This window comes from Streptomyces sp. NPDC034670 (assembly GCF_055574875.1).
The window spans coordinates 1-43,025 of the sequence record NZ_JBVITR010000008.1 but is presented as its reverse complement, the minus strand read 5'-3'; the positions used below and the strand labels follow the sequence as shown (position 1 = coordinate 43,025).

The following is a 43,025-nucleotide window of genomic DNA, read 5'->3' as shown; positions in this document are numbered from 1 at the left end:
CGACGGCACGCCCCCCCCCCCCCCCCCCCCCCCTCCCCGCCGCCCCCCCCCCCCCCCCCCCCCCCCCCCCCCCCCCCCCCCCCCCCCCCCCCCCCGCGGTCCTTCAGCGGTGGGGCCTATACAGGTCAGCCGGTGGTCTTCTGCGCGGCGAGCGCGACGTCGGTGTCCGCGACGTCGGTGTCCGCGACGTCGGTGTCCGCGGCGGCGGGCACGGCGTCGGTGGGGGAGCCGGCCCGGGCGCCGGCCGCGGCGGAGGCCCCGGCCCGGGCGGTGAGGCCGGTGGCGTTGCCGGCCACCCACACGCCGCTCTCGTGGTGGGAGGTCCGCGCGGACATGTCGCGCCCTTTCGTCGCACCTGGCCCCCGTGCCGGACCAGCTGTGCTCGACGTTAAGCCCACGTTGCACCAAGGGCATACCATGTTGCCCATGGCGCAAGAAGATGGACAGCTGGACAGCCTCGTACGCAAACGGATCCGCGCCCTGCGCGTCGCGCAGGGCTGGTCGCTGGAGGAGCTGGCCGGGCGCGCCAACCTCAGCCAGTCCTCGCTGAGTCGCATCGAGAACGGTCAGCGCCGCCTCGCCCTGGACCAGCTGGTCACCCTCGCCCGGGCCCTGGACACCACCTTGGACCAGCTCGTGGAGAACGCCGCCGACGACGTCGTCGTCAGTCCGATGATCGACGGCGCGCACGGCCTGATGCGCTGGCCCGTGAAGGGGGACCCCGGCATGAGCGTGGTGCGTCAGCGGATGACCGACCCGCCGCCCGACAACCCGGCCCGCATGCGCGCCCACCCCGGCCGCGAATGGCTGGTGGTGCTGTCCGGCACCGCCGTCCTCATGCTCGGCCACCGGCGCTTTCGCATCGAAACCAACCAGGCCGCGGAGTTCCCCACCATGATGCCGCACGCCATCGGCGCCGAGGGCGGACCGTGCGAGATCCTGGGCATCTTCGACCGCGACGCCCGCCGCGGCCACCAGAAGGACGCCGGTGCCGACGGCTCCCAGGCCGACTGCGCAGGCGCCCGGGGCCCCCGCGAATGACGGGCCGCGGTCGTGCCGAAGGCCCACGGTGCGGTGGGTGATATTGCGTGGCGGGCAGCGCGTCGAGCCACTTCCTTGCGTATTCCGCAAGCGCTCGTGCGGCAGGAGCATGACCGGCTTACGGTGATGCCATGACCCGAATGCATCAGCACATCCCCCACCACGGCGAAAACGCTCACCACCGCGACCACGGCCATGGCGGCCACCAAGAACACGATGACGGCGGTCAGGCGGAGATCCTCGATCTGGACGCCGAGGTGCTCGCCGGGCACACGGCGTCCATCACCGCCTGGCTGCCGCTGAAGAGCGAGCCGCGCCGGATCGTGGACCTGGGCTGCGGCACCGGCGCGGGAACCTTCGCGCTCCTCGAACGCTTCCCCGACGCGCACGTCACCGCCGTCGACACCTCGGCCGGGCACCTCCGGACCCTGCGCGAGAAGGCATGCGCCCGTGGTGTCGAGGGGCGCGTACGGACCGTGCGGGCCGACCTCGACACCGACCACTGGCCCGACCTCGGCACGCCGGACCTGGTGTGGGCCTCGGCCTCGATGCACCACATGGCCGACCCCGGCCGCACCCTGCGGAGCGTGCGCGAACTGCTCGCCCCCGACGGCCTGTTCGCCGTCGTCGAGCTCGCGGGCTTCCCGCGCTTCCTGCCCGCCCACGCCCCGGAGAGCCGGCCCGGCCTCGAAGAGCGCGCCCATGCCGCGACCGACGGCTTCCACGCCGAGCACGTTCCGCACCGCGGCACCGACTGGGGCCCGATGCTGACAGCCGCCGGCTTCACCGTCGAGGACGAGCGCACCGTCACCGTCGACATCGAAGGCGAGCGCAGCGAAGCGATCGGCCGCTACGCCTACGGCAGCCTGCGGCGCATCCGCGGCGCCGCCGCGCCCGCCCTCAGCCCCGAGGACCTCGCCGCACTCGACGAGCTCCTGGACACCAGCAGTCCGAACAGCCTTCTGCGCCGCGAGGATCTCGCCGTGCGCACCGAGCGCACCGTCTGGGCCGCCCGCCGCGCCTGACACCCGGCGCACCCCGCGGTCGCCTGCCGGGCAGCCTCGACCACCGCCCGTGACCAGTCGGGCTTCCCCGCCGACCGCAGCTTCTTCGGAAGCACCCGGGGCAGCTTCTCCCGCACACCGGCCCCGTTCCGGGCGGCCGGGCGCCGCCGGCAGGTCATGCCCGAGCCGAAGCCCGGCCCCTGGGAGGGCGCTCCCGCCGGGTCCCGGGGTGCGGCACGGACGGGATCCCGCACGACGCCCGCGGGCCCGGCACCCGCGGCCGGCCCGCCCCCGGCTTCACCCCCGGACCAGGCGGCAACGGCTCGATCGGCGACCCCAGTCGGTCCGACACGGTCCACGGCCGCGACTGACGCGTCCCCGCGCCCCCACCAGCGAGCGGACAAGTCCACGGTCACTTGGGCGGCAGCTTCTGCGGGGACCTCTGAGGTCCTCCGCTCGGCCGGTGGTGATCGTGGACCTGCTGTCTCCGGGGCCGGGGCCGTCACCACCACAGGCCATCTGTCGCCCCACCCCAACCCCCCTCGACTCCTCCCTCCCTCCCCCCCCCCCCCCCCACCCCCCCCACCACCCCCCCCCCCCCCCCCCCCCCCCCCCCCCCCCCCGCGCCCGCAATCACCCGGGTGTTTCCTCCGCCACCGCGGCGGGCAGGGAGATCCGCCAGGCGACGCACCCGGCCGCCGCGAGCCCGGCGACGGCCAGCACGCTGCTGGCGAGGAACGGGTCGGTGCCGTCCAGGGCGGGAGCGAACCCGATGCCGACACAGAGCGCGACACCGGTGGAACCGCCCAGTTGGTCGGCGGCGCGCTGGACGCCGGAGGCGATGCCGGCGTCCTCCTCGGTCACGCCGGTCACCGCGACGTACTGCAGCCCGACGATCCCGAACCCCATCCCGGCCGCGACGAGCACCATGGCCGGAATCAACGCCCAGCCGGTGGCCCCGAGGGAGGAGACCAGGGCGATGGCGGCCAGCGCCGGCGCGGTGAAGCCGATCCCGGCCAGGACACAGGCCCGGGCACCCCACCGTCCGAGCAGCCGGGGCACCAGCACCGAGGCCGCGATCAGGGACACCGCCAGGGGCAGCATCGTCAGACCGGCCCGCAGCGGGCCGGCGCCCCACCGGTCCTGCAGGTAGTAGGTGAACAGCAGGAACGAGGTGGACAGGGCCGCGCTCAGCAGGGCGGTGGCGAGGTTGGCCAGGACGCGCGGCCGGTGGCGGAAGAACCGCGGCGGCACGAGCGGGTTGCGTGAACGGCGCTCGACCCTGACGAACAGGGCCCCGGCCGCCACCGCGCCGGCCAGCGCCGCCGGCGGCAGCCAGGGCAGCGGGCCGTCCGCCTCGCCCGCCTCGACGACGCCGAGGGTGAACAGCAGCGGAGCCGCGACCAGCAGGAGCGCACCGGGAAGGTCCAAAGGCGCGGACCCGGAGGGCCGTTCGCCCGGCACGAGAAGGGCCGCGGCGGCGAGCACGACCAGGATGAACGGCACGGACACCAGGAAGATCCACCGCCAGCCGAGCAGCTCGGTGATGATCCCGGAGACCACGAACCCGAGGACGAGGCCACAGCTCGCGACGGCCGCCCACACGCTCAGCGCCCGCGACCTGCGCGGCCCCTCGGGGAACATGAGCACGACCACCGCCATCGCCGCCGGAAGCGCGATCGCCTCCCCGGCGCCCTGCAGCAGCCGGGCCGTCACCAGCACGGTGAACGACGGCGCGAGCCCGGCCAGCAAGGACGCGGCACCGAAGAGCGTCGTGCCGAGCAGGAGGATGCGGCGCCTGCCGAGCACGTCGCCCAGCCGGCCGCCGAGCATCAGCAGCCCGCCGCCGGTGATCGTGTACCCGACCACGACCCAGGCCAGGGCGTGACCGTCGACCCCGAAGTCGGCGCCGATCGAGGGCAGGGCGACGTTGACCACGGTCACGTCCACCGCGATGAAGAACTGCAGCATGGCCGTGCAGCACAGCACCAGCCACGCGCGCACCGGGGACGATCCGTCCCCGCGCGAAGAGAGAATGCCTGAAAACACCGAGTGCTCCGTTGCCCAGAAGAAGTTCCGAGCAGCACGAACGTGCCGCTCCGGTCCCACCACGAAGCAGCAGAACGTTCAACAGAAGTGAGACGAACGCCCCGCCGCTAGCGGAGCGTCCTCGTCACCGCGGCACAAGCCGCGCACGAAGCACCGGACATGTCCCCGATGCTACCGGAGCCGACGGTGCTGTCTCCCCGTATGCCCTCCCGTCCGCGCGACCTCTGGGCGCTGCGGGACATGACGGCGGTGACACGGCCGATGCCGGTGGAACCGGGGTGCCTCCACGGGCATCGGCCGGGTGGCGGGCCCACGGCCGTGACCCCGAGCAGGCCGGGGCCGCCCGGCGCGCGAAGCCCTCCGGCGCACCGGCGGGCAAGGCCGAGCGCTACCGGCGCATCCTCACCGAAGAACTGTTCCACGCCCGCCGGTGGACCTCCGAGGAGGTGCGAGCCCGGGCGGCCACGGTCCGGAACGCCCACCACGGCCACCACCGGCCTCGCACCACCGCCCATGACCGCCCTCCGGGCCCTCCGGCCTCACGCCTCCGCGGGAGCGTCACCGGCATCACGGCCGGCGACATCCAGGCCGGAAAAGGTTCAATGAACGGAGCAGGCCCGCTCGAGGCGAGGAGTGTGCGCGTATGGGGACCGTCGTCCACGTCCCGCAGACCCGGGACATGATCGGGGACGAACTCTCCGGCGACGAGGCGTTCGCCGCGCTGCGGCACTACGGGAGCCTGCGCCTGCTCACCGACTCCTTCGCTCGTTTCCGCTACGCGGACGGGTTCACCAATGCCCGGGCGCTCGCCTTCCAAGCCGTCCTCGGTCTGGTGCCGTTCACGGTGGCGCTGGTGGGCCTGGCGACCTCGGTGCACACCGAGAGCGTGGGCCGGGTCATCGAACTCACCCTCGGCCGAATCGTTCCCGGTGCCAGCGCCGACCTCGTCCGGGACGCCTTCGCCGGGACGCGGCGCAGCGCTCACGACGACGTCTGGTCCACGCTGGCCCTGTGGCTCGGTCTGGGCTTCGCCCTGCTGAACCTCGCCTCGGCCATGGGCCAGATCGAGCGGGGCGCCAACCGCATCTACGGCATCGAACGCGACCGTCCCTTCCCCCGTAAGTACGGCAGGGCCGTCCTCCTCGCGCTCGCGGCGGGCCTGCCGCTGGTGCTCGGCTTCATCGCGCTCGTCGCCGGTGACGCCGTCGGCGACGCGGTGGCCCACGTGGCCGGGGGGCCGGACAGCGGCACGGGGTGGTGGGGCGCGCTCGACCTGCCGGTGGGGCTGGCGCTGGCGTGGATCGCCTCTGCGGTGATCTTCCGCTGGTCGCCCCGACGGGTCCAGCCCGGCTACACGTGGCTGGCCTTCGGCTCGGCCGTCCACCTCCTGCTGTGGGTCGCGGCGACGTGGCTGCTCGCGCTGTACGTCAGGGAAAGCGGCGCGTTCGGCGCCCTGTACGGACCGCTCACCGCCTTCGTCGCCCTGCTGTTGTGGGCCAACCTCACCGCCGTCGCCCTCTTCCTCGGCATTGCGTTCGCGGCCCAGTTGGAGGCGGCGCGTGCCGGTATCGACGCCGCGGTACAGCCGGATCCCGGGCCGGGCCGTTGACCGGCGAGGAGGAACCGCGGACCGGTCCGTCCCCACCCGCGGCATTCGCTCCGGCAGGGCACCCGACCGGCATCACCCCGGCACTGTTCCGGGACGCGGCGCTCGACTGCGCCACCGGCCGGGGCCGGTGACATCCTCTGCCGGCCTTCGCGGCGGGATGCCGCCGGACGCCCGCGCGTGGCCGCGCGCGGGGGCGGCGGATCGGGGCCGCACTCCGAGGACCACCCGTGGGCTGCGCCGCCGGGGCCGCGTCGTTCTCGTGGCACGACCGGTTTGATCACTCGGCGTCCGAGGTGGCCCGGGGCGCGAGGGGACGCCGGCGGGCCCACCCGGAAACGGGCGGAACGGCAGGGTCCTGCCTGGTACGGTGCGCCGATGTCAGCGATCAGGAAGTTCCAGGTCACCTTCGACTGCGCAGAGCCTGAGCGCCTCGCTCGGTTCTGGTGCGAGGTGTTGGGGTACGTCGTACCGCCGCCACCGGAGGGACACGCCACCTGGGACGACTTCAAGCAGTCGCAGCCACCTGAGCAACGGGACGCGTGGTTCGCCTGTGTCGACCCCACGGGTGTGGGCCCGCGACTGTACTTCCAGCGCGTCCCCGAGGGGAAGGCCGCCAAGAACCGGGTGCATCTCGACGTGCGGGTCGCCACCGGACTCGTGGGCGAAGAACGCCTCGCCGCGCTCGAGGCCGAATGCGCGCGGCTGGTCCCGCTCGGCGCGGTCCACGTGCAAACGCTGTACGACGGCAACGACGCGTGCATCCCCATGCAGGACATCGAGGGCAACGAGTTCTGTCTCGACTGAGCACTCCCGGGCCGGAGAGGTGGGAGCCGCCCTTCCTGGACCTCTCCGGTCCCGCACCGGGCGGGAGTTGCCCCGTGAGGGCGGGGATGTGCGGCCGGGCGATGCCGAGCATGGCGGTGTGAACGCCGCCGTCCTCCGGACGGTGGTGGGACCCCCAGATGTCTGGGATGGGACGCGCCGGCCGACCGCGGCACTCTTTACCCGGTCGAGGGCGGTGAGCCGCCTTCGGCGCATTCGGTGACGACGACGAGGGGGAAGAGATGTCCATGCGAAGAAAAGCCGTGGGGACGCTGGCCGCGGCCGCGGCCGTTGCCGGCCTGACGGTGGCGGGAGCTCCGGCTGCTGTCGCGGCCCCGTCCGCGGCGGGTGACGCGGTCACCGCCTCCGTGTGGCGGAACGTCGCTCTGACCGGCACCTACACGATCCGCGACGACGAGGGCGTCTTCGCTGCCGGTACGTACTGCAACGGCAACGTCGCCTCCGAGAGCTGGGTGAACGAGGTCCGCACGCCGTCGGTGTGGTGGGAGACCACGTGCGGGGGCGAGATCCGTGTGGAGAAGCACGTGTCCGCGGAGACGGACGCCGGCGGCGGAGTCATGATCTATGTGACCCTGCGGTTCTACGAGGGCACGAACGACACCAACACCGACCTCGACGCCGAGTACAACTTCAACCGCTACGTCCCCGCGGGACAGACCTCGACGGTCAGCGAGATCACGCTCCGCAACGGGGAGAACGGCGGCAAGGACTGGGCCAAGCTCAACCTCGTCCTGCACAACAACCGCTGACCCGTATCGAGGCGTCGATCGCGCGTCTCGGACATCGACGGTTCCCGGGCACGGCAAGCGGAGGCACAGCTACCTGCGCGAACCGGGCTCGGGAACCGTCGGGCACGCTTAGCCTCGGACCATGAGGCGCTCTGGGGGAGCAAGGCGGGTCGGCGAGATCGGGGACGCGGCGGCGCGGGCGGCGCGGTCCGCGCGGAGCGACGAGGAGTTCTTCGAGGCGGTGAAACGGGTCGTACGGCCCCTGCTGCGGTTCGACGTGTGCGCCTGTGTGACCGTGGATCCGCAGACGTTGATGAACACCGGTGGTGACTACCGGGACGGCCTGCCGCCCGCCATGATGCCGCGGATGCTCGACATCGAGTACCGCGAGGGGGACGCCAACGACCTGTCGGACCTGGCGGCCAGACCGACGCCGGTGGGCCTGCTCAGCCGGGAGACGGGCGGGAACCTCGACCTCAGTCCCCGGTACCGCGACATCATGCGGCCCCTCGGCTTCCGCGACGAGCTGCGTGTGCTGCTGCGGGACCGTCACGGGGCGTGGGGTGCCCTGATCATGGGCCGCGCGGACGACGCGCCCCCGTTCGGCTCCCCGGAGCTGGCTGCGGCGGCGTCGCTGGTCCGGCCGTTGGGGAGCGCACTGCGCCGGCTGCACCTGACGCGGCTCGCCGAGGAGAACGCCTCGGGGACGGCGCCGGGACTGGTGCTGCTGGACGGCGACCACCGGGTGGTCCATGCGACGCCCACCGTGGCCATGTGGTTCGACGACCTGGCGCACGCCGGCGGCGTGCCCCCCGGGGACCGCGGACTGCCCCCCGCCGTGTACGCGGTGGCAGCGGCGGTGCAGGCCGCGGGGGCCGCGGCCTCCCACACCTCGTGGATGCACAGCCCCAGGCACGGCCGGGTACGGTTGCACGCCTGGCGCCTGGAGGAACCCGCGGCGGCCTCGGCCCGCACCGCCGTCGTCGTCGAACGGGCCGGTCCCGCCGAGCACATCGCGCTGATCGTCGCGGCGTACGGGCTGACTCCCCGTGAGCGGGACATCATGGCCCTGGTGTTGCGGGGGCGGTCCACAGCCGACATCAGCCGCAGTGCGGGCTTGTCACCGCACACCGTCCAGGATCACCTGAAGGCGGTGTTCGACAAGACGGGCGTCCGCAGCCGGCGGGATCTGGTCGCCACGCTCTTCGCTCGTCACTACCTGCCGGACATGATTCCGCCGGCGTCCGCACCGCACCGTCGTCCCCAGGACTGAAGAAGCAAGCATTAGGACACCGTCGTTCACCGGGAGGGCGAGCTCCGGCACGAGGCCGCCCCCGGCCGGCAGGACAGCCTGCACGGCGACGACACGTCCGTGGTTGCGGCGGCCCCGGGCCTGCCGGGAGCGTGCTCCACCGAACATCGGACCACCCTGCGGGGCGCGCCGCAGCCGGTGCGCGCAGGAGCGCTGGCTTCGGGAACCTGCCCCACCCGTCTGACCTGTGAGGCACCGGGAAGGGCATCGTCCTGGGCCCGGCGTGACCGCTGACGTCACGCAAGTCGAGCCGGAACCCGAGAAGCGACAGCACCGCAGCGGCCGTCTGCGGCAGCGGTGTCCGAAGGGCCGTTCAGTAGAGCGGGAAGGCCCAGCCGCCGGGGTACCAGGGCGCGCGTTCACCGCGGAAGGCCGCCGAGGCGCGGGGGAGCGCACCACCCCGCAGTTCCTCGACGAGGCCGGCGGCCGCGAGGGCGGTCAGCGAGGTGCCGCCGAGGAAGGCGGCGCCGAGTTCCGCCGCCGTCAGCCGTAGGTCGGCCGGGGCGGTCGTGGGTTCGCAGAGGGTGTTCCCCGCCTCCGCCTGCAGCCGGTGGCGCCCGTTGTTCCACGGGCAGAAGTCGTCCCGCACGTCCAGGACCAGGTCCAGCGGGAGGCTGTAACTCCGGCCCGCCAAGGCCCTGTCGACGTCGGCCAGCCGCAGCCACAGACGGTCCACCGGTGCGGCCTGGACCGCCCGGGGCTCGGTGAGCAGGTGGGGCAGGGGCTCGTCCACGGCGCCCTCGTAGTCGATCCGGGTCACCAGGTCGATCCCGGCGAGGAAGCGCCACAGTGCCGCGTACGCCTGCCGCGAGCACGCCGCCAGTTCCAGCACCTCCACCACCGCGGCACTGCCGCCGGACCCGTCCGGCGCGGAGCTGTGCCGGTAGAGCGCGTAACCGGTGGCACGTCCGTCGCGCTCGTGGTGCACGGCGAACCGGAGCGAGGTCGCGCCGCCGCGCCGGTGCGGGTAGTCGGCGAGGCGCACCGCCCAGTGGGCCGCCTGCCGGTCGGGCCAGCCGACCGTGGTGGCGCGGACCCGGTCGTAGATCTCCTCGAGGAGGGGGCGGGCACGGTCGGCGTGCCGCAGCCGGACGGTTCCGTCGCCGAAGTCGGTGTCCGGGCGGAAGCGCACGGCACGCCGGTCGCAGCGCATCCGGTTGCCGACGGTCGCGGGGCCGTAGCCGTACCGTCCGTAGATGCCGGCCTCGGAGGGACGGAGCGCGGCGATCGCCTCGCGGCGCTGCTCGTGCAGGTCGGTCAACTGGGCGCGCATCATCGAGGTGAGGAGGCCGCGGCGGCGGTGCGTCGGGGCCACGCCCACCGAGGCGATCCCCGCCACGGGCAGGACACCACCGGGCACGGTCAGCATCCGGCTGTAAACGGAGGCCCCGGCGACCGGCTCGCCCCGGTCGAACACGGCCAGGGTGCGAGCGAGGTCCGTCGCGGCTCGCTGATCGGCCAGTTCCTCCTCCGACCGGTCCATGCCGTAGGTGTCGGCGATCATGCGCGCCCAGGGAACGAACTCCTGCTCGGTAACACAGCGAAGCCGGAACTGAGAAGTGGTCACCGAACATGTGTACAGCACATCTGACGGAGCTGATGACTCGGCCCGTCTGCAGCCGGTCCGCCGTCGGCGGCCCGGTGGGTTCCGTCCGGGTGGCGCGGATGCCTAGGGGCCATCGGCGAGCTTCTCCGCGATGCGGCCGAGCGCCGCGAGTTCCCCGGGGTCGAGCCGGTCGACGAAGTGCCGTCGTACGGAGGCGACATGGGTCGGGGCTGCTTCCCGGAGCGTGTCCCACCCCGTCTCGGTGAGGACCAGGAGGCAGCCCCGACCGTCGGTGGGGTCCGGTGCGCGCCGGATGAGGTCGCGCGCCTCCATGCGGGTGGCGTGGCGGGACAGACGGCTTCGTGACCACCCCATCTTGGCGGCCTGCTCGCGCAGCGTGCTGGTGCCGTCGGTGCGCTCGGACAAGGTGCTGAGCACCTCGTAGTCCGGCTCGGACAACCCGTGTGAGGCCAGGTCCTGCGCGGTGCGGACCCGTACCGCGGTCACCATGCGGAGGTACGTCCGCCAGACGCGCTCCTCATCGGCTGCGAGCCAGCGGACCGGCGGATCCGTCTCGTTCGTTGACATGTAATCAATCTACCGGCTACTTTCGTTTCCATGACAACGAAACGACTCCGCATCGTCGTACTGGTCTGCAGCACGCGCCCCGGCGCCCTTGGCCCCGCCGTCGGCGAGTGGCTGACCGGGACGCTCGCGGCGCGCGCCGACATGCTCGACGCGGACCTCGTGCCCCTGGCCATCGGCGACCTGGGCCTGCCCTTCCTGGACGAGGAGGAGCACCCGTCGACCGGTGTCCACCACCACGAGCACACCCGCCGCTGGAGCCGGATCGTCGACGGGGCGGACGGCTTCGTCCTCGTGACGCCCGAGTACAACTACGGCATGCCGGCGACCCTGAAGAACGCGCTCGACTACCTGGGCCCGGAATGGGCCTGGAAGCCGGTCGGCTTCGTCAGCTACGGCCACACCTCGGCCGGCACCCGCGCGGTCCAGCACGCCAAGCAGGTGGTGACCACCCTGCGCCTCGTCCCCCTGGGGGCGACCGTCGCGATACGGATCGCGGACGCGATGCAGGAGGACCGGTTCACCCCCGCGGCGCGTCACGCCGACGCGGCCGAGGGGCTGCTGTCGGAACTCGTACGGGTCTCACGGGCCCTGGCCCCGCTGCGCGAGCACGCGCACGCGGACGCCCTGGCGGGCCCGCTCCCCGGCTCGTACGCACGGCGCCTCGGCCCGGACGACGCCCCCGAGGTGACGGTGCTGCAGCGCTGCTGCTGGATGGAGGAGGCGCTCGCCAACGACACCCTGGCGATCCCGGCGCTCCACGAGTCGCCGGACGACGTGCGGGCCTGGCTGGCCGACTGGCACACGACGGGACTGTGGCGGGACGGACGGCTGCTCGGGATGGTCCGCACGCGTCGCACCGGCGCCGACCTGCAGGTCGGGCGGCTCGCCGTCGCCCCCGACCTGCGGGGGCTCGGCGTGGGACGGTGGCTGCTGCGCCGGGCCGAGGCGGCCGGGGAGGGGTGCCGGCGTATCGTCCTGTCCACCGGTGCCGCCAGCCACCGCAACCTCACCCTCTACCAGGGGCAGGGATACGTACCGCTTCCCGACGCGCCGGACGACGGCGTGGTGAGCCTGGCCAAAGCCGTCCCCGCCTGAGCGCGGGCGCCGTCGGCCCCGGCCTGCCCGCGGCCGGAGCGGACGGCAGTGCCGCGGACCAGCCGATCGCCGTGCCGCTCAGGCCGCCCGGCAGCCGGATGGCGCCGACCGCCGCGCCGCCGGGGACGAGCCGGCGCCGAGGATGTGCGGTCTGACCCGGCCCGACGAACGGGCCGCCGTGGGCTCGCCCCCGATGCCATGATGCGGGACCGGCGGAGAGGAGCACACCCGTGACAGAGACGACGTCCTTCCTGCTCGAACGCCTCCACGCGGCAGGCCTGACCGACGCCGTCGCGATCGAGCCGGCCACCGGGGGCCTCGCCGCGACCGCGGGGCTCGCGCGCCGCGCTGACGGCACGTCGGTGTTCGTCAAGGCGTTCGGCGAGCCACCGTCGGACGACGCCTTCACCGCAGAGGCCGAAGGGCTCACGGTGTTGCGCGAGGCGGGCGGCATCGCCACGCCCGAGGTCATCCTCGCGGACCGCGATCTGCTCGTGCTGTCCGTGCTGCGGCCCCGGCCGGACACCGAGGCCTTCTGGGAGCAGCTCGCGCACGCGCTCGCCCACCTGCACACCACCACGCGGTACCCCCGGTTCGGGTGGCACCGGGACAACTGGCTGGGCCGTCGCCGGCAGGTCAACACCTGGGCCGACGACGGGTTCGAGTTCTTCGCCCGGCACCGTCTGCTGCGCTGGCTCGGCGAGCGTCGGGTCCGGGAGGCGCTCGACGCCACGGACCGGGCGGCGCTGGAGCGGCTGTGCGACCGGCTGCCCGAGCTGCTGCCGGTCAGGCCCGCGTGCCTGACGCACGGCGACCTGTGGGCGCTGAACGTCATGGCCGCCCCCGACGGGCGACCCGCGCTGATCGACCCCGCCGTGTCGTACACCTGGGCCGAGGTCGACCTGGCCCACCTGTGGACGACAGCGCCGCCGCCCGAGGCGCATGTGTTCTTCGAGCTGTACGCCGAGCTGACCGGGCTCGACCGTGACTGGCGCGAACGGATGCCGATCCTCCAGCTGCGCCAACACCTGGCCGTGATCGCCCAGTTCGACCCCGACTGGGGCGCCGCCGACCTCGTGCGCGCCACGCTCGCCCCGTTCCGGCAGCGGTCCTGAGCGCCCGCGAGAAGTACGACGCACCGCGCCGCCTCGGCGCCGACCGCGCGGGCCTCTTCGCCGGCCCGGTGCCGGCGGGCGCACCGCTTCCCACCGTCGCACCCGGCCCCGGCCGGCTCCGCGAAGCCGCTGTCGGCGCACCCGGGGCCGGCCGGCTACCGCCGCCCCGAACCACCGCCGTCAGGACGGGCAGCTGATGCCGCGTACCGGCCGAGCGCCGGCTCTCGCACCGTGCGGGTCGGACCCGTCGATCAGATCGGGGCACCGTCGGCCGGCGAAGGCACGGCACACGGGCGGACGACCATGAGCGGGCCTTCCAAGGCCGCCACCAGGGCAAAGGGGAACCGGTCGACCTCGAGGCAGAGCGCGACGTCATCGGGATGGGCTCCTCGACGCACGCCTTCCGCCAGCTCGGCGGCGGCGCGCGACCCGGTGGCGCGGCGGAGGAACTCAGATGCGTCCGTCCCGGCCCCGGTGGCCCTCCGGGCGATGTACTGCGCGCACGCCAGGTCTTCCTCGGCCCGCCCGTCTTCGCCGGTGACCACGAACGTGACGTCGTCACTCCTGCGCGTCCGCAAGAGCCGAGCCGTGGCCTCCGCCACCACGAAGCCGGCGCACAGCACCAGCGACGCTTCCCTGACGGCGAGGGCGCCGACCGTCCCTGCCGTGGTCTTCTGCACGACGGTCCGTCCGCGAAGGTCGACGGACCGCAGCAGACCCGGCGAGTTGACCATGTCGAACCCGGGCGCGGGCGGCCCGTCCTTGAGCGCCGCCCAATCCGGGTGGCGAGCCTTGAGCGCCAGGGCTTCGTCCGGCGACCCAGCGAGAACGATCTTCTCCGCCCCCTGGGCGAAGGCCCAGGCAGCCACCGTGAAAGCGCGCATGACGTCGACCACGACCGCCACGGACGGGGTCTCGACCAGCTCAGCGATGCCAACGAAACGACAGTCCATGCCGGTCATGCTCGCGGATGCCCGGCTCCAGGCACCCGGGAAGTGATCCACATCACACGTGTGGCCCCGGGGTGCGGCATCTCCGGCTGCCCGCGTCGCGAAGGGATCCGCGGCGGCACGCCTGCTCGATCGTCCCGCGCAGTCACCCGCGCACGGCCGTCAGCGGACACGAGGCGCTGCTCCGCCCGGCGGGTCGAACGCGCCACCCGCTCGGGGAAGGCTGTGAGCGGGACGCCGACCCCGCGCGGTGGGTTCCTCTGCCGCGGTGCGGTGTGGGGCGAGGGCCGCCGGGACGGGCGGGGGGATCGGCCGTCCCTCGCCCAGCGTGCTGCGCGCCGTGGGGAGACGGGGAAGCGGCGTCAGGGCGTCGAGCGGTCCGCCCGTCGGTGTTCGGCGTCCTCCCGGTGCCCGCCCCGGCCGGGTGCGACTGAGCGCGTTCCTGATCGTCACCGCACCCGTTCGTGATCACGCGCGACGGCTGTTGTGTCGGTAACGATTGCGCAACTTGCGAAAACTGTTGGTTGCCCCTCGTTCATTTTGAGCGGTACATCTTGCTCCTGCTTCGCGGACGGCCCATTAGTTTGCGCAAAAAATCAGCAGTTGGATCACTGACAACGGATCAGGGAGTTCCACGATGACGAGGAGAACCCGCAGCGCGACGGCTGCCGCGATCGGCTTGTGCATCGCACTCGCCGCTGCCGGCTGCGCCGGCGGCGGCGACGGCGGCGGTTCGTCCGACGGCCAGGGCACGGTGACCCTCTGGACGAACGCCATGGAAGGGCGCGGTGCGCAGTACTGGAAGGACGCCGCGAAGGCGTACCGAGCGCTGCACCCGGACGTCACGATCAAGATCCAGTCGGTCCAGAACGAGGACCTCGACGGCAAGCTGCAGAACGCGCTCAACTCGAACTCCGCGCCCGACATCTTCCTGCAGCGCGGTGGCGGCAAGATGCGGGCCATGGTCGACGCCGGTCAGATCCAGGCACTGGAACTGACCGACACCGACAGGGCGAACGTGGGCGAGGCGGCCCTCGAGGGCCTCTCGATCGACGGCAAGGTCTACGCGATGCCGCTCGACACGCAGCCCGAGGGCATCTACTACAGCAAGGACCTGTTCAAGAAGGCCGGCATCACCTCGACGCCGACGACGATGGACGAGCTCGAGGACGCCGTCGCGAAGCTGAAGGCGATCAAGGTCGCGCCGATCGCGGTCGGCGCCAAGGACGCCTGGCCGGCCGCGCACTGGTACTACAACTTCGCCCTGCGCGAGTGCAGCCAGGAGACCATGCAGGAGGCCGCCCAGTCGCTCACGTTCGACGACCCGTGCTGGACCGAGGCCGGCGAAGACCTCGCCGGACTCCTGGGGACCGAACCCTTCCAGAAGGGCTTCCTGACGGCAACGTCGCAGCAGGGCGCCGGGTCCTCGGCGGGCATGATCGCCAACCACAAGGCGGCCATGGAGCTCATGGGCAACTGGAATCCCGGTGTGATCGCCGACCTGACCCCGGACAAGAAGCCGCTCCCCGACCTGGGCTGGTTCCCCTTCCCCGCCGTGCCCGGCGGCAAGGGCGAGCCGACCGCCATCATGGGCGGCGCCGCCGGATACTCGCTCTCCAAGAACGCCCCGAAGGAGGCCCTGGGCTTCCTCCAGTTCGTCGTGACCAAGGAACAGCAGGAGGCCTACGCCGAGGCCTTCGACACCATCCCGGTGAACGAGCAGGCCCAGGGGGTCGTCACCGAGCCCTACAACATCTCGGCCCTGCAGGCCTTCAACAAGGCCGCCTACTCGATGCAGTTCCTCGACACCGTGTACGGCCAGAACGTCGGCAACGCCATGAACATCGCCGTCGTGAACCTGATGGCCGGCAAGGGCACCGCCGCCGACATCGTCAAGGACGTCAAGGCTGCCGCCGAGAAGGGCTGAGTAAGCAGACATGAGCCACACCCCGGGCCCTGACACGGCCGGCGGCCGCCGGCCGCAGGGCACGCCCGGAACCGGGGGCACGGCCACGTCCGTGCCCCCGGCTCCGCCGCGAGCGGCCGCGCACCGCCGAGGCCGTGCCAGGACGCGACTGGAGATCACGGTCCTGTCCGCGCCGGCGGTCATCACGTTCCTGGCATTCGTGATCTTCCCGGTCGCGCTCGCCGCGTACTACGGCTTCTACCAGTGGAAAGGCTACGGAGAGCCCACCGACTGGGTCGGCCTGAACAACTACAGGCTGATCCTCACCGACTCCGCGTTCCACGACGTGCTGTGGCACAACGGCCTGATCCTGGTGCTCTCACTGGTCATCCAGGGCCCGCTGGCGATCGTCCTCGCCCTCCTGCTCAACCGGAGGATCCGCGGCCGCTCGGCCATCCGCGTCCTGGTCTTCGTGCCCTACATCATCTCCGAGGTCATCGTCGGCACCGGCTGGAGCCTGATGCTCCAGAGCGACGGAGCCGTCAACGACCTGCTGCACCGGATCGGCCTGGGCTCCCTGGAAGCCGACTGGATCGCCGACCCGGACCTGGCCGTCTGGACGCTGATGGCCATCATCACGTGGAAGTACATCGGCTTCGCGGTGATCCTGATGCTCGCCGGCCTGCAGTCGATCCCCGACGAGGTCTTCGAGGCCGCGCAGATCGACGGCGCCTCCTACTGGCAGATCCAGCGCCGCATCACGCTGCCGCTGCTGGGCCCGACGATCCGCATCTGGGCCTTCCTGTCGATCATCGGCTCGCTGCAGTTGTTCGACCTCGTCTACATCATCTGGGGCCAGTACGTCTCGGGCACCGCGGGCACCTCGACCATGGCGATCTACATGCTCGCCCAGGGCCGCAACGCGGGCAACTACGGCTACGGCAGCGCCGTCGCGGTCGTGATGTTCGTGATCTCGCTCGTCGTCGCGCTGATCTACCAGCGCTTCGTCCTGCGCCGCGACCTCAGGGGCGCCGTCACCGAAGGGACCGTGTGATGAGCGCGACGACCACCACCTCCCGGACGTCCCCCGCGCCGGAGCCGAAGGCACCCACCGGCCGCCGCGACAAGCCGCAGAAGTGGGGCAGCCCCGTCGCCTACTTCGTCGCGCTGCTCTTCGTCGGCGTCTGCATCGCACCGGTGCTCTACATCGTGCTCGGCGGGTTTCGCACCAACGCGCAGATCACCACGGAACCGGCGGCCCTGCCGCGCCCCTGGGTGGTCGGCAACTACACCGGCATCCTGAAGTCGGCCGTGTTCTGGGGCGAGTTCGCCAACTCCCTCATCGTCGCGATCACCAGCACCGTCGGCATCGTCGCCCTCGGTCTGATGGTGAGCTTCGTGATCGCACGCTACGACTTCAGACTCAAGGGCGCGATGTACTCCCTGTTCGCCGCGGGCCTGATGTTCCCGATGGTCATCGCGATCACTCCGCTGTACCTCGTCATCAAGGACCTCGGCCTCGTCGACAACCTGCTCGGCGTGATCATCCCGCAGATCGCCTTCGGCCTGCCGACGACCGTCATCATCCTCGTGCCGTTCCTCAGAGCCATCCCGAACGAGATCGAGGAGGCCGCCGCGCTCGACGGCATGAGCCGACTCGGTTTCTTCCTCCGCATGGTGGTCCCGCTGTCGCTGCCCGGTGTGGTCACCGTCGGCATCCTCGGATTCGTCGGCAGCTGGAACAACTACCTCCTGCCCCTGTACGTCCTCAACTCGCAGGCGAACTACACCCTGCCGCTCGGCGTCCAGGTCTTCTCCTCGCAGTACTCCACGGACACCGCGAAGGTTCTCGCCTTCACCTCACTCGCCATGCTGCCCGCACTGATCTTCTTCTCGGTCTTCGAGAAGCGCATCGTCGGCGGCCTCACCGGTGCCGTGAAGGGCTGACACCGGTACCAGGACCCGAACCGACCGCCCCCCACCTGCCCCTGCCGTGCCTTGCGGCAGGGGCGGGCCGCTGACCGACGGCACCACCGGCCCGCGCCCCCGTCATCCCCCGGAAAGGACCACCGCATTGCCCCGCGCCCACATCGAACTCGACAGGAAGGCCGTCGTCGCTCCCGTCCGGCGCCGCACCTTCGGCTCGTTCGTCGAGCACCTCGGCCGCTGCGTGTACACCGGGCTCTACGAGCCCGGACACCCGAGCGCGAACGACGACGGGTTCCGCATGGACGTCGTCGAACTCGTCAGGGAACTCGGCACCACGACCGTCCGCTACCCGGGCGGCAACTTCGTCTCCGGGTTCCGCTGGGAAGACTCCGTCGGCCCGCGCGAGGAACGCCCGGTACGCCGCGACCTCGCCTGGCGCTCCCTCGAATCGAACCAGGTCGGCCTCGACGAGTTCGCCAGATGGCTCAAGCTCACCGACTCCGAGCTGATGCTGGCGGTCAACGTGGCCACACGAGGCGTCCTGCCCGCCCTGGACCTGCTCGAGTACGCCAACCACCCCTCCGGCACGGCGCTGTCGGACCTGCGCATCGCCAACGGCACACCGGAACCGCACGACGTGCGCATGTGGTGCCTCGGCAACGAAATGGACGGCCCCTGGCAGACCGGGTTCATGACGGCGGACGACTACGGCAAGGTGGCCGCCCGCACCGCCGCCGCGATGAAGAGGGCCGACCAGGACCTCGAACTCGTCGTCTGCGGCTCCTCCGGATCCACGATGCCCACCTTCGGGGACTGGGAGCGCACCGTACTCGAGCACAGCTACGACCACGTCGACTACGTCTCGTGCCACGCGTACTACCAGGAGCACGACGGCGACCTCGGCTCCTTCCTCGCCTCGGCGATCGACATGGACCACTTCATCGACACCGTCGTCGCGACCGCCGACCACGTGGGGCACAAGAGACGCTCCCACAAGAAGATCAACATCTCCTTCGACGAGTGGAACGTCTGGTACCTCAAGGAGCACCAGGAGTCCGAGAAGACCCACGACGAGTGGCGCCACGCCCCCCGGCTCCTGGAGGACACCTACACGGTGGCGGACGCCGTCGTCGTCGGCAGCCTGCTGATGACGCTCCTGCGCCGCAGCGACCGCGTCACCTCGGCGTCCCTCGCGCAGCTCGTCAACGTGATCGCTCCGATCATGACCGAGCCCGGCGGCCCGGCCTGGCGCCAGACGACCTTCTACCCGTTCTCGATCACGAGCCGGCTCGCCTCCGGCGAGGTGATCCGACCCCTGATCGAGGCGCCGACGTACGAAACGGCGCGCTACGGGGAGGCATCCGTCGTCGACGCCGTCGCGACCGCCGACGAGGACCGGGCCGCCGTCTTCCTCGTCAACCGCGACCTGGCGGAAGCCGCGCGGGTCACGATCGATGTGCGCGGCCTCGGCTCCTCGCGCATCACCGAGGCGGTCACGCTCGCCGACTCCGACGTGTACGCGAAGAACACGCTCGCCCGGCAGGACCGGGTGACCCCGGCCGCGAACACCGGCGCGGCACTCGCCGACGGCCTGCTCACCATCGAACTGCCGCCGACGTCGTGGACGGCGGTCGCCCTCCGGTGAGCGACGGCACGAGCCCCGTTCAGGAGCCGGCTCCCCTCCGGCGCGGCGCCCCGGCCCGTGAATCGCCGGACCCGGTCGCCGAGCGCCGCGAGGTGACCTGTGCGTTGCGCGACGGGACACGGCTTCGGACCGTCCTGCTGGTCCCGCACGGGGCCGGGCCGTGGCCGGCCCTGCTGACCCGCCATCCCTATGACGTGACCCGTGAGGAACACGACGGGATGCTCGACGTCGGGCGCCTCGTCGCCGCCGGTTACCTCGTCGCGCTCCAGGACGTACGGGGCCGCTTCGGCTCCGAAGGCGTCTTCGAGCCCTGTGCGCAGGAGGTGGCCGACGGCGCCGATGCCGTGGCCTGGCTCGCGGCACGCCCCGAATGCACCGGCACCGTCGGGATGTGGGGCGCGTCCTACGCCTCGGACACCCAGTTCAGCGCCCTTCTGGGAGGCGCCCCGGCGCTGCGGGCGATCGCTGCCGCCATGACGCCGGCGATGTCGGCGCTCGACGGTTTCCGGTTCCGCGGCGGGGTGCCGGAGATCGGCAGCACCCTCGCGTGGACGCACTACGCGATCGCCCCGGACACGATCGCGCGCATCGGCTCCGCCCGCGAACGGGAGGCCGAGCGGAAGCGGTGGGAAGCGACCGAGCGAGCGATCGCGACCCGCGACGCGTTCCGGGCCGGAACCCCGCACGCCGGATGGGACGCCGAGGCGATCGTCGAGTGGGGTCTGGACCGGTTGCGGGAGCCGCTCGGGTCGGCGCGTCACCGCGACGGGAAGATCGTCGACCGGATCGACGCGATCGGCATCCCGGTCTTCCTGATCGGCGGATGGTTCGACGTCTTCCTCGGATCGACCCTGGAGCTCTACCGGCGGCTGCTGCGCCGCGCGAAGGACACCGGCGGGCCGGTGCCCCGTCTTCTGGTCGGCCCCTGGTCGCACGACGACATGTCGGGCCGGACAGCCGGTGTGGACTTCGGGCCCGGCGCGTCCGCCGACGATCTCGGCGGCGGCGGAGACCTCACCGCGCGGCACGTGCGGTGGTTCGACACCGCCCTGCGCGCGGGCGCGGCGGACACGCCGCCGGTGCGCGTGTTCCTGATGGGCGCGAACCGGTGGATCGAAGCGGACGAGTTCCCCCCGCGCGACACGCGGACGCTCGAGCTGTACCTGAACGCCGGGGAGACACTCGCGACCGAGCCGGCCCAGAGCGGTGAACGGCGGCTGACCAGCGATCCGGCGTCTCCGGTGCCGACGTGCGGCGGTGCGGTGCTCCTCTTCGCGCCGTTCGAGGCGGGACCGGCCGACCAGACGGCGATCGAGGCGCGGCAGGACGTGGTCTCGTGGCGCACCGTGCCGCTCGCCGAGGAACTCACGGTGATGGGCGCGGTCCGTGCCGTCGTCCACCTCGCGACCACGGGAACGGACGCGGATGTGGTGGTGCGGCTGTGCGACGAGCACCCGGACGGCAGCAGCCGCGTCGTCACCGACGGCGTGCAGCGGGGGTCGGCGCGGTCCGTCGACCCGGTCACGGGCCTGGGCGACAGGCGGCCGGTCGAGCCGGGCCGGGACCAGGAGTTCGTCGTGGACCTCTGGTCGACGGCACACACGTTCCTGCCGGGCCACCGGGTGCGCGTCGACATCGCACCGAGTTCGTCACCCCGCTGGGACGTCGGACGCAACGCCTTCGGTCCGGCCGGGGCGACCACGGAGTCCACCGCGGCGCAATACACGATCCGTCATGGCGCTGCCCGTCCGAGCCGCCTCGTCCTCCAGGTCGTGACGACGGCCCCGCGATGAGGCCGGCCGGAACACGCCCGCCCGCGTCATCGGCGCGGCGCTGCGGCCGCCGCGGCGGGCCCGGTGGAGGCGCGGACGACCAGCTCGGTGGCCAGCTTCATGCGGGCGGGGGACCGGGCGCCGCCGTCTTCGCCCCGGGAGAGCCCGATCAGGAGCTTGACCGCCGCGGCGCCCAACTCGGTGCTGGGCTGTCTGACGGTCGTCAGCCCGGGGGTGATGTACTGCGCCTCGGGCAGGTCGTCGAAGCCGATGACACTGACGTCTTCGGGAATCCGCAGGCCCCGGGCGGCCAGTGCGTCGTAGACGCCGAGTGCCATGGAGTCCGCGCAGGCGAAGATCCCCGTGATCCCCGGGTCGCTGTCGAGCAGGGTGTGGGTGGCGGTCGTCGCCTTGGCGCGGTTCCATCCGCCGTGGGCCACCGACACCGTGGCACTGCCGGCGGTCGCCGTGTCGGCCGCCGCACGGAAACCGTCGACGCGCGCCCGGCTGAAAAGGTGGCGGGCATGGCCGGCGACCACCCCCATCCGCACATGGCCGAGGGACAGAAGGTGCTCGGCGGCCATACGACCGCCTTCCCAGTTCGCCACGCCGACGCTCGCCACCCCTGACGGCGGTGTGCTCATCGGGTCGATCAGCACCACGGGGACGCCCGCGGCGAAGAGTGCGCCGAACTGCCGCGACGCGGGATCGACCAGGGTCCCGATCACGCCGACGGCGCGCCTTCTCAGAACCCGTGACACCCAGTCACTGTGCGGCTCGGCGAGTGTCAGCACGACGTCGAGTCCCGCCGCTGCCGCTTCTCGCCCGACCCCGGCTGTCAGCAGGTTCGCCCATGACCCCTCGAAGTGGGTGACCACGAGGTCGAGCACGCTGGACAAGCCGCTCTCGTCCCGCACGCTCTCGCCCTTGGCCCCGGCCCGGCGGGTGTAGCCGACGGCTCGCACGGCCTCCATGACCTTCGCGCGCGTCTCCGCCGAGACGTCGGTTCCGCCTCGCAGCACCTTGGACACGGTGGGCACGCTCGTACCGGCGGTCTGGGCCACCAAGGACAGGGTGGGGCGTGATCCGGCTGGTCGGGGCGGCATGGGGACAGGTTAGCCCAACCGGTGAGGAGGCCGTCCGGGGGCCGGGGAGGCACCCCGGACGGGGGCGAGCCGGCTGCGGACGGGGGGTCCTCAGGGCGCGGAACCCGCCCGCACACCGGGCGTCACACGGACGGCGCCGGGGCCGGGGCGTACTCGAACCAGTCGAAGGCGACCGCGCCCTCCGTGGCGTACATGCCGATCACGCGGCCGGTGAAGCCGCAGGCGACCTCGGTGGACAGGTAGCGCCCGTCCAGTTCGGCGAGCGGCCGGGCGTCCGGAGCGTCGGGATCGCCGAGCCAGAAGGCGATGGTGTCGGGGCCCGTGGTGCCGCCGTCGGTGAGTTCGGGCGACGCGGGCACGAGGTCCGACGTCCGGATCGTCACGGTGAGGGACAGCGGCCCGGCCGGGACCGGCCGGCGGGCCACGGTCTGGCGCAGCGGCCCGATCCGGGCGACGACGCCGACCTCCCCGTCCCCGGCCTCCACCTCGTAATGGTGGGCCTCGTCCAGGCGCACGCAGAGACCACCGCGCCCGGTACCCGGGTCGATCACGGCGGTGGCGCGGCAGTCGTGGTGCTGCTGGCGGCGGCCGACGAAGGTGTACCCGGGGCGGTCGAGGGTGGGACCGGTGGCGCTGAGGACCAGCCAGCCGGGGCGCCCGGTGAGCGACCAGGAGCCCTCCGGGCGGGCGAACGGCGAGATCCAGTGCGGCGCGAGAGCGGGCCCGTCGAAGTCGTCGCGGGCGGGCGGGGCCGGAACGGGATGCCAGGCACCGCCCGGGGCCGCGTGGCTCTCGGGAACGGGCGCGACGACGGGCCAGCCGTCCTCGTCCCACTCCACGGGGGTCAGGAACGTCTCGCGGCCGAGCACGTGCACGTCGGGCGTGAAGCCGCGGGGGCGGACGCCGAGCAGCACCATCCACCAGCTGCCGTCGGGAGCCTCCACCAGGTCGGCGTGGCCGGTGTTCTGGATGGAGCGGGCGGTACCGCTGTGGGACAGCAGGGGGTTGGCGGGCGCGCCCTCCCAAGGGCCGCGCGGCGAGCGGCTGCGGGCCACGGACACGCTGTGGCCGCGTTCCGTGCCGCCTTCCGCGATCAGCAGGTACCACCAGTCGCCGATGCGGTAGAGGTGCGGCGCCTCGGGGTACTTGAGGCCGCTGCCCGACCACGTGGCGAAGGGCCCCTCCAGCACCTTGCCCTCGACCGGGTCGATCCTGGCCGTGTTGATGCCCCCTTCGGGGCCGGAGAAGGCGCACCAGCAGGTGCCGTCCTCCTCCCACGCCAGGTCGGGGTCGATCCCGGCCAGGTCGATCCACACCGGGTCGCTCCACGGCCCCTCGGGCCGCTCGGCCGAGACGACGAAGTTGCCGCCGCCGTCGACATTGGTGTTGATGACCCAGTAGCGGCCGTCGTGGTGGCGGATCGTGGGGGCGTAGAGGCCTCCGGACGCCTTGGCGCCGGGGAGGGGCAGCGGCAGTTGCCCGGGCCGGTCGAGCACGTTGCCGATCTGCTCCCAGTGCACGAGGTCCTTGCTGTGGAAGAGCGGCAGCCCGGGGAAGTACTCGAAGCTGGAGCACACCAGGTAGTAGTCGTCACCGACCCGGCACACGCTCGGATCGGGGTGGAACCCGCTGATCACAGGGTTGTCGTACATGTGCACGAAAACGTCTTCCCTTCGAGCCGCCGGGCGCCGTGAAGCGAGTCTAGGCGAGCGTTCGGTTCCCGGTCGTCCGTTTGGTTCGCGGTCCGGGGACCACGGTCGCGGTGTCGCTCCGCCGAAGCCTTCCCCCGCCGCCACGCACCGGCTGGGAACGCCAAGGGAATTGACCGACCCGTAGGCTTTCCCGCTGCCCTTCCGGGCTTCCCGTTCCCCGTGGCCCCTGACACCCCCGGCACCCCGGACACTGCGGGAACTCCGGATGACGCGGTGCGGTGCGCACGTCCGGGCGAAGCCGGGGTGGTCCGGCAAGACGAACGATGACGGCATCGTCGCCGGGCGGGCGCGGGAAGCGCTTGCCCAGGGCCTCACCGAAGCGCAGGTCCGTCACGTGCTTGCCGAACTCCCGTACCGCGCCGCGCTGCGGGACGGACGGATGCGGTCCCGTCGGCGTCCCCCCTTTCCTCTGCGGCCCTCACGCTGACGGAGCCGGTTGCACAGCGGGACCACTGCGGCTCGCCGCCGGGACCCGGTTCGTCGGGGATCGGGCGGTGGGGCTTCGCCCGCACTCCGGACTTCGGCCACTCCGTGAACCGGCGACGGGCCGCGGCTCCCGGCGGCCCGAACGAGGCGGACGGCACCTGCTGCCGGGTACGACCCGACGTCGCGACGAACACGATCGCGGCCGGCGCCTTCCGGCCTCCAGACCGCCGCCGGCCGCCGCCCCGCGCTCCGTCGGCGCCTCCGGTACCACCCGCTGGGACAACTCCACAGCTCGTCCGGCACCGACCGCTCCGCGGTCCCCACGTCGGCGGGTTACCGACCTCGGGGACAACACCCGCGGTCAGCGGCCCATACGGCGCTGCTCGTCGAACCGGCGCAGCACCCGCACCAAACGCCACGTCCCGGCCGCCGTTCCGAGCAGTGCGCCCCCCGTCAACACACCCTTTTTCGCCGGACCGGAGACGTCAAAGGCCAGTGCGAGAGCCGGAGCGACGGCGAAGACCGCCGCACCCAGCGCGACAGCGGTCACCAGCGCGAAAACGATCTCCACTGTCATTGCGTCCTTCTCCCACCGCGACTCACGCCCCATGTCCATCCTGCAAGTCTCACATCGCGGTCGAGCCGTGGCGCCCGGGCCGGGCAACCCGACTCCCCCCGCGGGGGCGCTGGCCGGTTGAGATGACGTCCAAGAAGCCATCGCGGTTGGTTGACGCGGGCCCTCACCGAAGCACGCGAGGCGACACGGAACACTTCGGCCGGCCGGGCGGGTGCGGCCGGCATCGCCGCCTGCACCCTCATCCGCTACCGCGGACGCGCCGGATGAGACGGCTTCAGGGGCGGCGCGGAGCGCCGCCGTAGGTGCCGGAGCCGTACGGGCACCGCCGACGACTCGGGACGAGCGGCTCCTTCAGGCCCGGCCCGCCCGCCTGGACACGCCCGGGCCCGTGATCCTGCCCGGGGCTCCGCCGAACCGGTCCGCCACCGGTGCGGACACCTGCTGCCGGAGTGGGGCCGGCGGACCGAGCAGTGACGGCCTTCACGGAACCGCGGACGGAGCCGGTGACCGCTCACGCACGCCCCCGGGCGGGTTCCGTCCACCCGGGCGGTGGCCCCGGGCGGTGACGGGCTTCACAGAACATCCTCATCGCAGGGAGTCGTGGTGGCGGACGCCGCTGTGCGACGGTGGACGAACAGCGAGACTGACCGGCGCCCCCGGCTGCCGGTCTTTCGGGGAAGCCGGGCGTTGCCCCCATCCCGGGCACCCGGCCCCGCCATCGTCGTACGCCCCCGAGGGGTGTTTCGCCTTTGGGCTCATCGACCCCGGAAGGGGGGCGCGCCCGCATGGACATCACCACCACCATCGACGGCACCACCGCGCGCATCCACGCGCGCGGAGAGATCGACCTCGACACCCTGCCCCCGCTGCGCGCCGCGGCCGCCGCGCTGCCGCCGCGGGTGACCGACCTGCTGTGGGACCTGACCGGCACACCCTTCATGGACGTCGCCGGCCTCCACCTGCTGTTCGACCCCACGACGAGCGGTCCGGACTGCCGCACGACGGTGACCGGGCTGGGCCCTCAGCCGCTGTGGCTGCTGCTCACCGCGATCGAGGCGGACCCGGACGTCTTCGACCTCTCCCGCCTCCTGCCCGACATCCCCCCGCCCGGCTTCCGGCCCCCGGCCCTTTGAGCGACCGAACAGCGCTCCGGCCGCGGCGCGGGGAAGTCCCGCAGCGCGGGGACGGAAAGCGGCAGACGACGTCTCGCCGCTGAGGGACCGTGAGGCGTGCCCCGGGACGCGCCACGCGTACCGCCCCGCGTTGTCCGTGCCCTGCGCCGGATCAACGGCCGGCAAAAGCGGCCAGCGGGCCCGGCCCTGTGCCGTGCCCTCGGTCACCCGGCCCGCGCGGCTGTCGTCCGACGCGCCCGAAGGCCCGCGGAGCAGGCCCGCCACCGGTGGGTCCGAGTACCGGGGGAGACGCGTCTGACCGGCCGGCTGCGGGTGCGACCGGTCGCCGGGCCCGCTGACGCCCGCCGGTCGCACGCCGGGTCCGGTCCTCCGGGCGGACGTGAGCGGTTCCCGCCCACGGTGCTCACCGATGGGTCAGCCGGGGTCGTCGAACATGTCCAGCAGTGCCTGTGCGTCGGTCTCCGGCGCGGGCCGTGCCGACTGCGGAGCCTGCTCGGCCCACACCGTCTTGCCCTGCGGCATGAAGCGGACGCCCCAGCTCCTGGTGAACTGGGCCACCAGGAACAGGCCGCGCCCGCCCTCCTCGGTCATGGCCGCCCGCCGGATGCGCGGGGAGGTGTTGCTGCGGTCGGAGACCTCGCAGATCAGCGTGTCGTCGCGCAGCAACCGCAGGCCCACCGGCCCCTGGCCGCCGTACCGCACGGCGTTGGTGACCAGCTCGCTGACCACCAGCCCGGTGTTGAAGTCCAACTCCGACAGGCCCCAGGCGGCGAGCTGAGCACGGGTGAGCGCCCTGGCCCGTGTCACGACCGAGGAGTCGGACGGAAACTCCCAGGACGCCACCCGGTCCTCGGGCAGCGCGTGCACACGGGCGAGCAGGAGGGCCACGTCGTCGTGCGGACCACCGGACAGGAGGGGGCCCATGATCCGGTCGCAGACGTCCTCCAGTTCCGGACCGGCGCGGTTCAGCGAGGCCAGCAGCTGTCCGGTACGCGCGTCGGTGTCCCCGTAGCCGCGGCTCTCCTTGAGCAGGCCGTCGGTGTACATCGCCAGCAGGCTGCCCGCGGGCAGGTCGACGGTGGCGGACTCGTACGGCTGGATGCCGCCGAGGCCGAGCGGCGGACCGGCCGGCAGGTCGATCACCCGCGCCTCCCCGCCCGGCACCAGCAGGGCGGGCGGCGGATGACCGGCCCGCGCGGCCGTGCAGCGGCAGGACACCGGGTCGTACACCGCGTACAGACAGGTCGCTCCGGTCGCAGGGTCCTGTGCGTCGGCGGATTCGTCGGGGGTGCGGCTGACCAGGTCGTCCAGGTGGGCCAGCACCTCCTCGGGCAGCAGGTCCTGCCCGGCCAGCGTCCGCACCGCCGTACGCAGCCGTCCCATGGTCGCTGCCGCCTGCAGGCCGTTTCCGGGCACGTCCCCGACGACCAGTGCCACGCGCATCCCGGACAGCGGGATCGCGTCGAACCAGTCGCCGCCCACGCCCGCCCTGGCGTCCGCGGGCCGATAGCGGGAAGCGAGGTCGACGGCGCTCAGCCGGGGCAGGGCGTGGGGCAGCAGGCTGCGCTGCAGGAGGAGGGAGGCGTGGTGCTCCCGGCGGTAGCGCCGGGCGTTGTCCACGCTGATCGCGGTACGGGCGGCCAGCTCGCCCGCCAGCGTCAGGTCGTCCTGCTCGTAAGGCCTCGCCCTGCCGCGGCGGTAGAACCCCGCAAGCCCCAGGACGGAGCCCCGCGCGGACAGCGGAGCGCCCAGGTAGGAGTGCGTGCCCTCGCCGAGCAGGCCGAGGGGGTGCACCCGGTCGGCCGGGTGCTCGGGCAGGGCGGCGGTCAGCACGGAGTCCGTGACCGGCTGCCCGGTCTCCAGACACCGGGCCTGGGGGGTGCCGGCGGGGTAGTCGACCGGCTCGTCCAGGCCTCCGGGCGGGGTGTCGCGGAAGTCCTCACCGGCCCAGACGGCCACCCGGCGCAGTGCCACGTCGCGGCGCAGCCGTTCGGGTGGTGGCTCATCGCCCGCCAGGACGCCTTCCACCAGGTCGACGACGACCAGGTCGGCGAAGCGCGGCACGGCGATCTTCGCCAGTTCCTCGGCGGTGCGCCGCATGTCCAAGGTGGTGCCGAGCCGGGTGCCCGCTTCGTTCAGCAGGGACAGCCGCCGGCGCGCCTCGGTGGCGACCTGGCCGACGCCCGGCTCGCCCACCAGCAGCAGCCACGCGTCGGTCGGTCCGGTGGCGTGCGGTTCCGCCGTCGAGCCGGGCGCGTCCGCCCCCACCGCCTCGGTGGGAGGGGCCAGGAGCGGCACGTGACGACCGTCGGGGGCGACCGCGGTGGCAGGGCCCCGTGTCCCCGCGCCGGGGGCGCCCCCGAAGCTGGCCTCGACCGCCGCGCCCTCCGCGTCGCCGTGGCGCAGTTCCCGGCGGCGCAGTATGGCCACGCGACTGCCTGCGAGTGGCACCTCGGCGTATGCCTCACCGGTCGCGGAGATCAGCTCGACGGCACGTTCCAGCAGCAACAGCCGTTCCTGCGGGGCGAGCGGGGGCATCGGCCCGCCGGGCCGGAACAGTTCTCCCGGACCGAAGTCCAGCCGGGAGAATCCGCCGCGTTCACTGGCCCGGCGGAAGGAGCGCATCAGCTCGCGTTCGCGAGCCGTGCTCAGTTCCAGCAGGCGTTCCCCGATGTGTTCGGTGGCGTTCTGCAGGGCCAGCGCCATGCCGGGGTCGGCCAGCGCCTGGGGGACGGAGAGGTTGACCGCTCCCTGCACGGCGCCACCCACCGGGTCGCACACCGGCGCGGCCATGCAGGTCAGTTCCTTGAGGTCGTGCAGGAAGTGTTCGTGACCGACGACCACGAACGGGGCCCTGGTGCTCAGCACCATGCTGACGCTGCTGGTCCCCATGAACCGTTCGTCGACATTGGCGCCCTGTACCAAGGAGGCGGCATCCATCAGCTTCAGCCCCGCCGGGTCGCCCCACCGGCCCACGATGTTCGCCCGTGCGTCGGCCAGCGCCACGGTCACGGGCACGCCCGAGAACCGTCTGCACAGGCGGTCCAGCACCGGCGCGGCAGCCCTGACCAGCCGGGAGTCGGGATCCAGGTCCTCCTCGATCGGCAGGACCGCCTCCTTGCGGTCGATGCCGAGCGACTGCGAGCGCTGCCAGGAGGCGAGGATCTCCGGCCGCACTGCGGTGGGCGGCGACGGATCACCGTGACCGCCGCCCGAAGGAATCGGATATAGCTCCACGAAGTCAGGGTAGTCCGGCAAATGAGGTGTTTGCTCGGTGTGCATGTTCCGTCGCGAGTGGTTCGGGAGCGAAGGGGGCCGGTCCACGGGCGGTGCCCGGTCCGGGTGGGTGGGCGACGGGCGGCGACACGCCGTCGCCTGTCGCCGGTGACCGTGCCGGCCCGCGTTCTCGCATCGGCCGTCGCTCCAGGTGCCGCCGGCGTCACGTTCCGGGGCGAAGGTGCTGCGGGCGGGACCCTTCCGCCGTGACCGGGCCCGGACGGGCGTGACGCCGTCGCCGCGGACCACCGCCGTCCGGACGGCCTCCCGCGACAGGCCGCGGACCGGGGCGGCTCGTCGAGGGCCGTCGCTGCCCGGCACCGCTCGAGGCCGGAGGGCCGGCTTTCCCGGAGGTGGAGCTTCCGCTCTGCTGGAGCCCGGCCGGAACCGGTGGCGTGAGCGCCGGACGCGCACAGTGCGCCCCCTCCGCGCGCCGCCACGCCCAATGGAGTTACCCCCCATCGAGTCGTCCGGCTGCACCGTCGAACGATCGTTACGCTCGGCCACCACGACCTGCTTCAGCGGCAGTGGGGACGTTCGGCCAGCGCCATCACGCCCCCGGTCCGCCCCGAATGTGACGCGGAGGCTCTCACATGGCGAGGTACGACTACGTGTGCGGACGATGTGGCGTGTTCGAGGTCGTCCGTCCGATCGACGCCCCGGCGCATGAGCCGACGTGCGCCACATGCGGCGGAGCGGCGACGCGTGTATACGCCCCGCCCGCCCTCACCTCGCCCCGCTCCGCCCTGCGACGGGCGCGCGACGCCGCCGAGGCCAGCGCGCACGAGCCGGCGGTGCGGCACCGTGTGCCCGCACCACCCCGTCGCCATGCCCATCCGCCGAACCCACTGCACGCACGCCTCCCGAGGCCGTGACCCACAGGCAAGGAGCGACAGATGCCCGAGGTGCTCTTCAGCATCGACCAGTCCCGGTCGTTCTACGACCAGGCAGTCCCGCCGCACAACCGCTGGCACCCCGACATCCCGCCGGTGGCGACCGTTCGGCCCGGCACCGAGTTCCGCCTCGAATGCCGGGAGTGGTTCGACGGGACGGTTCACAACGACGACTCCGCCAACGACATCCGCGACCTCGATCTCTCGATCGTCCATCCGCTGAGCGGACCGATCGCCGTCGAGGGCGCGCAGCCCGGTGACCTGCTGGTGGTCGACATCCTCGACATCGGTCCCGTCCCGCAGGAGACCGGACCGGTCGCCGGCCAGGGCTGGGGCTACACGGGCATCTTCGCCAAGGCCAACGGCGGCGGTTTCCTCACCGAGCACTTCCCGGACGCGTACAAGGCGGTCTGGGACTTCCACGGGCAGATCGCGACCTCCCGCCACCTGCCCGGCGTGCGCTTCACCGGCATCACCCACCCAGGCCTCATCGGCACCGCCCCGTCGCACGACCTGCTCGGTCGGTGGAACGCCCGGGAGGCCGAGCTCATCGCGACCGATCCCGACCGGGTGCCCCCGCTCGCGTTGCCGCCGGACCCGCAAGGGGCGATCCTCGGCACGCTGGAAGGCGACGCGTTCGAGCGCGCCGCACGGGAGGCGGCACGGACCCAGCCGCCACGCGAGAACGGCGGCAACCAGGACATCAAGAACCTCACCCGGGGCGCCCGGATCTTCCTGCCGGTGTATGTCGAGGGCGGCAAACTGTCCGCCGGCGACCTGCACTTCAGCCAGGGCGACGGCGAGATCACCTTCTGCGGCGCGATCGAGATGGGCGGCTACCTCGACCTCGGCGTCGACCTCATCAAGGGCGGCATGCAGACCTACGGGGTGACGACGAACCCCGTGTTCTACCCCGGCAACGTCGAGCCGCGCTACAGCGAGTTCCTCACCTTCGTCGGCATCTCCGTCGACGAAGACGGCCGCCAGCGCTACCTCGACTCGCACGTCGCCTACCGGCGGGCCTGCCTGAACGCGATCGAGTACCTGACCAAGTTCGGCTACTCACCCGAGCAGGCCTACCTGCTCCTCGGAGCCGCCCCGATCGAAGGCCGCTTCAGCGGCGTGGTCGACATCCCCAACTCCTGTGCCACGCTCTACCTGCCCACCGCCATCTTCGACTTCGACATCCGCCCGTCCGGCGACGGGCCGCAGAGCGCCGAGCGGGGGAGCTGCGCCCGCTCAAGCTGACGAGCCCGTGCACGGCAAGCGGTGAGGCGTCGAGCCCTTGAGGGCCGATCACGGGCAGGTGTGGGGACACGACTCGTGCAGTGATCGTCAGCAACCGGCGGATCACGGCCTGACGGCCGGAGTGGTCGCTGAGCTCGTCGCTCGGACAAGCCCGTTGAGGCACGAGCGTCATGAGACCAGGCCCGCTTCCCGACCGCGGAAGCGGGCCGTGGGGGGGCGGTGCGGAACACCGCCCGGTGTTCGTCGACCGCGCCCCTGGCCACCCCCGTCCCTCTTCGTCACGGCGCCACCCACGACGTGCTCGCCTGCTGGTTTGGCGTGGACCGCTCCACCGGCACCCCCGTCATCGGCCACCGCCGTCATCGACCACCGGTCCAAGCGCGCGCCCGGACTGCTGCGGGTCCTGCTGGACCGCGCCGTCCAGCAGGCGTCCACCTGTCCCGTCCCACGTCCGCCGGCGCGCCGATGCGTTACCCGGCCGAGCAGCTCAAGGACACCCGCGCCGTGGCCGGCGCGCTCGGTGTCTCGCAGCGCACCGTGGAGCGGTAGGTGCGTGCTCAGGTCCGCCGGCCCCGCGCCGGCCTCGCCCAGCGGTGGGCGGACGCCGTACGTGCCCGTCGGCAGCCCCGCATGCGCGTCCAGGCCCGCAGGCAGGCGGCCACCGGCACCGGCCCGGTCATCGAGACCCGCGCCCGGTCCGGCTTCACCGCCGCGCCCGGCACCACCGGTGACGCCCGCACCCGCCACCTCACCCTCGCCCTGCCCCGCACCACGCCGCCCGCCTCTTCGAGGCCCGGGACACCGGCGCCGGCGGGCAGCAGCCGCGCGCCCCCGCCGCGGAGGCCCTCGGCGAGGTGCGCTTGCGCGACGACGGCCGCCGCGCCCACGGTCCGGCCACGGGCACTGTGGCCCGCTTCGGCAGCCGACGCCCGGAAGTGATGGCGCCGTGATCAGACAGCAGCCGTCCGGTGGGGAGTGCGCTGAGGACGTGCGGGCATGAGGGGGGTGACTGACTGCGCTTCGGAAGTGAGGCGGACCTGTGGTTTCTGCTGCCGAAAGTCGGGACCAGGGTCCGCCTGGTGACCGTCGTACGGGGGTTGCTGCCGCGTTCGAGGGCACCGCGGACATCGCTGAGGCCCGCGCCCTGGCCCGCGATTTCCTCGCCTCCCTCCAGGCGGTGCACGGGATGCCGGTGTCACCGCGCGCGGCCGGCATGGTGGAGCTGGTGGTGAGCGAGCTGGTGACCAACGCCCGCAAATACGCCCCGGGCCCGTGCCTGCTCGAGCTGGAAGTCACCGACGGCACCGTCCAGGTGAGCGTCTGGGACAGCAGCACGACACCGCCGTCCGTGCTGCCGGCCGACCCCCGCCGCGTCGGCCGGCACGGCCTGGAACTCGTGATGGCGGTGTCCGAGACCTTCTGCGTCCACCGGGAACCCGTCGGCAAGCGCATCGCCGCGACCGTCCACCTCGCCGACGCCCCCGGCGACACCGCCCGCCGCGCCCTGTGACGACCTGGACGGTCCGCACCGGACCCCGGGACGCAGCGCCGCACGGCGGGCCGCCCCCCGGGGGCGGAGGTCGGCTGTCACCGGGCCGCTCCGGCAGTCGGGAGCACGTCGCGGAACTCGGCGGAACCTGCAGGGGGTTGATCTCGTGTCGGTTGCAGGTCGTCGGGCGCCGTCGGCTGGTGCCCGTCGTGTTCTTGCCGGTCATGGTGGGGACGGGCGAGGCCCGCTGCTGACGTCGGAGCGGTGCGCACCCCGGATCCCACTGCCGTGGGACGGCGCGTCCGCGGGTGGCCGGCCGACGGGAAACCGGGATACCGCAATTAGCCTGTCGGTATGTCGGAGCGTGTCATGCCCGGCCGCACGGACGGCCTGATCACCCTGGTCGCCGCGGATGCTCTGTGGGTCGATCTGACGGCCGGCAGTGCTGTGCCGACGGCTTCCGGGGCATTCACCCGCTCTCCTGCCCGTGCCCGGGCGGGGTACGTCTTGCTCGGCGGCCGTGTGGTGGCGACGGTGAGGGCGGGCGGCGGTCAGTGGAGTGTTCCGGAGGCCGAGGTGCGCCGGGCGGCCGCGGAACTGAACGCGGTGAGGGCGGATCGGCGGGACCTGGTCCGCATCGGCCCCTTCCGTGGAGGACCTGGACAGGGGTGCGACGAGGAAACGCCGCTGCGCTGGCGCCGGCGCATCACGGGGGAACTGCGGGAGCCGGACGGCCCCGGGCGGACGGCGCAACGTGCGGTCGGCCGCCCGTACCACCTGGCGGGGATCGACTGGCGACAGGTACTCGTGGAGCGGACCCGCGACGGGACACAGCGCACGTGGTGGCTGCCACGCGCTGTGGTCAGGCTGCTGGACGCGGCCGAGCACGCCGAGACGCAGTGGGTCCGAGCCGCGCGGACCCGTCAGGAAAGCGCAGCCGTCACCGACCCGCCCTCCCACCCCCGGCGGACCCCACACACCGGCGGTCGGCGGACGACGGACCCCGAGAGCCCCGCCGCCTCACTGCGCCCGTACCGCAAAGAGCTGGAAGGCCAGCGGTACTCGGCGCTCAGCAGGAAGCCCGGTACCTCGCGCAGAGTGGCTGAGTGGGCGTGCGCCGTCTGCCGCACCGCACCCGCCACCGTGCTCGACCACTGCCACGAGCACGGCTACGTCCGCGCCCCCCTCTGCCAGTCCTGCAACACACAAGAACGCCCGGACCACCTGTACAGCAACGACATCCGCGTGGCGAACCGCTACACGCGCCTCTTCCACACCGACACCGCCGCCTGGCTCCACCACTGGCACCGCTGCCCCGGCTGCCGCGCACGCACCATCCTGCCCCTGCCGCACCTCGCCGCATGGACCGCCTCCATAGCCTGCCGATCACTGCGCCCGACCCATCCCGCCCCCCGCGGACGCAAGCCCTGTGGTGTCCTGCGCGTGTCCTGGACGGGCAGCCAGAACGCGCCCCGTTCCTGCCTGCTCACCGTCACCGTCGACTTCTGCCCCTCCGGCGAACACCGTGTCCTGGCGCGCGTCCCCTACCGCGAAGCCGCCGAGCGGTTTCGCGTCTGGTTGACCGAGACGGCCCCCGCCGTGGCCGCCGCGGCCGGCCCTGACCGCCTGGACGGCCTCCCCGCACAGTCCCGGCCCGTCATCGTGGACCCCAGCGGCGGGGACCTGGGGCTGTTCTGAGCGGGCTCCGCTGACGTCGGGCACGTGGAGTTCGACCGGGGGGCGGCCCCGTTGCAGTGGCTTCGTCGGCTGACCGCCCGCCGGGGTCGGTCCGGCCCTCGCTGCGACGGCCGGATGTCGTCTGCCGCTGTTGCGGTCGTCCGGGTGGGGTGGGGCCCGCCCCGGGCGCGTGGCGTCGGCCCTGTTCTCGTATGGCTAATCCGTTACTAACGCCACTTTGGGACAGCCGTTCAGCCCTGGTGTCGTTCGAGCAGCTCCGGCTGCCGAGGAGATGCCGAAGGCATGCCTTTCGTATAGCTGGCACCGAACGCCTCGCCGTAGACCGGTGGCCTTCGGCGTCTCCGACTGCATGGGCGGGCGCCACCACCCCGGCTCCCGCTTCTGGTTAGCGATTGTGGGACGAGCCCACTCCACGGAGACCTCTTACCGCGCGTGAGCCGTTGAGCTCCTGCTGAGACCGAGGCCCGCGAAGTGCGCTGGTGCCGCGAACGACTGGTGAGGTGTCGGCCCAGCCGTCGACCGGTTGAGGCCTGGGATTAGCGTGACGCGCGGCCCGCATGCGCTCGTGACCAGTGCAAAGCCGAGTGCTCAGGGAAGGAGCCAACTTGATCTACTGCGGAATCGACTGGGCCGAGAACACGCACGACGTCGCCCTCGTCGACGACTCCGGCCAGCTGTTGGCCAAACGTCACATCACCGATGACGCAGTCGGCTACAAGATCCTTCTCGACCTGCTCGGGGAGTACGGCGACAGCGAGGACAACCCGATCCCGGTGGCGATCGAGACGTCCCGGGGCCTACTCGTCGCCGTCCTGCGGACCGGGAAGCGGAAGATCTTCGCGATCAACCCGATGTCCGCCGCCCGCTACCGTGACCGCCGCAGCGTCTCCCGTAAAAAGTCCGACCCCGGCGACGCCCTGGTCCTGGCGAACATCCTCCGCACCGACATGCACGCCCATCGCCCGCTGCCCCAGGACTCGGACCTCGCCCGCTCCATCGCCGTGCTCGCCCGGGCTCAGCAGGACGCAACCTGGAACCGCCAGCAGATCGCCAACCAGCTCCGCTCCCTGCTGCGCGAGTACTACCCCTCAGCCCTGGAAGCCTTCGCCAAGTGGGCCAACGGCCTGTGCCGCCCGGAGGCCCGCGAGCTTCTGAAGGCCGCACCGACCCCCGCTCGGGCCGCCCGGCTGACCCGCACCCAGTTCCAGGCCGCGCTCAAGCGCGCCGGCCGGAAGCGCGGCATTGAAGCGGAAGCCGACCGTCTCCGTGAGGTCTTCCGCGCCGAATGGGCTCACCAGCCGCCGCTGGTCGAGGAGGCGCTTGGCAAGCAGATGCTGGCTCTGCTGGTCCAGCTGGAAGCTGCCTGCACCGCCGCCGACGACCTGGCTGAGGCAGTGGAGGAAGCGTTCCCTCAGCACCCGGATGCCGAGATCCTGCTGAGCTCCCCCCCCGCGCTTGCCCTGCAGGTACAGATCCTCGGATGAGGACGGCGCCAGCCGGGGAAGGGAAGCGGCCGTGCTCAGAGCGCGGGGCCCTCGGCGGCGGCCAGCATGTTCTCGATAAGGTCAGCAGCGCGCCGGGTGCCGCCCTCGGCTCGGGCGGCGGCCTGCAACTGCTTGGACCGGTCGACGCGTTCCGGATCCGTGACCAGGTCGTTCAGCGCCGCGCGAAGGGTCTCGGCGGTGGCGTCAGCGGTGTCCACACGGCGGGCGACGCCGAGTTCCACGAGCCGGTCGGCGTTCATGAACTGCTCGGCTCCCTGCGGCACGGCGATCATGGGAACGCCGGCGAGGAGCCCTTCGCTGCAGCCGCCCATGCCGGCGTGGGTGACGAAGGCGTCGGCCCGTTCCAGGATCGCCCGCTGCGGGACCCAGGAGTGCACCTCGACGTTGGACGGGATGGTGCCGAGTTCCTCGGGGTCGGTGTACTTGCCGATCTGGAGTACGACGTGCCAGCCGGGCAGGTCGCCGAAGGCCGCGATGCACTGACGGTAGAACGCGGGCTGGCGTGTGTACGCGGAGCCGAGCGAGATCAGCAGCACGTTGTCCGCAGCCGCCGGGCGGGTCCAGCCGTCCGTGTCCGCTCGGGTGTCGAAGCAGGGGCCGACGAAGGTCACCGTGTCGGTGTCGACTCGATCGGCGTGCGGCTGCATCGCTCTCGGGATCAGGGCGAGGGCCCGGGCGGGCGGACCGGAGAAGGTGTCCACGTTCGTGGTGGTCGCACCGCAGTCGGCGAGCCACCGTGCGAACCTGTCCCGGTACGCGTCGGCGCCCGGCAGCTTCCGCAGATGCGCCGCGACTTCCTCCTGGTAGCCGTCCCAGCCGACGAACGTCGGGGACAGCTGCACGAGGGGACGGCCCTGCGCTTCGGCGAGGGCACGCGCGGCATAAGCGCCGATGTCATAGAGGTACAGGTCGGCCGGATCGTCGTCGTAGGCGGCGCGCAGTTGCGGGAGCACCTGGACGGCGTCGTCGAGGAAGAGGCTCGCCGCGGCGATGGGATCGGCAGGCCAGTCGTTGTCCGCGACGGGCAACGTGGAGGTGCAGGGCACCAGCTCCGCGCCGGCGGACTCGATCCGGTCGGCCACGAACGGGTCGTTGGCGTAGGTGACCCGGTGCCCGCGGGCCACCAGCTCACGGATGAGAGCGAGGCTGGGCAGGACATGGCTGACGATGGGGACGCCGACCATCGCGATATGGGCGCGGCGACGGGACATGGGCGATCACTCGTTTCTGGCGCGGGACGGTGCGGGCGGTGTGGCGAGGACGCGTTGTCAGGGCTGGTCGATCTGCGCGGCGGCCTCCTCCAGGTCGGCGACGGTCCCCGACATGATCGTCCGTACATGCCTGGTGATGGACTGCACGGGCCAGTCCCACCACGCCACGGCGAGGAGCCGGGCGATGTCCGCGGCGTCGTAGCGGGTGCGGATGAGCCGGGCCGGGTTGCCGCCGACGATGCCGTAGTCGGGGACGTCGCCGGTGACCACGGCGCCGGCGGCGATGATCGCGCCGTGGCCGATCCGTACGCCGGGCATGACTGTGGCGCCGTGCCCGAACCACACGTCGTTGCCGACGACCGTGTCGCCCCGGCCGGGCAGGTCGGTGATCAGGTCGAAGTGCTCCGCCCAAGAGCCCCCCATCGTGGGGAACGGGAAGGTGGAAGGACCGTCCATGCGGTGGTTGGCGCCGTTCATGATGAACCGGGTGCCCGTCCCCAGCGCGCAGTACTTGCCGATGACAAGCCGCTCGGGACCGTAGTGGTAGAGAACGTTGCGCGTCTCGAACGCGGTCGGGTCGTCCGGATCGTCGTAGTAGGAGAAGTCACCGACCTCGATCAACGGCGACTTCACCAGCGGCTTGAGCAGAACCACGCGCGGGTGCTCGGGCATCGGGTGGAGCACGGTGGGGTCAGCGGGAACGGGCGGCATCGCGGAGGCGGTTCCTCTCTAGCGGACCTGGAGCGACAACTGTCGCGTTAAGATGCTGGCACAGCCCTGCCGCCTTGATCAACCGGATACTGATTGCCGATGACAGACCCACTGGACACGACGTCGGACCGCCGTCCGGGCGGTCGCACCGCCCGCATCCGCGCCCAGGTTCTCGACGCGGTGCGCGCCGAACTCGCTGAAGGCGGTCACGAAGGACTCACGATGGAGGGTGTCGCGACGCGGGCCGGAGTGCACCGCGCCACGGTCTACCGGCGTTGGCGCGATGTCGGCGGCCTACTCGTCGACGTCATCGACGCCGCCGGCGAGATCGACTGGCAGCCGCCGGACACCGGCTCCCTGCGCGGCGATCTGACGGCCCTCAACCAGGAGATCCAGGAATCCCTGGTCGTACAACCGTCGCTCGCTGTCGCCCTGATGGCCGCCTCGTTCCACTCCGAACAGGCTGCGCGGGCCCAGACTCAGTTGTGGACGGACCGGTACGCCCAGTGCGAGATCCTCGTCGAGCGCGCCATCGAGCGCGGTGAACTCCCCGCACAGCACACAGACGCGCGGAGCCTGTTGATCGCCGCCACGGCGCCGCTCTACCACCAGCTAGTGCTCCTGCGTGCCGATCCGGACCCGCAACTCCCGAAACGGGCCGCGGAGGCGGCAGTCCTGGCGGCTGCCGCGGGCGCCTTCTCCGTCCGTCGGGAAGAGAGCGTGTGATCGAGGAGACAGGGAACGAACGCAAGCGCAATCAAGAGCGCCACAAGACCTGGATCACGGTCCAGTAGCCCTGGTTCGGACACCAGGGAGCAAATAGCCGCGAGGCCAACTTTCGAGGGCTCACCTACGGTGGCGGACGGCCGGGTCGCGCTCGGCTACGTGCCTGGCGACTGCGTCCACACCGGGGCGGGCGTACCGCTCCAGGGAGCGGACGGAGGCGTGACGGGAGCGGGCCAGCAGCATTGGGGTGGAGGTGCCACCCTCGGCGTCGTGGGTGAGCGCACTGTGGCGGAGCCGGTGCAGGCTCCAGCCGTCCAGGTCCTCGATGTCCTCAGGCGAGGCGAGGGGGTGGGCCAGCAGCCGGGTGTGCTCCTCGAAGATCTCCTCGGCCCGGCGGTAGGAGAGCCGGGCCCGGCCGGTCTCCGGGCACACGTCCAACGTCGGCGTCCCAGCTGGGGCCTTGCGGCCGGTGAGGAACAGCGGGCCGCGGCTCCGGCCGGCGATCAGCCGGGGCAGCAGTTGGGCGGCGCCGGACTGCCAGTGGATCCACTCGGTCGCCCCGCCCTTGGCCAGGGTCCGGCCACGCTTGTCGCCCGGGTGCAGATCCTCGACGTCCAGGCACAGGATCTCCTCCGCCCGGGCCGCCGACTCGTAGAGCATCTTCCAGAGCGTCTTCTCCCGCAGCGCGACGTCCAGGTGCCAAAGGGCGGCGATCTGGTTCTCCGAGAGGGCCTTCGTGCGGTCCGGCGGCGCCGGGCGCCGCTCGATGCCGATCGTCGGGTCGCAGGCGATCCAGCCCTGGCGCTGCCACCAGCCGATCGCCTTGCGCGCGATGGACAGCTCCCGGTTGACGGTGTCACCGTCCATCTCGTCCGCCCGCGCCGCCGCCAGCTCGGCCAGGACCTCCGGCAGCGCCGGGTTGTCAATCGCATCGATGGGGATTAGGGGCGGCTTCGCGCCGCGTCGGGCGGGCCCGGTCGGCGTGCGCTCGCCGGCGAACATCCACCCCCCACGTCGTCAGCGAGATCCGGTAGATCCGCGCGGAGGACTTCGCGATGCCCGCGCCGGTTAGGTACCGATCGACCGCCGCGGTGTACGTGGCCGGAGGGGCGGACATAGGCACGACGCGGGCGCGCGGCAACCGAAGCACGCCCCCTGCTCCGAGTTCGATCACTGATTCGATCGCCACGCCCGCCCTGCCCTTCCGGCCCTGCCGCAGTAAATGCGTACACCTCGCCCTGACGGCCGCAGTGGTCCGCCGCAGGTCGCGATGACCACGGTAGGGGCTCCGCCGCAGTAAATTCGGTATTTACTGCGACACCACCTTGGCGGGCCGTGAGCGGCCGGTAGTTCGATAAACCGACAGGGAAGCGGGATGGCCGCTACCGCCAACCGCTGTACCACCGGCCCTCACGCCGGCCAGGCCTCGAGCATCACGTAGCGCTACACGTCCGTTCGCCGTAGCTATACGAGAACAGGGCCGCGTCCGGCGGTGGTGGAGCGCGGCTCGGGATCGGGGGAGAGGCGTTCGGCGGCGAGCCGGGCGCGCGGCGCCGGCTCCCCCGCCGGCCCAGCCGGACGGGACGCCCGGTCGTGGTGGGCGTGGCGCTGACGAGCGGATGTCCGGACGTCCTGCGTGGTTCGGACGGACCGCCGCCCGCGGGCGCCCGCGCAGTCGGTCGGCCCGCCGCCGAGGACGGTGACATCGGGGTGACCGGTCCGTTCCCTGGGACCGGCGACGGTCATGGCGAGCTCGCGGCGTAGGTTTTCGCACGTTCGACGGCCTGGGCGGGACCGATGACGACGGGGGTGCTCGTGTGCGTGAGGCTGCTTTTCGTCTTTTCGTCCGGGGGAGTACCGAACGGACTAGAATACCCGGCCGGGTATTCAATGATGGAGGATGCGTGGAACTGGACATGGCGGCCGACGAGCTGAAGAGCGTGCTCAACCGGCTGCGCCGGGCCCAGGGGCAGATCGCGGGGATCATCAGGATGATCGAGGAGGGGCGGGACTGCGAGGACGTGATCACACAGCTCGCGGCGGTCTCCCGGGCGCTGGACCGGGCCGGCTTCGCGATCATCGCGACGGGGTTGCAGCACTGCATGGCCGAGGAGGGACAGGTGGACGGTGACCGGGACCGGATGCGCGCCCGCCTGGAGAAGCTGTTCCTGTCGCTGGCCTGAGCGCCGTCTCCGGCCCGAGCACCGGCTCACGTCACCGCGTCGGCGAGCATGAAGGCGGCCACGGCCGGCGGCACCACCGCGAGGGTGCGCCGCAGGCGGGGGCGGAGACCTTCGCGGCGAGGCGCTTGCCGTCCCGGGCGCCCAGGACGGCGGCGGCGAGGAAGGGTCCGGCTACCGCCCGGCCGAGGACGACGGCGGCGCCCGAGCGGGTGGCCGGCGAGGCCGGGGAGTTGGCCGTGATGACCCGCGGGCCGGTGCCGAAGGCGGCCGGCGTCTCGAGTCCCAGGACGGTGACCAGGGCGGGCACGGCGAGAAAGCCGCCGCCCGCCCCGAGCGGTCCGGTCGGTGCGCCCGGTGTCGCTCCCGCCCCGGCGGCCCCGCCCGGCCGCACCGCTCCCGGCGCCGGCCGGGTCGGCGGGCCGGAGCGGCCTCAGCGCGGCGAGGGCCGCGACGCCGGTGAAGGCGGGCGGGGGCAGGCGTCCGGCGGCGGTTCCCGCCAGGGCGGCCGGCAGCAGGACGGCGGCGGACGCCGCTCCGGCTCTCCACCGCACGTGCCCGGCGCGGGCGTGCAGGGCGGCCCGGGAGGTCGCGGTGACGACGATGAGGCGCGCGCCGTGACGGGCACCCGGCGGGGTATCAGGGAATCAGGCATTCCGTACCGAAGGAGCAGCGCACCGTGTCCTACGACCGCACCGTCCGCCTGGCCACCGCCGACTTCGCCGCCGCCGTCGCCGCCGTCCGCCGGGCCCTGGCCGACCAGGGATTCGGCGTCCTCACCGAGATCGACGTGACGGCCACGCTGAAGGCCAAGCTCGACCACGACATGGAGGACTACCTGATCCTGGGCGCCTGCAACCCGCCCCTCGCCCACCGGGCTCTGGAGGCCGACCGCTCCATCGGCCTGCTCCTGCCCTGCAACGTCGTCGTCCGCCGCGACGGCGACCACACGCTCGTCCAGGCCCTCGACCCGGGCACCATGGTCACCCTCACCGGCCTCGACGCCCTGGGGCCCGTCGCCGAGGAAGCCACCGCCCGCCTGGACGCCGCCCTGGACGCCCTGTCCGTCACCTGATCCCCGGGCCGGGGAGGGGGCCGTCAGGAGAGGGAGAGGAAGAGCTTCTCCATCTTCCGGGTGTCCAGGCTGTCGGCTCCGCCCTCCTGGCTCAGGCACTCCTTGAGGCCGCTGGCGACGATGGCGAAGCCGGCCCGGTCCAGGGCGCGGTTGACCGCGGCGAGCTGCATGACGACCTCCTCGCAGTCGCGTCCTTCTTCCAGCATGCGCACGACGCCGGCGAGCTGGCCCTGGGCGCGCTTGAGCCGGTTGGCGGCCGACCGCACCCGGTCGGCGGGGAGCTGGACCATGGGTACTTCCTTTCACAGGGCCGGTCCGGGACCGGCCGCGGTCACTGGCCGGGGCGCTGGGGGGTGAGGGAGGCGCGGACCTCGTCCATGTCGAGCCCGCGGACGGCGGTGATCAGCTGGTCCAGGGCCTGCGGCGGCAGGGCGCCGGGCTGGGAGAAGACCAGGACGCCTTCGCGGAAGGCCATCAGGGTGGGGACCGAGGTGATGTCCGCGGCGGCGGCCAGGGCCTGCTCGGCCTCGGTGTCGACCTTGCCGAAGACGATGTCGGAGTGGGCCTCGGAGGCCCTCTCGTAGACGGGGGCGAACATCCGGCACGGTCCGCACCAGGCGGCCCAGAAGTCGACGAGGACGATGTCGTTGTCGGTGACGGTCTGCTCGAAGTCCGCGGCGGTGAGGGCGACGGTGCTCATGGGGTGGTTCCTTTCGTTTCGCCGGAATAGCGGCGTTTCATACCCCCTGGGGTAAGGAACGCCGGAACGGGGCGGGGCATTCCCCGGGCGGCACGGCATGCCGCTGCCCCGGGGGAGCAAAGGGGGGTGTGCCGGGGGGTGGGGGGGGGGGGGGTAGGGTGGGGGACGGGCGGGGGGCGTGGAGTGGGTGTGGTTTTCGGCGGTCCTCCACTTTTCGGCGCAAAAGG

36 protein-coding genes and 3 pseudogenes are annotated in these 43,025 nt (G+C 72.5%); 24 read left to right on the top strand and 15 right to left on the bottom strand.

Going from position 1 to position 43,025, the window contains the following annotated elements; translation table 11 throughout:
- Positions 1-125: 125 nt before the first annotated feature.
- Positions 126-335, bottom strand: coding sequence for a hypothetical protein (locus tag ACZ56B_RS08370; protein WP_468787605.1), 210 nt, complete (start codon positions 333-335; stop codon positions 126-128).
- Positions 336-426: 91 nt separating this feature from the next.
- On the opposite strand from ACZ56B_RS08370, the gene ACZ56B_RS08365 reads away from it, so the two are divergent.
- Positions 427-1,041, top strand: a complete 615-nt coding sequence (locus ACZ56B_RS08365; protein ID WP_468787603.1) for a helix-turn-helix domain-containing protein — start codon at positions 427-429, stop codon at positions 1,039-1,041.
- 131 nt (positions 1,042-1,172) lie between these two features.
- The gene (locus ACZ56B_RS08360) at positions 1,173-2,066 is read left to right on the top strand and encodes a class I SAM-dependent methyltransferase (protein ID WP_468787601.1); all 894 of its coding nucleotides are present in this window, start codon (positions 1,173-1,175) and stop codon (positions 2,064-2,066) included.
- A gap of 612 nt (positions 2,067-2,678) precedes the next feature.
- Here the strand turns inward: ACZ56B_RS08360 and ACZ56B_RS08355 are convergent.
- Complete coding sequence (locus tag ACZ56B_RS08355) at positions 2,679-4,016, bottom strand: MFS transporter (RefSeq protein ID WP_468787825.1); 1,338 nt, start codon at positions 4,014-4,016, stop codon at positions 2,679-2,681.
- A gap of 721 nt (positions 4,017-4,737) precedes the next feature.
- Between ACZ56B_RS08355 and ACZ56B_RS08350 the strand changes: the two genes are divergently transcribed.
- The 4 genes from ACZ56B_RS08350 (at position 4,738) to ACZ56B_RS08335 (ending at position 8,547) form a co-directional block, all read left to right on the top strand.
- Positions 4,738-5,703, top strand: a complete 966-nt coding sequence (locus ACZ56B_RS08350) for a YihY/virulence factor BrkB family protein (RefSeq protein ID WP_468787599.1) — start codon at positions 4,738-4,740, stop codon at positions 5,701-5,703.
- 375 nt (positions 5,704-6,078) lie between these two features.
- A complete protein-coding gene (locus ACZ56B_RS08345; protein WP_468787597.1) occupies positions 6,079-6,507 on the top strand; it encodes a VOC family protein in 429 nt (142 codons plus the stop codon).
- A 260-nt stretch (positions 6,508-6,767) separates the two neighbouring features.
- Positions 6,768-7,295, top strand: coding sequence for a hypothetical protein (locus ACZ56B_RS08340; RefSeq protein WP_468787595.1), 528 nt, complete (start codon positions 6,768-6,770; stop codon positions 7,293-7,295).
- Positions 7,296-7,416: 121 nt separating this feature from the next.
- Positions 7,417-8,547: a helix-turn-helix transcriptional regulator gene (locus ACZ56B_RS08335; RefSeq protein ID WP_468787593.1), complete on the top strand. Its 1,131-nt coding sequence runs from the start codon at positions 7,417-7,419 to the stop codon at positions 8,545-8,547.
- Positions 8,548-8,899: 352 nt separating this feature from the next.
- Here the strand turns inward: ACZ56B_RS08335 and ACZ56B_RS08330 are convergent, their stop codons facing one another.
- Together ACZ56B_RS08330 and ACZ56B_RS08325 are read right to left on the bottom strand one after the other, a co-directional pair.
- Positions 8,900-10,153 (bottom strand): GNAT family N-acetyltransferase, encoded by a 1,254-nt coding sequence (locus ACZ56B_RS08330; RefSeq protein ID WP_468787591.1) that lies wholly within the window; start codon positions 10,151-10,153, stop codon positions 8,900-8,902.
- 102 nt (positions 10,154-10,255) lie between these two features.
- Positions 10,256-10,720 carry a MarR family winged helix-turn-helix transcriptional regulator gene (locus ACZ56B_RS08325; RefSeq protein WP_468787589.1) on the bottom strand — a complete coding sequence of 155 codons (465 nt, stop codon included), beginning with the start codon at positions 10,718-10,720 and terminating at the stop codon, positions 10,256-10,258.
- Positions 10,721-10,750: 30 nt separating this feature from the next.
- Between ACZ56B_RS08325 and ACZ56B_RS08320 the strand changes: the two genes are divergently transcribed.
- Complete coding sequence (locus tag ACZ56B_RS08320; RefSeq protein ID WP_468787587.1) at positions 10,751-11,815, top strand: GNAT family N-acetyltransferase; 1,065 nt, start codon at positions 10,751-10,753, stop codon at positions 11,813-11,815.
- A gap of 230 nt (positions 11,816-12,045) precedes the next feature.
- Complete coding sequence (locus ACZ56B_RS08315) at positions 12,046-12,930, top strand: fructosamine kinase family protein (RefSeq protein WP_468787585.1); 885 nt, start codon at positions 12,046-12,048, stop codon at positions 12,928-12,930.
- A gap of 251 nt (positions 12,931-13,181) precedes the next feature.
- Here ACZ56B_RS08315 and ACZ56B_RS08310 read toward each other — a convergent pair whose 3' ends face one another.
- Positions 13,182-13,883: a 2-phosphosulfolactate phosphatase gene (locus tag ACZ56B_RS08310; protein WP_468787823.1), complete on the bottom strand. Its 702-nt coding sequence runs from the start codon at positions 13,881-13,883 to the stop codon at positions 13,182-13,184.
- Positions 13,884-14,517: 634 nt separating this feature from the next.
- On the opposite strand from ACZ56B_RS08310, the gene ACZ56B_RS08305 reads away from it, so the two are divergent.
- The 5 genes from ACZ56B_RS08305 to ACZ56B_RS08285 all read left to right on the top strand — a co-directional run bounded on the left by ACZ56B_RS08305 (position 14,518) and on the right by ACZ56B_RS08285 (position 21,153).
- Complete coding sequence (locus tag ACZ56B_RS08305; protein WP_468787583.1) at positions 14,518-15,807, top strand: ABC transporter substrate-binding protein; 1,290 nt, start codon at positions 14,518-14,520, stop codon at positions 15,805-15,807.
- Positions 15,808-15,817: 10 nt separating this feature from the next.
- Entirely contained in the window at positions 15,818-16,840 is a 1,023-nt protein-coding gene (locus tag ACZ56B_RS08300) for a carbohydrate ABC transporter permease (RefSeq protein WP_468787581.1), read from the top strand.
- Positions 16,840-17,733, top strand: coding sequence for a carbohydrate ABC transporter permease (locus ACZ56B_RS08295; RefSeq protein WP_468787579.1), 894 nt, complete (start codon positions 16,840-16,842; stop codon positions 17,731-17,733). The genes ACZ56B_RS08300 and ACZ56B_RS08295 overlap by 1 nt, the downstream gene beginning before the upstream one ends.
- A 127-nt stretch (positions 17,734-17,860) precedes the next feature.
- On the top strand, positions 17,861-19,360 hold the full coding sequence (arfA, locus tag ACZ56B_RS08290) for an arabinosylfuranosidase ArfA (RefSeq protein ID WP_468787577.1): 1,500 nt from the start codon (positions 17,861-17,863) through the stop codon (positions 19,358-19,360).
- Complete coding sequence (locus ACZ56B_RS08285; protein ID WP_468787575.1) at positions 19,336-21,153, top strand: CocE/NonD family hydrolase; 1,818 nt, start codon at positions 19,336-19,338, stop codon at positions 21,151-21,153. Before arfA ends, ACZ56B_RS08285 begins: the two co-directional genes overlap by 25 nt.
- A 26-nt stretch (positions 21,154-21,179) precedes the next feature.
- On the opposite strand, the gene ACZ56B_RS08280 is transcribed toward ACZ56B_RS08285, so the two are convergent.
- Together ACZ56B_RS08280 and ACZ56B_RS08275 are read right to left on the bottom strand one after the other, a co-directional pair.
- Positions 21,180-22,238, bottom strand: a complete 1,059-nt coding sequence (locus ACZ56B_RS08280) for a LacI family DNA-binding transcriptional regulator (protein ID WP_468787573.1) — start codon at positions 22,236-22,238, stop codon at positions 21,180-21,182.
- Positions 22,239-22,360: 122 nt separating this feature from the next.
- A complete protein-coding gene (locus ACZ56B_RS08275; protein ID WP_468787571.1) occupies positions 22,361-23,890 on the bottom strand; it encodes a glycoside hydrolase family 43 protein in 1,530 nt (509 codons plus the stop codon).
- Positions 23,891-24,083: 193 nt separating this feature from the next.
- Between ACZ56B_RS08275 and ACZ56B_RS08270 the strand changes: the two are divergent.
- Positions 24,084-24,329 (top strand): annotated as a pseudogene (locus ACZ56B_RS08270) (DUF4246 domain-containing protein); the annotation flags it as partial.
- Between the two features lie 408 nt (positions 24,330-24,737).
- On the opposite strand, the gene ACZ56B_RS08265 reads toward ACZ56B_RS08270, so the two are convergent.
- Positions 24,738-24,992: a DUF6332 family protein gene (locus ACZ56B_RS08265; protein WP_468787569.1), complete on the bottom strand. Its 255-nt coding sequence runs from the start codon at positions 24,990-24,992 to the stop codon at positions 24,738-24,740.
- 746 nt (positions 24,993-25,738) lie between these two features.
- Between ACZ56B_RS08265 and ACZ56B_RS08260 the strand changes: the two genes are divergently transcribed.
- Positions 25,739-26,086: an STAS domain-containing protein gene (locus ACZ56B_RS08260; protein ID WP_468787567.1), complete on the top strand. Its 348-nt coding sequence runs from the start codon at positions 25,739-25,741 to the stop codon at positions 26,084-26,086.
- A gap of 414 nt (positions 26,087-26,500) precedes the next feature.
- Here ACZ56B_RS08260 and ACZ56B_RS08255 read toward each other — a convergent pair whose 3' ends face one another.
- On the bottom strand, positions 26,501-29,323 hold the full coding sequence (locus ACZ56B_RS08255) for a SpoIIE family protein phosphatase (protein ID WP_468787565.1): 2,823 nt from the start codon (positions 29,321-29,323) through the stop codon (positions 26,501-26,503).
- Positions 29,324-29,955: 632 nt separating this feature from the next.
- Between ACZ56B_RS08255 and ACZ56B_RS08250 the strand changes: the two genes are divergently transcribed.
- The 6 genes and pseudogenes from ACZ56B_RS08250 to ACZ56B_RS08225 form a co-directional block, all read left to right on the top strand.
- Complete coding sequence (locus tag ACZ56B_RS08250) at positions 29,956-30,237, top strand: FmdB family zinc ribbon protein (protein WP_468787563.1); 282 nt, start codon at positions 29,956-29,958, stop codon at positions 30,235-30,237.
- A gap of 21 nt (positions 30,238-30,258) precedes the next feature.
- The gene (gene fmdA, locus ACZ56B_RS08245; RefSeq protein WP_468787561.1) at positions 30,259-31,503 is read left to right on the top strand and encodes a formamidase; all 1,245 of its coding nucleotides are present in this window, start codon (positions 30,259-30,261) and stop codon (positions 31,501-31,503) included.
- 391 nt (positions 31,504-31,894) lie between these two features.
- Positions 31,895-32,453: pseudogene (gene tpg / locus ACZ56B_RS08240) on the top strand (telomere-protecting terminal protein Tpg).
- Positions 32,454-32,542: 89 nt separating this feature from the next.
- Entirely contained in the window at positions 32,543-33,013 is a 471-nt protein-coding gene (locus ACZ56B_RS08235; RefSeq protein WP_468787559.1) for an ATP-binding protein, read from the top strand.
- A gap of 333 nt (positions 33,014-33,346) precedes the next feature.
- Positions 33,347-34,690, top strand: coding sequence for an endonuclease domain-containing protein (locus ACZ56B_RS08230; protein ID WP_468787557.1), 1,344 nt, complete (start codon positions 33,347-33,349; stop codon positions 34,688-34,690).
- Positions 34,691-35,295: 605 nt separating this feature from the next.
- Positions 35,296-36,138: pseudogene (locus ACZ56B_RS08225) on the top strand (IS110 family transposase); the annotation flags it as partial.
- A 71-nt stretch (positions 36,139-36,209) separates the two neighbouring features.
- Here ACZ56B_RS08225 and ACZ56B_RS08220 read toward each other — a convergent pair.
- Both ACZ56B_RS08220 and ACZ56B_RS08215 read right to left on the bottom strand, forming a co-directional pair.
- Entirely contained in the window at positions 36,210-37,406 is a 1,197-nt protein-coding gene (locus tag ACZ56B_RS08220) for a macrolide family glycosyltransferase (RefSeq protein ID WP_468787555.1), read from the bottom strand.
- Between the two features lie 57 nt (positions 37,407-37,463).
- Positions 37,464-38,117: a CatB-related O-acetyltransferase gene (locus tag ACZ56B_RS08215; protein WP_317816875.1), complete on the bottom strand. Its 654-nt coding sequence runs from the start codon at positions 38,115-38,117 to the stop codon at positions 37,464-37,466.
- 99 nt (positions 38,118-38,216) lie between these two features.
- On the opposite strand from ACZ56B_RS08215, the gene ACZ56B_RS08210 reads away from it, so the two are divergent.
- Complete coding sequence (locus tag ACZ56B_RS08210; RefSeq protein WP_381138161.1) at positions 38,217-38,843, top strand: TetR/AcrR family transcriptional regulator; 627 nt, start codon at positions 38,217-38,219, stop codon at positions 38,841-38,843.
- Positions 38,844-38,963: 120 nt separating this feature from the next.
- Here the strand turns inward: ACZ56B_RS08210 and ACZ56B_RS08205 are convergent, their stop codons facing one another.
- Positions 38,964-39,845, bottom strand: a complete 882-nt coding sequence (locus tag ACZ56B_RS08205) for a tyrosine-type recombinase/integrase (protein WP_468787552.1) — start codon at positions 39,843-39,845, stop codon at positions 38,964-38,966.
- A gap of 902 nt (positions 39,846-40,747) precedes the next feature.
- Here ACZ56B_RS08205 and ACZ56B_RS08200 point away from each other — a divergent pair.
- Positions 40,748-41,026 (top strand): metal-sensitive transcriptional regulator, encoded by a 279-nt coding sequence (locus ACZ56B_RS08200; protein ID WP_030227223.1) that lies wholly within the window; start codon positions 40,748-40,750, stop codon positions 41,024-41,026.
- Positions 41,027-41,057: 31 nt separating this feature from the next.
- Here the strand turns inward: ACZ56B_RS08200 and ACZ56B_RS08195 are convergent, their stop codons facing one another.
- A complete protein-coding gene (locus tag ACZ56B_RS08195; RefSeq protein ID WP_468787550.1) occupies positions 41,058-41,333 on the bottom strand; it encodes a hypothetical protein in 276 nt (91 codons plus the stop codon).
- A gap of 369 nt (positions 41,334-41,702) precedes the next feature.
- Here ACZ56B_RS08195 and ACZ56B_RS08190 point away from each other — a divergent pair, with 369 nt between their 5' ends.
- On the top strand, positions 41,703-42,098 hold the full coding sequence (locus ACZ56B_RS08190; protein ID WP_468787548.1) for a DUF302 domain-containing protein: 396 nt from the start codon (positions 41,703-41,705) through the stop codon (positions 42,096-42,098).
- Between the two features lie 23 nt (positions 42,099-42,121).
- On the opposite strand, the gene ACZ56B_RS08185 is transcribed toward ACZ56B_RS08190, so the two are convergent.
- Together ACZ56B_RS08185 and trxA are read right to left on the bottom strand one after the other, a co-directional pair.
- Positions 42,122-42,388, bottom strand: coding sequence for a metal-sensitive transcriptional regulator (locus ACZ56B_RS08185; protein WP_468787546.1), 267 nt, complete (start codon positions 42,386-42,388; stop codon positions 42,122-42,124).
- A 41-nt stretch (positions 42,389-42,429) separates the two neighbouring features.
- The gene (gene trxA, locus ACZ56B_RS08180; protein ID WP_468787544.1) at positions 42,430-42,798 is read right to left on the bottom strand and encodes a thioredoxin; all 369 of its coding nucleotides are present in this window, start codon (positions 42,796-42,798) and stop codon (positions 42,430-42,432) included.
- Between the last annotated feature and the right edge of the window lie 227 nt (positions 42,799-43,025).

Bases quoted from the DNA above. Each gene is read 5' to 3' on its own strand.
- ACZ56B_RS08370 (WP_468787605.1), bottom strand. From the start codon at position 335: ATGTCCGCGCGGACCTCCCACCACGAGAGCGGCGTGTGGGTGGCCGGC.
- ACZ56B_RS08365 (WP_468787603.1), top strand. From the start codon at position 427: ATGGCGCAAGAAGATGGACAGCTGGACAGCCTCGTACGCAAACGGATC.
- ACZ56B_RS08360 (WP_468787601.1), top strand. From the start codon at position 1,173: ATGACCCGAATGCATCAGCACATCCCCCACCACGGCGAAAACGCTCAC.
- ACZ56B_RS08355 (WP_468787825.1), bottom strand. From the start codon at position 4,016: ATGCTGCAGTTCTTCATCGCGGTGGACGTGACCGTGGTCAACGTCGCC.
- ACZ56B_RS08350 (WP_468787599.1), top strand. From the start codon at position 4,738: ATGGGGACCGTCGTCCACGTCCCGCAGACCCGGGACATGATCGGGGAC.
- ACZ56B_RS08345 (WP_468787597.1), top strand. From the start codon at position 6,079: ATGTCAGCGATCAGGAAGTTCCAGGTCACCTTCGACTGCGCAGAGCCT.
- ACZ56B_RS08340 (WP_468787595.1), top strand. From the start codon at position 6,768: ATGTCCATGCGAAGAAAAGCCGTGGGGACGCTGGCCGCGGCCGCGGCC.
- ACZ56B_RS08335 (WP_468787593.1), top strand. From the start codon at position 7,417: ATGAGGCGCTCTGGGGGAGCAAGGCGGGTCGGCGAGATCGGGGACGCG.
- ACZ56B_RS08325 (WP_468787589.1), bottom strand. From the start codon at position 10,720: ATGTCAACGAACGAGACGGATCCGCCGGTCCGCTGGCTCGCAGCCGAT.
- ACZ56B_RS08320 (WP_468787587.1), top strand. From the start codon at position 10,751: ATGACAACGAAACGACTCCGCATCGTCGTACTGGTCTGCAGCACGCGC.
- ACZ56B_RS08310 (WP_468787823.1), bottom strand. From the start codon at position 13,883: ATGGACTGTCGTTTCGTTGGCATCGCTGAGCTGGTCGAGACCCCGTCC.
- ACZ56B_RS08305 (WP_468787583.1), top strand. From the start codon at position 14,518: ATGACGAGGAGAACCCGCAGCGCGACGGCTGCCGCGATCGGCTTGTGC.
- ACZ56B_RS08300 (WP_468787581.1), top strand. From the start codon at position 15,818: ATGAGCCACACCCCGGGCCCTGACACGGCCGGCGGCCGCCGGCCGCAG.
- ACZ56B_RS08295 (WP_468787579.1), top strand. From the start codon at position 16,840: ATGAGCGCGACGACCACCACCTCCCGGACGTCCCCCGCGCCGGAGCCG.
- ACZ56B_RS08280 (WP_468787573.1), bottom strand. From the start codon at position 22,238: ATGCCGCCCCGACCAGCCGGATCACGCCCCACCCTGTCCTTGGTGGCC.
- ACZ56B_RS08275 (WP_468787571.1), bottom strand. From the start codon at position 23,890: ATGTACGACAACCCTGTGATCAGCGGGTTCCACCCCGATCCGAGCGTG.
- ACZ56B_RS08265 (WP_468787569.1), bottom strand. From the start codon at position 24,992: ATGGACATGGGGCGTGAGTCGCGGTGGGAGAAGGACGCAATGACAGTG.
- ACZ56B_RS08260 (WP_468787567.1), top strand. From the start codon at position 25,739: ATGGACATCACCACCACCATCGACGGCACCACCGCGCGCATCCACGCG.
- ACZ56B_RS08250 (WP_468787563.1), top strand. From the start codon at position 29,956: ATGGCGAGGTACGACTACGTGTGCGGACGATGTGGCGTGTTCGAGGTC.
- fmdA (WP_468787561.1), top strand. From the start codon at position 30,259: ATGCCCGAGGTGCTCTTCAGCATCGACCAGTCCCGGTCGTTCTACGAC.
- ACZ56B_RS08230 (WP_468787557.1), top strand. From the start codon at position 33,347: ATGTCGGAGCGTGTCATGCCCGGCCGCACGGACGGCCTGATCACCCTG.
- ACZ56B_RS08220 (WP_468787555.1), bottom strand. From the start codon at position 37,406: ATGTCCCGTCGCCGCGCCCATATCGCGATGGTCGGCGTCCCCATCGTC.
- ACZ56B_RS08215 (WP_317816875.1), bottom strand. From the start codon at position 38,117: ATGCCGCCCGTTCCCGCTGACCCCACCGTGCTCCACCCGATGCCCGAG.
- ACZ56B_RS08210 (WP_381138161.1), top strand. From the start codon at position 38,217: ATGACAGACCCACTGGACACGACGTCGGACCGCCGTCCGGGCGGTCGC.
- ACZ56B_RS08205 (WP_468787552.1), bottom strand. From the start codon at position 39,845: ATGTTCGCCGGCGAGCGCACGCCGACCGGGCCCGCCCGACGCGGCGCG.
- ACZ56B_RS08185 (WP_468787546.1), bottom strand. From the start codon at position 42,388: ATGGTCCAGCTCCCCGCCGACCGGGTGCGGTCGGCCGCCAACCGGCTC.
- trxA (WP_468787544.1), bottom strand. From the start codon at position 42,798: ATGAGCACCGTCGCCCTCACCGCCGCGGACTTCGAGCAGACCGTCACC.